The following is a 55,679-nucleotide window of genomic DNA, read 5'->3' on the forward strand; positions in this document are numbered from 1 at the left end:
CGGCGGCGCATGCCGCGGAGATGTTCTTCGGTGAGTTGGCGTTGGCCGGGCTCACGGCATTCACCTGGTACAGGCCGATGAAGGCCTGTGCTGGAGTCGCTATCTGCAACATCGCGGCAGTTGTCGCGATGGTGAGTAGCGCGGCGAGTTTAATTCTCATGTGGGCCAGGGTCGGCACGGAAGTCACGGTCGCGTCACGGTACGGTCAGGGTGACCGTCGTTGATCCGCCATGACGCCACCGCGACGGCGAAACTGACGATGGCCTGGGAGAGTTGTTCACCCGATGCAGGTCGATGGGTGCGCCCGGCTTTTACTGCAGGTGCACCTCTGTGAGCACCGCCGAGGTCATCCCGGTCCTCACATGCCTGGCACACCCGGCTGAGCCAGGATGAGTTGATCACACTCGCGACCGGGGGCCCGGAAGGTCACATCATGATCTGACATCTGCTGCCGCCGGGAGACGCCCAGCACGGAGAAGCGCAGCTCCAGCGCCCCGAGCGCACGCTTGCGGCAGGGCTCGTCGGCGGGCGTCCGGATCCGCAGCGTGAACACCACCACGAACTCGCCACGGGGGTCGACCGCAGCAGGGAAGGGGCGGAGCTCACCGCCGGCAGTCTCGATCCGCGGGTCCTCGATGGTGATGACATCCGAGACGTCGTCGATACCGACGACGGTGACCGGGAGCGAGCTTGAGTTGCGCATCGAGAACCGGACCGGGTATCGGATGTCAGGGCCAGAGGCGTAGCTCATGTCCAGTTCACTGCTTCCAGTCCGGTGTTCCGCCGACGGCGGGTCGCCGAGGACGAAGTCACCAGGAACCAGCCCGTACAGGCGAGCCACCATCTGCCACGTACCGACGGTTAGCAACACCAGTACGGCAGCCCCGATCCGCAGCACGGTCGCCAGCCGTGGGGCCCGCCTGGGCATGGGCATGACGTCCCGGCCAAGAGCGTCGCCCGGCTGTGGCCATGTCGAATCGAAGTCCGATTTCACCTGAAGGGCCGGGTTCGCGCGCGCCGTAGCGTTCCACGACGCCGGAGATTCGCCTGGAGCACCGGTCACCAGGGGAGCTTAAAGAGGACCAGTGGACTGCGCTGCCCCGCCGACTGCTGACGGCAGCACACCACTGACGACTCCGGAACCTGCTCTTGACGGCACGTTCAGATCATCTTTATATTGGCCGTCATGGCAACGACGATGCGTGAACCCACATTCTGGATCCTCACAGCGTTGGCCTCCCAACCCCGGTACGGATACAGCGTGATGCAGCAGGTCGCCCAGCTGTCCGGCGGCGCCGTGACCCTCCAAGCCGGCACCCTGTACGCCGCCCTCGACCGGCTCACGGCCGAAGGGCTGGTCGAACTCGACCGAGACGAGATCGTGGACGGGCGCACCCGGCGGTACTACCGGCTGACCAGCGACGGCGCCGAAGCACTGGGCGTCGAGACCGAACGGCTGCGCCGCAGCCTGGAAGCGGCAACCAGCCAGCTCGCGGCACGCCAGCGCTTCGGCCTCGGACCGGCCGCCGCGCTTCGGGCGGCGTGGTGAACAGCGACCTGGCCCGGCGGTACCGGCGTCTGCTGGCCGTCTACCCGCCCGGACCACGCCGCGATGAGCTGCTCAGCACGCTGCTGGAAGCCGCACCCGCCACTCGCCGGTGGCCGACTGTGCGGGAGTCGACGAGTCTGCTACTCCACGGCGCCCGCGCCCGGCTCGGCCGGCCGGGCAGCATCGGCGTGGTCGTGTTCGCCATCCTCATGACGCTAGCCGGCGGTGGGCTCGGCGGTGCCGCAGGGGCGCGGCTCGGCTGGGAGGCCGCCCCGCCGCTGCCATCCGGCGCCGAGGCGCAGCAACTGACGGCGACCGTGTTTCCCGCCATGACGGTATGGGGCGGCGGTGATGCCGCGTTGTTCGTCCGGACCAACGACGGGGACGGCATCCAGTACGGATACGCCGACTACTGGGTCAAGCACACGCCGGCCACCCGCGACGTGGACACCTTCACCCACGCCGTCCGCGATCGCCTGCAGGCGGCCGGCTGGCAGATCCGCAGCGACGTCGCACCGGACCTCAATCCCGGCGACGAAGGCGACGAGCAGAAGAAGCGGTTCACCCGGACATTCTGGGCCACGCGCGGCGACCTGGCCCTGCAATTCTCCAATTTCTACTGGCCCGACCGCGCGGTCACCGAGTCCGACGGCGCGGCCCTGTTCCACCTGTCGCGCACCGAGCCTGCCTGGGCCGCGCCAGCCGGCGTGCTCGGCGCGCTGCTCGGCGCACTGATCGGCTGGGTACTCACCGCCTGGGTCAGCCGTCGCACTGAATACAGCCGACCAGCCACCCTGTTCGCCGCCACCACGTCCGGGTTCGCCCTGCTCCTCCTGCTGCCCATACTGCTACTGACCTACCTGCACCTGATCCTGGGCGGGTCGAAAACCTCGCAAGGGCAACCCGAACAGCCCTGGTGGGTCATGCTGCTCACCCTCGGCCACGGCCTGACCAGGACCGCCGCGACCCTAGGCCTGGCGGTCCTGGTCATGGCCGCCTGGCCGCGACGACACCGGCAGCCGGCGAACCAGCCACAGCGCCAGCCAGCCCGGCTGGCGGCCGGGAGCATGCCGGTCATGCCCGTCGTCGTCCTCACCTGCGTCGTCGTGCTCTGGGCCGCCGTGTCGGCCTCGCCAGCACTCACCGCGATCCTGGTGGTGGCCGGCCTCGCTGCCATCGGCCTCGCGCTCTGGCAGCGACACCGCGCGCGGCCAGCCCGACCCCGGCGGGATCCAGCTCCAATGCCATCCCGGCGCGCGACAGCCACGCCGCTCCTCGCGCTCGTCGCGCTGCTCGCTGTGCTCTGGGCCGGCGGCTGGGGGTGGGCCGCTGCCGTGCTGCAGACAGTTGACACGACCTTGGCTGGGTTGTCGCGGTGCGTTCCGACAGGTCCACCGGATGAATCGGACACGCACGCCAGTCCGCTCAGCCGCACCGCCTGGGTGTTCGTCAGCCCGCAAGCCACGCCGGCTCAGGTCAACCTGGTGCAGGACGCCATCCACCGGGTCACCGCGACAACCAGCTCAGCCGTCAACCGCGACCCGCGCTCGCGAGAATTCCAGACGGCGTACTGCGGCGACGCCCAGCTGCCCGAAGCGGTCGGCCGGACCCTGCCGTGGTATTTCACGGTCAATCTGACCAGCCCGGGCGCGTTTGCGGCACTCGTGGCCGAGGTCGCGAACGTACCGGGCGTCGTGGCGGTGCGACACGCCCCGCGCGGCGACTGGTGACCTTCCTCCGGCTAGCCGTTGAGCAGCGCCGACATCTCCCGTTGGAGGTGTCGGCGCCGCGTTCGCCAGACGGCCCAGTCGCACCTGGGGTTCAGGCAACGTACAGGCGAAAGGGCCAAGCGCCCCGCACCACCTCGGTGGGTTAGACGGGGACCGTCGGCCGGCAACGGCCGACGGCAACACGAGTGCTCACTAGAGTCCACTCAATTGCAACGGGTGACGACAGGGACAGCGCGAATGACGGGTTCCCGGTTACGGTCAGCGCGCCATGGCCGGGCGCTGAGGCAACGCCGAGGTGCATTGCGGCGTCTGCTAGGTGGCCGGCTGGATGCGCGAGTGAGGGGACCCGGTGCGCAAGAGACTTTTGATCTGCTTGATGGCTGCCGTCGTGGCGGCGGGAACGGCTGCAGGCTGTTCCGGCAACCAGACGCCGGCGGAGACGCCGGGTCTGGCGGCTCGAGGCACGGTGATGACGACGGTGAAGCCGACGCGGCAGGAGCTCACCAACCGGGTGAGCTTGACTGGAAAGGTGACCATCAACCCGGTGTTCGGGCTGGTCGCGCCGGTGTCGGGCCAGATCCGCTATCTGAACGTGCAGCCGCCGACGTCGACGCCGAAGAAGGCGACCCGGGTCGCGTCGGTGTGGAAGGGCGGCAAGGCCTACCACGTGACCGTACCGGCGGGGGCGGCGTTCGCCGGGCGGCTGGTCGACGACCGGTCGACGGTGCAGGCGGGGATGCCGGTCGTGTCGGCCAAGCATGTGGGTTATGCGATCGTCGCCGAGATCGACGGTGCGCAGGCATACAAGCTGTCGGCGGCGTTGACGGCGGTGCGCGCGCAGATCACGAATGGCCCCGGGCCGTTCGCGTGCAAGGTGCTGGGCACGATCGCGGCGTTGCCGTCAGGGACGTTGCCGGAGCCGCCCGCTCCCCCGGCGCCGGATCCGAGCGCGTCGCCGGCGCCTCCGGTGCAGAAGGTGCCGCAGCAGAACGTGCAGCCGTCGGAGGCGACCGGCATGCGGTTGGTCTGCCTCGCGCCGGCCGGGGTCACGCTGATCAACGGCGCGTCGGCGACGCTGGAGGTCATCACCGCCAAGGCGGCCAACGCGCTGGTCCTTCCGGTGGAGGCCGTGGCGGGTGGTCAGGGCAAGGGCCTGGTTGACGTGGTACGCCCAGACGGCACCCGCGAGACGCGGGACGTGGTGCTGGGGCTGACGGACGGGAAGGTCATCGAGATCAAGTCGGGGCTCACCGGCGAGGAGAAGATCGCGGTGCCTGGACCGGATCTACCGCAAGCGCAGCCGGAGAACAAGGGTCCGGAGGGCGTGATCAGCAAGTGACGCCGCTGATCGAGCTCGACGGCGTGACGAAGACGCTGAAGGGTCAGCAGGAGCCGCGCACGATTCTGTCTGGTGTGGACCTGAAGGTGGATGCCGGGGAGAGCGTGGCGGTGCTCGGCCGGTCGGGGTCGGGCAAAAGCACGCTGCTCAGTATCGTGGGATTGTTCGACCGGCCTGACGGCGGCGCGTACCGGATCGACGGCAAGGACATCTCGCGGATCCCGGAGCGCAAGGCGGCCGCGCTGCGCAGCGCCGAGTTCGGCTTCGTCTTTCAGCGGTTCTTCCTCCTCAAGCATCTGAGCGCGGCGCAGAACGTGGCGATGGCGCTGGTCAACGGGCAGGGGTGGCTGCCGCGGCGGCAGCGGCGCGCCAAGGTGATGGCCGCGTTGGAGCAGGTCGGCATCGCGCATCTGGCCAAGCATCGGCCAGCGAAGCTGTCCGGCGGCGAGCAGCAGCGGGTCGCGGTCGCGCGGGCCCTGGTACGCCAGCCGCGCATCCTGCTCGCCGACGAGCCCACCGGAGCGCTGGACACCGAGACCGGCAACCTGGTCATCGATGTGCTGCATGAGGCGACTACGCAGGGCCGGGCGCTGATCCTGGTGACGCACGACTGGGACCACGCCCGCAAGATGGGCCGAGTCCTGCGACTGGAAGACGGCAAGTTGCACGACGTCGACGAATACGAACACGCGCCCGCGGAGGTGGCCGCATGATCCGCCTGTCCGGCCGACTGCGGTCGGCTCTGATCATCGGAGGCCAGGGCATCCGGGCACGCAAGACGCGTACCCTCCTGTCGATCGTGAGCTTGTTCCTCGGCGTGCTGGCGGTGGTGGTCGTGCAGGCAGGCGCGGAGGCCGCGAACCAGGCGGCGCTCGCGGACATCGAGCTGCAGGTCGGCAAGGACGGCACCCGGATGATGTATGTCTCGCCAGAGAAGGCCGGCGCGATGGCGGCGGCGCTGGAGACGCTGAAGGGCCGCAGCGACGCTGTCGGCGTCATCGGCACCAGCGTGACCATCGGCGAGCCGGGCGTGAACCCGGTCAACCCCGGCGGCGCTCCGTTCGATCAGCAGGCCGGCGGACCTGACTACTATTACGGCGGCGGGCCTGGCGCGGAGATGATCTGCGACGAACGGGGGTGCAGGCCGGTAGACAAGGCGCAGCAGGGTGAGCAGACGCCGAACGGCCAGGCGATCGAGCTGCGGCTCTCCGCGCTGACCGGAGACGTGCTGCCGTTCCGGCCCTACCGGATGAAGTCCGGGCAGTGGCTCGACTTCACGAAGGTGCCGTCACTGTCGCCGGGCATCGTGGTCAACCTGGAGGCCGCCAAGGGTTTCGCCCGCTATCAGGTGCCGGCCGAAATGCGCATCTACGGCGCGAGCACCAACGCGACGCCCCGGATCATCGGGGTCGTCGACGACGGCGTGCCGATGCCGACGGCGTACACCCGGGTCGATGAACTGCTGAACTGGGTGCCGGCCTCGTCGCTGAGCATGATGGGCGGGGTGGAGACACTGCTCGCGCCGGACGCGTACGCCGTCGAGCAGACGTTGCGCGCCCGCCTGGTCGGCCTGGGTGTGCCCGCCGAACAGTTACGCGTCGAGCCGGTCAACGCCCGCAAGGCGATCGAGGAGCAGTTGCGGCTGGTGCGGCTGGTGTTCCTCGGGATCGCCGGGCTGGTACTGCTCATCGGGGTCGCCGGCATCCTCAACGTCGGCCTCGCGACGGTCGGCGAGCGGGTCGAGGAGTTCGCATTGCGGCGCGCGGTGGGCACCCCGCGGACGTTGCTGGCCGGGATCGTCCTGGCGGAGACGCTGCTGACCGGTTTGTTCACGGCCGCCGCGGCGATCGGGGTCGCCTCTCTCGCCTTGAAGGTCGTCGGGTCGATCCTCAGCGGACGTACGCCGATCCCGCTGGACATGGAGTTTCCGTGGCAGGCCGGTGTTGCGGGGATCGTCGCCGGATTGGTGGCCGGGCTGCTCGGCGGGCTGATTCCGGCGATCCGGGCGGCGCGCATTCCCATTGCCACGGTGATGCGCGCCTAGTGACGCGCATGCTGCGCCGTGCCGGGGCGTTTGTCGGCCGGCGGAGAACTGCGTGCGTTCTCCGCCGGCCTCCTGGTCCTCATCCGCGACGCCCCGCGTTAGAGGGTTATTCGGGCTGACTCCCGCACCTGTGGTGGCAATGAATCGTCGGCCGCGATACGGAAGAGGGCCTCACTGCTGCGGGCAACGGTGTCGTGCCAGCGCAGCATCGCCACGGCCTGCCCGGCGGCCACGCCGTGGCGCACGTACCGCTCGGCCAGTTCCATCGCCCACGGGGTGATACGGACGTGGCAGTCGACGTACATGCCGAGCCACGTGAAGACCTCGCCCGCGATCCAGGCGCTGATCCACGTCACCCACCGCCGGACGAACCGCTGCGCCTGCTCACCCTCCGGGTCCTGCGGAGTGCCGGGTATGCCCAGCAGCGCGCACTCCCGCATCGCCTCGGTCATACGCTCGCGGGTCACCTGCCGCGCGTACGGCATCAGATCGGACATGACCGAACGGACTTCAAGCCACGTGGGCGGCTCCTCGTCCTCGTCTCCGTCCCATGAGGGGGCGGGGGCGGGTTCCGGGACCGGTCCGGCGGGCGCGCATGCTTCCAGCACCGCCCGTGCGCGAGCAATGTTCTCTTCGGTCTCCGGCAGGCCCGACGGCCACTGGAAGCCGGACCCCCACGCGTAGGGCAAATCCCGCACACCGGCAGGCAGCAGAGGTTCCTCGCCGTACGCCTGTTCCCGCCCGCGGCTGTCGTAGCCAGGCCGCCGTATGGCGATGAGCCATCCCCGTGCCGACGCGCGGTGGTGTTCGCTCACCCCGGGGTCCCGCACCACGCGCAGCAGAGCCTTCTCGCCATGGGGCGTGCCGAGGGCATGGAGCAGGTGCACCGCGTCCTGAGCCGACAGGTCGGCACGGATGCAGCGCTCGGCCATCGCCGCGATGCACCGCCCGTCCTGCGGCTCCTGCTTCAACCACCACAGCACGTCATGGGCCCAGACCGACAGGACGGAGCGGGCCCATGTCCCGGGGATCCTGTCCGTCTGCTCCTCGATCCACCAGTCCGGCACAGACCCGGCTGCGTTCTCCGCCCATTCGCGAAGTACGCCGATGACGCCCTCCCGGGTGAGCAGGTCGGCTGCCGGCATTGCCTGCGCGAGCCGGTGCCCGCATTCCGCGCGGAACCGGTAGTAGAGTTCCCAGGATTCGTCGCTCCAGCCGCCGGGCGACGCCGGCGGCATGTCTGACAGCGCAGTGGCCAGCGCGCCCAGGGCTGCCTGCTCGTTGGCTTCGGTGTGCGGGAGTTCTTCCAGTATCCGCTTCCGCTCCGGGGTCAGGTCGTTCCACGGCGAAGGCAGTTCACGCATGGCCCGCGGCAGGAGATGGTGTGCGGTCACTTTCCGGCCACCCCCGTTCCTTTGCGTCATCGGCCGTGAGTCCAGGAACACCCAGTCGCCCATGATGATCGTCGGATCCTTCGACACGCTCGGAGGGTACGCCCGGCGCGTCCGACCCCCCCCAGATCCTGCCCTACGAGTCCCCGGGCATCGCGGGGCGCACCTCCGCCCACGGCGGGCCGCTGCCGGTGACGGCCCGCTCCGCCTCGGCGTCGCGGTCGCCGTTGAACCGCGAGGGCTGGTGTCCGGGCTTGTCGTCCACATTGATCGCGGACATCACGACGACCTTGCCGGCACCCTTATCGGCGGCCACGCGCAGGAGTTGCCGAGGTCAGCTGGGCCCTGGTGTGGCGCGCGGCAGGCCAGACACCGGCCAACCAGACGCGCTCCGCTGTCGTTTCGGATCCGCTGCAAGACCTCCACGACCGGCCGGGCGAGTATCCGGGTCGGGGATCAAAGGCCGCGCACGGTGACCCTGCCGGTCATCGGCACGATCACGGTACGGCAGGACACGCGCCGTCTGCGGCGCATGCTCGCCAAAGGCCGGGCCAAGGTCTTTTCCGCGACCGTCACGCACCGGGCGGGCCGGTGGGCGATGTCGCTGACCTGCGAAGCCGCCGACCTGCACGACGCCGTCCGCCACCAACCCGACACCCGCCCTGCAGGCTGGGTGGGCGTCGACCGGGGCCTGACCGCGTTCGCCGTGGCCGCCCGCGCCGACGGCACCGAGGTCCTGCGAGTGGAGGATCCGCCGCGGCCGGCACGGGCCGGAATGGCGCGCCAGCGGCGTCTGGCCCGCGCCGTCACCCGCAAACAGCTCGGCTCCAACAACCGCGCCAAGGCCGCGGCCCGGTTGGGCCGCCACCACGCCCGCGTACGTGCGATCCGGCAGCGTTTCCTGCACCAGGTCTCCAACGAGCTCGTCAAGACCCACGACCGGCTCGCCATCGAGACTCTCAACATCACCGGCATGCTCGCCAACCGGCACCTGGCCGCAGCGATATCTGACGCGGCATGGGGCGAACTGGCCCGCCAACTGACCTATAAGCAGCAGTGGCGCGGCGGACACCTCACCCCGGTCGACCGCTGGTACCCGTCGACCAAGACCTGCGCCCCATGCCGGACCGTGGCCCCGGCCATGCCCCTGGACCAGCGCACCTTCACCTGCGCCGTGTGCGGGTACCAGGCCGATCGGGACCACAACGCCGCGGTCAACCTCGCCATCTGGGCCGAGCAGCACCACGCCCAGGTCCGGGACCTCCACGCAGGGGGCCCGGTCACCAACGCCCGCCGAGGGGAAGGCTCTGGCCCGCGCACACGCGCAGGCGAAACCAGCCCCGATGACGCAGGAACCGCACCCACCCCACCCCGGGCCAGGCGCGGACGCCCGAGAAGGGCGCTGTCTCACCACTCCAACGAGTTATGAAACAGGCCGTAGTCTCCACTGATGCCGATGGAACGACCACCCACCGCACCTGCCTATACCCGCCGGACCGGAGCGAGCTTAAGTGGACACTGACGGTTGTGACTAATGAGGTGGAACGTGCCACGGCGGCGTTGCGAAACACGGCGCTGGATGGTCTGCCCGTCGAGGAAGAGTCAGGCAACTGTCTGATCGTCAGCGGTGTCGAGCCGGCTGATGTGCTGTCGGCGTGGCGGGCGGCCCGCGCCGTGCTGCCGATGACGGGCCGATGGCCCGTTTTCCGTTCGAGCGACCATAACGGTCTCGACCACCAACGTGAACCCACCAGTGACGACTTGGCGGAACTGGATGCCGCCGCGCGGACCATCGATCCCTGGTCGGCAGGGTACGACCCGTGCGACGACGAGGACGAGCCCCTGACCGTGGACGAGCTTTCCCTATTCGTGCCCACCTTCGAAGGTGTGGACCTCCAATCCGAGGCCCGGCGGCGCTTCGATGCCCCCACGATGTCGAGCGTGGACCGCTGGATCTACGACCGGGTCCTCGCAGATCCCCCACTGCTGGCTCAGGCCCTTGCCTACGTTGGACAACGGGCGAACGTGCAGTGGCGCCAGCCTTCGACGGTTGAGCTATGGCTGCTGCCCACACCGCACGCTCACCTGGCGGCGGGATGGGTGAGCTACCACGGGACGCTGGGCAGGCCGGACGTGTTAGCGGCCGCCCTGTGGCAGTGGCACCAGGCGTGGGGAGCAGAGCTGGTGGCTTCCTGGGGCTTGACCATTGACCTCACCACTGGTCGCCGACCCGCTGTCGGAGAGCAGGCGTGGGAGCTTGCCGGGCAGCAAAAGAGTCTCGCGAATCACCTGGAAGACGAGCAATGGATGGTTGCCCTCGCGCTGACACAACGCAACGAGTGGAGCCTGTACGACCGGCCGTGAGGCAGTGCCGGTCAGCGGTCCGAGGCCACAGCGGCACGATCGGCGCGGCCGCCCGGGGAGCCATAGCCGCAGCTTGTTGTGGAACACCAGGAGCAGGGTGCCATACGTCGTGGAACACTGACCAGCACGGCCAGCTCCCAGTACCTTCGGTACGCGGTGACGTCGCCAGCCTGCTCCGCGGCGACCAGGTAGCCGGCCCACTTCGTCGGCACAAATCCGACCGGGGCACCAGCGCGAACCTTGCGGGCGCCGGTGGCATTCAGCCCGGCCAGCATGCTCACCGCCTGCAGCAGCTGCTCAGTACCCGGGCCGCCGGCGAACTGGACCGCGGCCAGTACGGCTGGGGCGAACTGGCGAAGGTACGACATCGACGCGTCCAGCATGCTGACCTGCGTGCCGTCGGCGCGCCACTATTGGATCCTGCTACCACCGGGCAGGGTGGTAGCAGCAACAAGCAGGTAGCGGCGCCTTTCCCGCTCGCTACGAAGTCGATAGCGCAGGCGCACCACCAGCCCGATGAGGGAGATTGTCGAACCCATCAGGCCGACCATGACGTACACAGCGTCCGAGGTGATCACGAGCTTCCTTCCCACTAGTTCCGTGTACTTGTTAGTGGGGTTGAGACCTGCCGCCGTGAAGGAGCTGTCGCGCAAACTTCGGACGGCGAAGATGATCCGTGTATGACCAGCGGGCCGAGAAATGACGTTCCAGCGCAGCACGTCATGTCGCTGAACGCCGAACTATCGGGCGTGGAAGAGTTGGCGGCACTGTGCCTGTACCTATCGGAGTAGGACGGGACACGGAGCAGCGGCGATGACGAGGCGGATCGACTTAAGGCCAAAAGAGGCAGTTGCTCGTCTAGCGGGCCCTCCAACTGGCGGTTCTTCCTCGAGGTTCATGCGCCGTCGGCGCTCGACCCGCGCCTGGCCGCCGACACGGCGTGCTTGCCATCGGCAGAAGTGGAGCGATTCCTGTGCGCGATCGGCCGGCTGCTCGTCGACGCGGCTCTGCGCGACGTACGGATTGCCGATTTCGCCGGGTCCGTCCGGTGACTGTCGCGTCGCGTCCTTCCGATCACGACATGCGCGATGTTACCGATACAAATAATCTGCCCCTGGCGGTGGCATTGCATTGATCGATATGATATTTACGATGTATGGCGCCGCCGTATCCGTTTAACAGTGACATCAAATTGCACGAACTGACGCCCGAACAAGCGCGCTTGGCGCAGCAGATCGAAATCGAATGGCCTGGTGAGCAACGAGCCACCGCGCCCGCTGAACGGGCCGCGGCGGAGGCCGCGATCGCTGGGCTCTACCAGATCGTGGGCGCGAAGGTGCCCCGGTTCGTCTGGGTCGACTCGCCGGGCGGCGCCCGCTATGTGTTCGGCGACTGGATCGGCTCAATGGGCTCAGCGATAGTCCCGCGGCTTGCCGATGATGATGCGTCGGCGCGCGGGCATTGGCTGCTGCGGCGGCTCGGCGGGCACTGCATGGTCGATCCGGGCGGGCTCGGAAATCGCTACCGCGACCCGCCGTCCTCTTCAAACCGTTTCCGGCGCAGGTGGGATGAGCGGTTAGGTCTTTGGGCAGAGCTGCTTCGCTCCTGCGGTGGTTGGTGGCCGTGGGAACGGGTGTGCGTCATTTCTGAGCGTCCCGTAGAGATCCATGCCGAACCGTGGCCACGTCGCGGTGACGGAGCCGTGCGATTGCACCGCGCGGACGGCGCCGCCATGACCTATCGCGACGGCTGGTCCCTCTATGCCTTGCACGGCAGGTGGGTACCAGAGGACATCGTCACCGGCGCACGCACCGGGACGCCGGAGGCGCTCACCTCGGCCACCGATGTCGCTGCGTTGATCGCGGACAGTGGCTCAGAGGCGATGGCTGATATCGTCGGCCGGCTCCGCGGCGCAGACCTTCGGGGTGTGGTCTTCCCGACGGGTACCGATCTCCAGGGTGCCGACCTTGCCGGAGCCGACCTGCGCTTTGCCGATCTCTCCGATGCCGGCGGGGTGGGGTGCGTCGGCGCCGAGCTTGCCGGTGCCAACCTCGCCGGAGCCGATCTGCGCCAAGCCGATCTCGGCCCGGTCGTGGATCTCCGCCGAGCAAACCTCAGCGGTGCCGACCTCTCCGGCCAATCTCTCACCGGCGCTCCCGAAGTTGGCATTTCGACGCTGGCCGGCGCGATGCTACACGGAGCCGACCTGAGCGGCGTGGCCCTCGTTGCCGATCTCGGTGGAGCAACCTGGAACACGGCCACCCGTTGGCCCGCCTACGCGGCGAGCCGGATCCGGGAGCTGTCAGACCAGATGGCCGACGGCACCTTCCGAGTGAGCGGTGAGAGACAGATTGTCAGCCAGCACACGATCCGACGTTAATATGCGGGTCGCATCGATTCATACGTATCCGGTGAAGGGGTGTCGCCGGATGGACCGCGACACGGCACGGGTCGAGCCGTGGGGCCTGGACGGCGACCGGCGCTGGCTGATCGTAGACGAGCACGGGCTCGGCCTGACCCAGCACCAGCACCGGGAACTGGTGACGATGCGGGCGGTGTCTCGGACCGGCGGGTTGACCCTGGACGCTCCTGGGCTTGCCCCGCTAGACCTGGCCGAACCGACCGAGGGTGAGGCGATCGAGGTCCGGGTGTACCGGGATCGGCCGCCCTCACCGGTACGCGCCGCCGGCCCCGAGGCGGACGACTGGCTTGCTCGGCTGTTGGGGCGGGCCGCTCGGCTGGTCTGGCTCGGTGACCCCGCGGGCAACGTCGTTCCCTGGCCGGTTGCGGCCGGGTCCGGTGCCGAGGTGAGCTTCGCCGACGGGACTCCGCTGCTGCTGACCAACACCGCGTCGCTAGACGCGTTCAACGGCTGGTTGCTGGAGTCGAGCAGCACCGAGGGGCCGCTGCCGATGAGCCGGTTCCGCGCCAATGTGGTGGTCAGTGGTGCTGCGCCGTGGGCCGAGGGCGAGTGGGTCGGTCGGCGGATCAGGATCGGTGGGGCCGTGTTCCACGGCAGCAACGAGTGTGTCCGCTGTGTGGTCGCGACGATCGATCAGGAGACCGGGGAGCGGGGGCGGGAGCCGCTACGGACGCTCGCCGCACGCCGGAACATCGACCAGAAGCTGCTCTTCGGTCTCCAGATGACGGTGCGGGCCGAACCGGGCGGGCCTTTCGGCGAGGGTCGGACAGTCAGCGTCGGTGACACCGTGGAAGTGCTGGACTGACTGGGTCGCTCATTGGCGCATCAACGACGAAGGCCGACCCCGGTGAGTTGGCGGACCTGGATCGTCGACCACGACACGGCCGGTTCCCACGAACCCGGGATGCGGCCACGCTCCAGGGCCGAAAAGGACCCTGAGGCTCCCGGCGAGGAACCGTCAAAGTTCGCCGGAACCCACGGGTGCCGACCGTGGCCGAACGGCGCTCAGTCCAGGTCGACCGGGATCGGGTCGAACGACGTCCCATCCGCCGGGCCTACCTCGTGCAACTGCCCGTCCTGCACCAGGTACACGAAATTCTCGCGGGTCCGCGCGGCGAAGTCGGCCCGCTGCTCCTCGGTCCAGTCGTCGCGGTGGGTGCGGGGGTACTCGGCGTAGTCCGGTTCCGTCAGCAGCCGGATCACGTAGACGGCGTTGGCGCGCACCTCGATGCGCCACCGATCGTCGGGCCACTCGCCCTCGGCCTCGATAACGCCGTCGACGAAGTGGTCGAAGGTGAACCTGTCCAGCGCGGGCGGATATACCCGGCCCGCCACCGGGTCGACCCGCTCCCGCGCCCCGGTGGCGTCGGGCTTCAGGAACGTACGCACCAGGTACTCCATCCAGAGATCGGCTTCGTAGAACTTCTCGTTCTGATTCCAGTTGATCGCGGTGCCGTCGGCGGTCGGCGCCCACTTGCACCAGTACCCGGGTTTGTCTGGGTCCGGGGCGCCGTCGATCTCGTCGCCGTAGCCGAGGGCGTAGGGGCCGGTGGACCGGGGCTCGTGCCTGGTCTCGGCGAACGCCAGCAGGTAGTCGATCTCGTGCTGGTTCAGCGCAGGAGTGATCGTCACCTGGCCAGTGAACGTGGTCTCGTAACCCACGGCGGTTCCCCTTCCAGCGGTCGGGTCCAGACAGAGCTGGAATGTGGTGAAACGGGCCACGGCAGCACACCATGCCACACACCACCGACAAGCAACCCGCCACCAGTACATACCCCCAACCGGCGGAGCGGCATCAGGCTCACAACGACCAGCACACACCGATCACTTTTGAAACACGCCGTAGCTTGTTTTTCACCTGTACGCCGAGGCCTTGGGGTGGTCGATTTCCTCCTCTTGGCCTCGGCGCTATTGATGTTCGTCCTGACGATGTGGACGTCGATCCAGTTGATCTAGCAGTTGATCTCGGCAGCGTTCCGGGTCTCGACATCTTCACGGTGGAGCAGCTCCTGGGGCGCCTCCCAGCGGGCGGCGGAGATCGATCGGCTGCGTGCCGGCGTTGACGCGGCACGCGAGGAGGAGGCTCGGACCCGCTCGGCGCCGGACGAGGCGGCCGAGGCCGAGCAGCGGGCCACCCGCGAGCTGGCCGAGCTGGAGAAGGAACTCACCGAACTGCGGTGGCGACGCGACGACGCCCGAGAGGAACTAACGGGCCTCCGCCTGACCCGAACCACCGCGCAACGGGCCCGTGACGCCGCCGAGCGCAAACTCGCGCAGGCCGAAGCCGCGCTGGAAGCGAGATTGTCTTCGGAGTCGTGACCGTCGGACGGCTCGATGATGAGTGGTCGTGCCCGGGTCACTAGGTCCTAAAGGGATTGAAAGGCCAGGACTCTGGCGGTGTCGGGCGTGTTATCGAAACGTTACGAAATTGACCGGCAACAATCTGACCACAACTTCGGTGGCGGCGCTAATTTGTTCAAGGCGTGAACTATTACCCCCCGACTGGTCTTCGGCGAGCCGCGGCGGGCTCTGCAGTCCTGTCCAGACATTGGAGTCCTCGTGTCCTTACAACGTCGTAGCCGCACCCATCCGAATATCAGAGCGCGATCTCTCCTCGGTTCGGTACTCGCGCTCACCATGACCGTGATCGCGCTTGCCGTCGGGCAGTCGCCCGCGCAGGCCGCGCCGGCAACCACCAATCAAGCCAACGCGGCGCTTGCTCCGTTCTCGGTGCTGGTCTTCTCGAAGACCGCCGGGTTCCGGCATGATTCCATTCCCGCTGGTATCGCAGCGATCCAGCAGCTCGGCGTCGACAACGGGTTCACGGTTGCCGCGACGGAGGACGCCGGCGCGTTCACCGACGCCAACCTCGCGCAGTACGCGGCGGTGATCTGGCTGTCGACCACCGGTGATGTGCTCGACGCCGCTCAGCAGGGGGCCTTCGAGCGCTACATCCGTGCTGGTGGCGGTTTTGCCGGCGTGCATTCCGCATCGGACACCGAGTATGGCTGGGCGTGGTACGGCAGTCTGGTCGGCGCGTATTTCTCGGCGCACCCGAACAACCAGCAGGCGACCATCAAGGTCGAGGACCCGTCGCACCCGTCCACGGCTTCTTTGCCGGCGCAGTGGTCGCGGCTCGACGAGTGGTACAACTACCAGGCAAACCCGCGCAGCAAGGTGCATGTGCTGGCCAGTCTGGACGAGCGGTCCTACTCGCCGGGCACCGGTGCGATGGGCGCCGACCACCCGATCGCGTGGTGCCAGGATTATGACGGCGGCCGGTCCTGGTACACCGGTATCGGTCACACCATCGCGTCGTACACCGAGCCTTCATTCCTGGCTCACCTGCTCGGCGGCATCCAGACGGCGGCCGGCGCGCTCGACTCCGACTGCAGCGCGTCGCTGACCAGCGGGTACGAGAAGGTGACGCTGGACAGCAACACGCAGAATCCGATGGAGCTCGACATCGCACCGGACGGCCGGGTCTTCTACATCGAGCGTGACGGCCGGGTACAGATCATCAAGCCCGCCACCGGCACCACGGTGACCGCGGTTGACCTGGATGTCTTCACCGGCAACGAGGACGGCCTGATCGGAATCCGGCTGGACCCGAACTTCGCCACCACCAACTGGGTCTACCTGTACTGGGCGCCCAACGATGGTGTGACGCGTAACCGGATCTCAAGGTTCACGGTCAGCGGCGACAGCATCGACCTGGCCAGCGAGAAGGTTGTGCTGGAAGTGACGACGCAGCGCACCACCTGCTGCCACGCCGGCGGTTCGATGGTATTCGACAGCGCCGGCAACCTGTACCTGGCCACCGGCGACAACACCAACCCGTTCGAGTCCGACTCGTTCACCCCGATCGACGAGCGTGCCGGGCGCCAGAACTATGACGCCCAGCGCACCTCCGGCAACACCAACGACCTGCGCGGCAAGGTGCTGCGCATCCACCCGGAGGCGGACGGCACGTACACCATCCCGAGTGGGAACCTCTTCCCGCAGGGTACGGCGTTGACCCGGCCGGAGATCTTCGCGATGGGCTTCCGCAATCCGTTCCGGATCGGCATCGACGCGAAGACAAACACGCTGTACGTGGCCGACTACGGCCCGGACGCGGGCGCGACGAACCCGAACCGTGGTCCGGAAGGGACAGTCGAATGGAACATCGTCCAGCCCGGCAACTACGGCTGGCCGTACTGCCACGGGGCTAATTATGCCTACAACGACTACACCTTCCCGAGCGGACCGGCCGGCGCGAAGTTCGACTGCGCGGCACCGGTCAACAACTCGCCCAACAACACGGGTCTGACCAACCTCCCGCCGGCGGTCAGCGCCACCGTCGACTACGACTACAGCGGCAACGCGCTGTTCCCGGAGCTCGGTGGCGGCGGCGCGCCGATGGGCGGGCCCGTCTACCGCTACGACCCCGACCTCGTCTCCGAGCGCAAGTGGCCGGCGTACTACGACGGCAAGGCGATGTTCGGCGAGTGGAACCAGAACAAGATGTACGCGTTCCAGGTCGCCGCCGACGGCAAGTCGCTGGTCGACATCAACAACATGCTCAGCGGCATGACCTTCCTGCGGCCGATGGACTTCGAGTTCGGTCCGGACGGCGCGCTCTATCTGATCGAGTGGGGTACCGGATTCGGCGGCAACAACGGCGACTCCGGGATCTACCGCATCGACTACATAGCGGGCGAGCGGGCCCCGATCGCGGTGGCGACCGGCACGCCGGACTCCGGACCGGCGCCGCTTTCGGTGCAGTTCTCCAGCGCCGGGTCGCGTGACCCGAACGGCGGGGCGCTGAGCTACGCGTGGACGTTCGGTGACGGTGGCACCTCCACCGTGGCCAACCCGTCGCACACCTACCCGGCTGCCGGTAACTACACGGCGCAGCTGACGGTCACCAACACCGCCGACCGTTCGGCTGTCGCGAACGTGACGATCACGGTCGGCAACACGGCGCCCACAGTCACCATCTCGTTCCCGCCGGACGGCGGCTTCTTCGAGTGGGGTGACCAGGTCAAGTACACCGTCGCGGTGACCGACCCGGAGGACGGGACGATCGACTGCTCGCGGGTGACCCTGCAGTACTACCTGGGTCACGAGCAGCACGCGCACCCCCTGCAGTCGTATACCGGGTGCACCGGCACCGTGCAGACGTCGCTGGCCTCCGGTCACGGCGCTGACGCCAACGTGTTCGCCGTGTTCGAGGCCAGCTACACCGATGCCGGTGGAGTCGGCGGCTCCAACGCGTTGACCGGCAGGGCGATCGAACAGCTGCAGCCCAAGCGCAAGCAGGCCGAGTACTTCACCGCCACCGGACGGGCTCCGGACGGCGTCGGCGGCGGCGACCCGGGCGTGCAACTGGAGACGACGACGGACACCGCCGGCGGCTTCCAGAACATCGGCTTCATCGAGGACGGCGACTTCTGGTCGTACGCCCCGGTGAACCTGACCGGTATCGACGCGCTGCGGTTCCGGGTGGCGTCGAACGCCGCTGGTGGACGCATCGAGGTACGGGTCGGCGCGGCGGACGGGCCGGTGCTCGCTACCGCGACAGTGCCGGGCACCGGCGGCTGGCAGACCTTCACCGATGTCACGGCGACGCTGAGCAGCCCGAGCACGGTGACCGGGCCGCTCTTCCTGGTAGCGAAGAACCCGGCAGGCGACACCGGTACGGGTTCGTTGTTCAACGTCAACTGGGTCGACTTCCTGGGACGCGGCGTGACCGACAACGCGCCGCCGGTGGTCACCGCGTCAGCGACGCCTACCACCGGCACCGCGCCGGTGCTGGTCACCTTCACCGGCTCGGCGACCGACGCCGAGGGCGACAACCCGCTGACCTACCTGTGGGAGTTCGGAGACGGCGCTACAGCCGGCACCGCCAACGCCACGCACACCTACGCCACCCCCGGCACGTTCACGGCGACGCTGACCGTGTCCGATGCGCGCGGCGCGAAGTCGTACGCCAATGTGGTCGTCAGGGTTGAAGCGCCGAACAACGCCTGCCTCGGCGCCCGGTCGGACAACTTCGACGGCACGGCACTGGACAAGGGCCGCTGGTCGACAGTGGTTCGGGAGAACCAGCTCTACTCGGTGGCCGGTGGCACGTTGCTGCTGCCCACCGCGGTCGGCGACCTCTACGGCACCCGCAACGACGCGACCAACCTGATCCTGCAGCCGGCGCCGGATGGTGCCTGGCAGGCGACCACCAAGGTGTCTGTCACCGTGGCGGCCGACTACCAGCAGGCCGGCTTGATCGTGTACGGCGACGACGAGAACTACGCCAAGCTGGACCTGCTGTACGGAGGTTCCAGGAAGTTCGAGTTCATCCGGGAGACCGCCGGGACGCCGCGCAACGGCGCCGCCGACGCGGTCAGCGCCCCGGCAGAGCTCGGCAGCACGGCCTACCTGCGGTTGATCAGTGACGGCGTGAACCTGACGGCGGCCTGGTCAGCTGACGGCGTGACGTTCGCGCCGGTCGGGCAGTCGGCCGCGCTGGCCGGCATCGTCAACCCGAAGGTGGGCATGTTCGCCCTGAACGGCGGCACCACCGCGCCGGTCGTCGACGCGGCGTTCGACTGGTTCCAGGTCACCCCGGACGCTCCGGCCGGGCCGATTGACCCGTCCGACGAGTTCGACGGGTCAGCCCTGGACCGGTGCAAGTGGAACGCGGTAGTCCGCGAGGACACCAGCAAGTACCGGGTCGCCGGCGGCAAGCTGGAGATCGATGTGCCCAACGGGGACATCTACACGGGTAACAACACCGGGCCTACCAACTTCATCCTGCAGAACGCGCCGTCCGGTGACTGGACGCTGGAGACGAAGGTGGACGGCAGCCAGCTCAACGAGCAGTACCAGCAGGCAGGCCTGATGGTCTACCTCGACGACGACAACTACCTGAAGTTGGACTACATCGTCGACAACACGGCCGGCTCGCCGGTCAGCCGGCGGATCGAGTTCCGCAGCGAGATCGCAAGTGTGGTGCAGAACCCGCAACCCGGAATCACCAGCCTCACCGGCGCGGTATGGCACCTGCGACTGGCTCGGGCGGGCAGCGTCTACACGGCTTCCTACTCGGCGGACGGCACCACCTGGACGGCGCTGGAGCCGTTGACCAACACGGTCGTAGGTGACACCCCCAAGGTCGGGCTGTTCACGCTCGGCGGCAACCAGACGGCGTCGAAGCCGGCAAGCTTCGACTACTTCCGGTTGACCACGCCGGGCACCGGTGACACCACAGCGCCGGTCACCACGGCAGCGGTAACCGGCGCGGCCACCGCCGGCTGGTACACCGAGTCGCCGACGGTCACCCTGACCGCCGCCGACGAGGCAGCCGGCAGCGGCGTCGCGAGCACCGAGTACCAGCTCGACAACGCCACGACGTGGACCGCCTACACCGAGCCGGTGCTGATCAGCGGGACAGGAGCGCACCAGCTGCGCTACCGCTCCACCGACACCGCAGGCAACGTCGAGCAGGCCAAGACCGTCGAGGTGAAGGTCGACGCCACGGCGCCGATCACCACAGCGACGTTCGCACCGGCCAACGACGACGGCTGGCACGCCGGGCAGGTGCCGGTGGTGCTCGCCGCCACCGACGCCGGTGCCGGCGTGGCCAAGCTGGAGTGGTCACTGGACGGCGGGTCGTGGACGCCCTACACCGAGCCTGTCAACATCGGCGGCGACGGGCAGCACGAGCTGCTCTACCGGGCCACCGACGGGGCCGGCAACGTGGAGACGATGAAGTCCGCCATCCTGAAGGTCGACGGCAACCAGCCGACCGTCATCGTGGCAGGGTTGGCCGACGGCCAGCTCTACGGCGACAGCCAGGACGTCCGGGTCACCTTCCAGGCCGTCGATCCGACCTCTGGCATCGCGTCAGTCGTCGGGACGCTCAACGGCGCGTCGTACGCGACCGGGACCCTGCAGGCCATGTACGAGCTGCGGCTCGGCCTGCACGAGTTGACGGTCACCGCCACCGACAAGGCCGGCAACAAGACGGTCTCGACAGTGCGGTTCTACGTGACAACCTCGCTCCGGGACATGCAGAACCTGCTGGACCGGTTCAAGGCGACCAGCCGGCTGTCGGCCAACGCGCACAAGAAGTTGACGACCAAGCTGACAGCGGCCCGCCAGTCCGAGGCGAACGGCAACGACGCCAAGGCCATCAACCAGCTCAAGGAGTTCCGCGCGCTCGCGTTGAACACCTCGCTGGTGCCCGAGGCCGAAGTCCGGGCGGTACTCGTCCGCGACACCGATGCCATGATCATCAGGCTGGGCGGCACACCGCCGACCAACGCCGGGGTCAAGGCCAACGGCGGCACGTCACTGGCCGGCGGCGGCCGGCTGGACGGCGACGTTGTCCGCATCGGCAAGAACGGCCGTCTGAGGTAGACAAGCACCATCTGGTACGAGGTCGCGCCGTCACGAACTCCGTGGCGGCGCGACCTCGTACACCATGGATTCCTGAGCGGCGAGGCATCCGATGGGTTGCCATCGAGCCCCGCCGCAACGGCCGGTACGCGGTCATCAGCGACATGATCTACTGGCCGGCCACCCGGACCTGGACGGCCGAGGAGATCACCGACCACGTCTGGTCTTGCACACCGATCTCCTTCAATTCTTCGACGTCGGCCACTCCCGGAAGGTCGCGTGGGCCGACCGGCCCGAGGCAGCCCGACTCCTGGCCGCGATCTGCGACCCGGACCGCGGATTCGACGCGATCGTGGTCGGCGAGTACGCGCGGGCGTTCTACGGCAGCCAGGCGATCCACCTCGCGCCACTGCTGCGCGAGCACGGGGTCCAGCTGTGGTTGCCGGAGGTCGCCGAACCGGTCGACCTGGCAATCCGACGCACCAGGCGCTGCTGATGCTGCTAGGAGCCCAGGCCAAGCAGGAGGTGCAGCAGGCCCGGTTCCGTACCACCGCCGCCATGCAGGCCCAGGCCCGCGAGCAGGGCCGCCACCTCGGTGATCGCCCGCCCTACGGGTACCGGATCGTCGACGCCGGACCGCACCCCAACACGGCGCACGCGGCATGGGGCCGACGGCTGCACCGCCTCGCCCCGGGCCCCGCCACCGCGCCTGGATGAAATGGATCTTCGCCCAGCGGTGGGAAGGACATGCCATCGCCAGCATCGCCCGGATGCTCAGCGAGACAGGAGTGCCGTGCCCGTCAGTGGTCGACCGCGAACGCAACCCGCACCGGCCAGGCCAGGCGTGGCACCTTCGCACGGTCGCCGTGATCCTCGCCAACCCGCGCTACACCGGACGACAGGCCTGGAACCGCCAGCAGACCAAGCGCCGGCCCACCGATGACGATGTCCCCGGTGTGGCGGGAGTGCGGAGGCTCGCGCCGCCGCAGACGTGGGCGATCTCCGATAGGCCAGCTCATGAAGCGCTGGTCAGCGAGCATGACTTCATCGCCGCCCAGCCGATCCGATCAAGTTCCTGCGCGGCTGCGGCATCACGGTCGGATGCCGCGCGACGAGCATCTCGGTCGAACCCGATCAAGATGAGCCGATCACCGTTACGGAAGTCGACGTCGCCTTCCGGCCGACGAGGCGTGCTCGGGCCGCCATCGGCCCCCGGAACGGGAGCGGACCCGGTAGTTCAGCGGTCATCGCTGGGCTGTCGACGAGGAGGCGACGCGGGAATGGCGTTGTCGATGAGGACGGCGGCGATGGCGGCGGCGGTGGGGAAGGATTCGCTGTTGAGGACTCGGGTTCGGGCCGAGGCACCGTCGATGAGCAGCGCCAGTTGTTCGCCGAGTTGTTCGGGGTTGGTGGCGCCGGCTTCGCGGGCGGTTTCGGTGAGCCGCGCGGCGATGGCGGTCTTGTAGTCGCGCGCGTACTGGGATGCGGGGTGTTGGGGGTCGTGGAGTTCGACAGCCGCCGCGATGTAGGGGCACAGAGGCGTGGCCGCGGGTATCTCAAAGGCGGCGAGGAGTCGTTCGCGGGGTGTGAGGTCGGTGCGGTCGAACACCCCGGCCATGACGTCGGGATCGAATCGGCGCAGGTATTCGGTGAGGAGTTCGTCCTTACTGGCGAAGTGCTGGTAGGCCGTGCGCTTGGACACCTGGGCCACGGCGCAGAGTTGGTCCATGCCGGTGCGGTTGATGCCCTGATCGCGGAACAGCTGCTGTGACGCGCTGAGGATGCGCTCGCGTGCGCCCCTGCCGCGGCGCCGGCCCAGGGGGCCCTTCTCCGACTCCGTCATGCCTCCAGCATAGATCGCTCGGTACCGACCGGTGTACTTAGCTTGCGCCCCGACCAGACATCGGATACGTTAAGTAAACAGCTCGGTGTATTTAAGAGCCCGAACTGCTTCGGATACCCGTCAATTCAACGGAGTGATCATGGGAAAGCTCGATGGCAAGGTAGCGGTGATCACCGGCGGATCCACCGGCATGGCATTGGCCGGCGCCAAACTGTTCGTCGAGGAAGGAGCGCACGTCTTCATCCAGGCCCGGCGGCAGGAAGTACTGGACGACGCCGTCAAGCTGATCGGCCGCAACGTCACCGCCGTCCAGGGTGACGCGGCCGAACTGGACGACCTGGACCGCTTGTACGACACCGTCAAGCGGGAAAAGGGCTCGATCGACGTGTTGTGGGCCAGTGCCGGGATGGGCGAACCCGCCGTCCTCGGCGAGATCACCGAGGAGCAGTTCCACCGCGCCTTCTGGCTCAACGCGCGCGGCACCCTGTTCACCGTGCAGAAGGCACTGCCGCTGATCAACGACAACGGCTCGATCTTCATGACCGGGTCCAACGCCTCCCTCGGCGCCTTCCCCGGCTGGAGCCTCTATGCGGGAAGCAAAGCCGTCCAGCAGGCCTGGGCCCGCGTCTGGCTCAACGAACTGCGCGACCGCAAGATCCGGGTCAACGTCCTGACCCCCGGCCAGGTCGCCACCACCAAACAGGAAGAACTGTTCGACGAGGCAACCAGGGCCGCATTCGAGTCCCTCATCCCCCGCCGAACGATGGGCCGCCCCGAAGAAATCGCCACCGTCGCCCTGTTCCTCGCCTCCGACGACTCCAGCTACGTCAACGGCCTGGAACTGGTCACCGACGGTGGCACCACCGCCATCTGAACCACACATCAGGATTTCCTGCAGGAAGAGAGCACCTCATGAGCAGCATCACCCTCATCGGTACGGGGAACATGGCCCGCACCATCGGCACGCTCGCGGTCGCGGGCGGCAACACCGTCGAGGTCACAGGACGCGATCAGTCCAAGGCCGATGACCTGGCAAAGGCCCTGGGCGGCGGCGGTGCGACGACGGGCGAGTGGGGCGCCGTCCCAGCTGGGGACATCGTCATCACGGCCCTGTTGTACAACGCTGTCGTTCCGGTCGTCGCCGAGTACGGAGACGCCCTCGCGGGCAAGGTCATCGTCGACATCAGCAACCCCTTCAACGCCACGTTCGACGGACTGGCCCACAGCGGGGAAACCTCGATCGCGCAGGAAGTCGCCAAGGTGGCCCCGGCCAGCGCGAGCGTGGTTAAGGCGTTCAACACCATCTTCCGCAATGTCCTGGAGAAGGGCCGGCCCAACGTCTTTCTCGCTGGCGACAGTGCGCAGGCCAAGGCTAACGTGGCGGCATTCATCGAAAGCCTCGGACTGCGCCCGCTGGACGTCGGCGGCCTGAGAATGGCGCACTGGCTGGAAGGGCTGGGCGTGGTCACGGTGGGCCTCGCAGGCAACGGGGTTGGCCACTGGGACTTCGCCCTCGGCGTCAACGAATTCACCGGCTGAGCCCCCGGGGCTGAGCTGTCTCGTCGCTGAGCCGGGCGACATCGCCGACCTTCATGAGCCACCTCGCCATGCTCGAAGCCAAGCCCGACTGCGGCGACGCCACCACCTGGCTCGAACCCGTCCCGGATCAGCGGTCCCAGGAGGCAAACCAGCATTGACGCAGGTTGGCTACGACCTACCGGTGGCGGAGTGTCGTGTTGGCGGATGGCGGCCCAGCCGGCTGAGTATCCGGCCGGATCGGCTTGAGTAGGAAAGCTCTGACGCCCACCGCGTCGGCCGAGCACGATACGGGCATGCCATTGGGTAAAGAAGAAGAAGCCGCACTGCAGCGGCTCGTCGCGGAGGGCAGGCTGACCGTGGATCAGGCCGGCGCCGTCCGGCACGCCTTCGCCGCCGCTCCAGTCAAGCAGTTCGGCTGGTTGGCCGAAGCAGGCGGCTATACCGGGGGCGCGCTGATGGCCGTCGGTGCGTTGCTGCTGCTGGGCACCGCCTGGAATGACCTGGGATACCTCGCCAAGGTCGCCATCCTGGTAGGAGTCGCCGCTGTCATGGTCGTCGCAGCCATCGCATTCGCCGGAGCAGCGGGTATGCGGGCGACGGCCGGGGCGCGGGGCCGAGCCGCAAGCGGGTTGCTGGCCCTGGCGTCCGTCCCGCTCGCCACGGCGGCGCTGGTCGCGGCGGATTCGCGGGTTGACGTGCATCAGCCCACCTATGCGATGCTGGCCGGGCTGGGCGCGTCGATCGTCGCCATGTTGGTGCGGTCCAGCACGTTCAGCGTCGTCTGCACCGGGCTGTGGAGCGCCGGTGCGGTCAGCGTCACGCTGGTCGACCTGGCCGATGCCGAAGCACTCGGCACTGGACTCGCGCTCGTCGCGGCCGGGGTGGTCTGGATCGTGCTCAGCTTCGCCTCGCTGATCGCACCGCGGGCACTGGGGCTGCTCATCGGCGGTGCGCTTGCCATCATCGGCGGGCAGGTGCCGCTGTTCGGTTCCGCTCCCAGCGTCTGGGGGTACGGGTTGACGGGTGCGACGGCGGCGGCCTGCTTCCTGTTCTACCGCAGCACTCGGGCCACGGTGATGCTGTTCGGTGCCGTCGTGGGGGTCACCATCGCCGTACCGGAGCTGGTCTACGACGTCACCGACGGTGGGTTGAGTCCGGCCGTCATCGTCCTGATCACTGGCGTGGTGCTGGTGCTGGCGAGCCTGCTGGCGCTGCGATTGCGGTCCACGGCGCCGGTGTCCGCGCAGGAGGAAGGCGTCGCCGCCTAAGCAGTGTCTATGCCCCGGGCCAGCGTCTAGTGGGGTCCACGGGAGTTCGGTCTGGAACCCACGCCAGAACGACCTGGCCTCGCACATCGGCGTCGGCGGGCATGCCCCAGACCACATCAAGGCTGAGCGTCTCCGCCACCTTTTGAGCCGAGCACGCAAACTCGAACTCGAAGATGTCGTCGTCGTCGGCGTGGTCTTCTGGCCGACCTGGGATGTTGAACTGATCAAGGTAGTGCTGCTCGATCGGGAGCGGGTCGCCCAACGATGTCCAGGGGGCAAGGCTGTTGTAGCGGCGCACAGTGTGGCCGTCACGAGCGATGAGCCAGGCGGATCCGTCGCCCTGGGAGCCCCAGTAGAAGGCGTGAGCTTCGCCGTAAGTCCCGCTCAGCGCCTCAACGAGTAGCCGCACTTCTTCCCGGCGGCTCGAATCGGCGGGGTTGCACCAGGGACCGACCACGGCAGTCCAGCCGTTGATCTCACCCGTCACGCACACCAATCCCGTGTCCCTGCCGTGACTGGCGTCGTCCACCACGTCCCTGGCAAGCGCGTAGGTCGTGGGTTGCGGGTCGGAAAACCCGAGCATCCCCATGATGCCTGCCTGGTCGCCACCCGCGATGCAGAGCCAGTAGTTCCAGCAGGAGTCCAGCGGCTGAGGACGATCGCCAACGATCACGCCAGCAAGATGGCCGCGCTCCGCCGATGCAGGAAGGCGTATGCCGAAGCCGATTCGTTAGTGCTGCTCACTGAGCTCTCCAGGATGAACGCCGGTTGGGCGGTTGCCGACAGCACTGTCGCCGCCCGACCAGCCCAGGCCGAAAAGGGCCCGCCCCGCCTGGCCTCGCGGTGATTTTGTTCCCCACTTGCGGCACCAAATGTCGCCGAGCTTGAGCGCCAGCTATATCTGACGGGTCTCGATGTTTGCTAGTTTCGGCACCGCCCCGGATGCCGGTTTCACCTTGTTGTCGCCTCAGCGATCCGCTCACGGACGGTGACGAGCTACGCGGCAGGGCCCGCGCGCATCGCGGCATGAGCGCGCACCTGGCCCTGTCGAGCCGCAGGCTGAGGCGACTCCGTGCGGAGGGCGACAAATGCCGTCACCAGGCGCTGCGCGCTAGCGAAGCAAGAACCGGATCAGCCGCGAGCTGGGGCCATGTGACTCAGTACTGCGTGAGTTCCCACGGTTGAACCAGGTCGGTGTCCGGCAGGGCCGTCTGGCCGAGCATGCTCCCGTACGACAGGCCGCGCCGTGGCGGGCGGAGCGCTGTGCTAGTTCGCGTGCCGAGCTGGCGGGCTGCCTCGGCGAGCACGATGCCGGTGAGGAGGCGGTAGCGGCCGGGTTCGCCCGGCACGGCGACTCGGGCGAACTCGGCGTCCGACGGAGGTTCCCACCCGTCGCCGTCTGGGATGACGAGCACAGTGCCGGTGCCGGTCAGCTCGGTGCGGTGCAGGGCAGGCCCGTCGACGTCTGGTGCGCAGACGACGACCCGGCTGCCGTGCGGCGGCGACCAAGCGTCGCCGGCCGGCACGACGCGCAGCGGGTTGCGGTGGCTGCGAGCGGCGGCACGGGCCTCGTTGCGGACCGGACGCGGCGTGCCGAACCACACCTTCTCGCGGTCGTCGACCGTGACGGTCTGCCAGCCGAACGCGGCCGCCGAACGCAGTGAGCTTCCGGCCTCGACGTGGTCGCGCGGCGCGGCGAGCAGTACGGCTGGGCGGTGCGACTCGGGGCGCGGGGCGCGTGCCTGGCGGCGGCCGTTCGCGTCGAGCAGGTAGTACAGGGCCACGGCCGCCGCGGTAGCCACGTTGAGGGTGTTCACGCTACGGCCCGGCATCGGGATCTGCACTGTCTTCGCTGCGCCGCGCAGGACGTCGGGCCGGATGCCGCGGCGCTCGTTGCCGACCACGATGGATGCTCCGACGTGCAACGGCCCGGCACGGTACACCGACTCGGCCCCTGGCGTGTTGTCCACGGCGACGAGCGGGCCTGGGCCGCCGAGCAGCGCAGCGGTATCCACCGTGGACAAACCCGGAAGCTGTTCGGCGAGACCACGGCTGTCGCGGAAGGTGCACGGTACTGCAAACATCCGCGCGGCTTCGGCAAGGGCCTGCGCGTTGGCGGGGTTCTCCACACCATCGCCGACCAGGCGAGCGCGCGGGCTCACCACTGTGCCGCCCAGGCGTGCCGTGCGCGCACGGCGTACGCGTCCGCACGGCGTTCATGGTCGGCGGTGCGCATCGCACGAGTGCGGTGCTTGCGGGCGGCCTGCTGGATCACGTGGTGGCCGATCTCGTGCATGAGGCCGTCGAAGAGCATGAAGTCGCGCAGGCTGTTACCGGGCCAGTCGACCCTGGTGCCGGCCTGGCCGGTCACGACCCGGGCGCCGGCGCGCCGCAGGCGTGCCGTAGCCACGTCGGTAAGCCGACCGAACAGATCCCACGGGGGCGCGGGCTGCTCGAACAGCAGCACGAGCCCTGGCACGCGCAGCGCCGCGACAGCCGGACCGGTGCCGGACGCCGGCTGCTGCCGCAGCTCGATACCACGCAGGCCGTACGCCGCAGTGGGCCCGAAGAAGGTCAGAACCTCAGCGATGTCGGCCGGGTCGGCTGGATGCACGAACCCGCGTCGCGGCGGGCAGACTCGTACGGGTACGGGTACGGGTGCCCCGGCCCGACGGCTGGCGCGCATCGGGTACGGGTCGGTGTGCAGGCTACGGCTCAACGGCGCTCACCAGAAGTATGTATCAGCGCAGCCGCACAGCACGCCACCGGGTTTCCGCCATCTCCACGCCAGCGGGCGCCCGCTCATCGGCCAGTTTCGTGTACACGCCAGGCGGAAGGCACGCTGATCAACCCTACGGAGAGTTCACTGCTACAGATTCCGCCTTCGCCTGGATCGCGGGCGGAATCGCGCTTGCGTCGCTGGCGCTGCTGGGCGCGTTGCTGTTCCTCCGCAGCGATGATCCGGCCCGCCGGCTAATCGAGTTGATTCGGGCTTGGCGGCGCCAGTGAGGACTGTTCTGCGCACAGGGCGCCCGACGCGCCTGGCACCCGAGTCCCCTTACCTAACCTTGAAGCGGCCCCACTTCCTGCGTCCCACCCACTGAGCGAGCCGCCCGAAACGCACCCCGAGACGCAGCCCACGATCATCGTTTGAACAGGCAAAACAGCTCCAGAGATGAAGTCTGGAGTCTCCGGGGTTACATGAACCCTAAGTACATGATCACGATCGCCGGTGACCTGCCGCTTTCATGATCGCCCCGCCGGGCGGCGATGATATTTACGGCCGCCACCCCAGTGGCCTGCCTGCTGACAGCAGTCGGGCTGCCTGGCGCGTCTACCCGTACGCCACACCCCTGGACGTGATCCGCGCGGGAAGAGCGCCGCTGATGATCCAGGTTCGCCCGTCGGGGCGTGGCAGCGCCGTCACCGACCACACAGAGCCCTTGTGGCCGGTGAGTTCGGTGTGTTGGTGTCCCGTGTCGGGGTTCCACACCCGCGCCGCTCCCCCGCGGTCGCCGCTGACGATCCGGGTTCGACGCGATCGTGGTCGGCGAGTATGCGCGGGCCTTCTACGCAACCCGGGCCATCCATCTCGCGCCGCTGCTCCAGCAGCACGGCATGCAGCTGTGGCTGCCGGAGGCTGACGGCCCGTCGACCTGGCCGGCCCGATGCATCAGGCGCTGCTCGTCATGCTGGGTGGCCAGTCCAGGCAACCGCCACCGTCGAGAAGTCGAGCTTGGCGCAGGAACCGGCGCAATGTCGCTGAAGTGGGAGGTTTGCCAGGTATTTCGATAGCCTGCACGCCATGACTGAGCAGCGCTTTGAAGAGATCGCGCAAGAGCTGAGAGAACTCCAGCCGCTGAACAACAACGACTGTGCCAGATTCGCTGCTCTCGTCGTGCCGCACGGGCTGGATCTCGAAGGGCGGCCGGGCGACGAGGCGGACGCCGCCGTGCGCGACCTGCTGAACCGGGCACGCTGGTGGTCGGACGAGGAATCCAGCTGGCAGTGGCCGGAGGACTGGTGGGTGAGCTTTCCCGGCGAGTCGCCGCCGGAGCTGCACCGCCTCGATCCGGGTGAGTTGCAGGTCCTGGCGGATGGGGTCGATTCGTGGATGAGCGAATCCTGGCTCCTGCTCAACCAGTACGAACCGGAGCCGGCGGCGGGCCTGCCACGGCTACAGGAGCTGCTGCGCGACCTGCTGCGCACCTACCGGGAGTGGGTGCTCGGCGGTCTGGATGCCGCACCGGCGCTTGCCTACCATCATCGGCTTCCGTTCGCCGCCGACGACGAGGAACTCTACGGCTACCTTGTTCTGGTGGGCGGGCAGCGGCTGGGCATCCTGCTCATCGACTACAGCGTTTGATTTTTCGGGCCTGTCATCCGGCCGCCTGGTCAGCATCGATGACTGCTTGATGACGAACAGCTTGTCGAACAGCCGCGCGAGGTACCGCTGACCTCCAGCCGTGATGCGATCGAGGCGTTGGCGCTCCGGCCTCCAGCAGGTGCAGAATCTGCGTTTCGCGAGATCGGGCGCGGACGGCCGGCAATTGGCCGGAACGCGCCGGATGCAGGGAAACCGCCGGATTTCAGACGCGCACATAGAGCGCGTTCAGGATCTTCCAGCCGGTCGCCGTCTTCACGAGGTGCAGGTATTCACGGTAGATCGCGCTCCGCACTGTGACGGTGGCGATCCGCTGGCAGACCTCGTGGACCGTGACGTCGTAGGCGAAGTCGGCGGGCTTTTCAGCTACACCTTCACCGTCGCGAGTCCAGCCGATCATGTCGGCTGCAGTCATCGCCGCGGAGATCTGGGCGCCATCAGCGCCGACCTTCGTCAGGGCCGGATGCAGAGCCCGCTCCATCCGCAGGGCGTCACCGGCGAACCAACCCTCCCAGTAGTCCTTGACGGTCGCGACGATCGCGTCCTCGTCGTCCATCTGCGCCTCCCGCGTCAATGGGTCTACGCGAATGTAGCCCGCGTCGCACGCCCATAGGCGGTCATGGCCGGTACCGCCGAGTTGCCACCAACTACTGCGGCTGCCAGCGGTGGTGCCGTGAGCGAACCCGCGCTACACCGGGGCGGCAGGTGTGGAACCGGCAGCACACCGAGCGGGAGATGACCGCAGACGGGCTGAAGTCCAAGCGCAACGGAAACCCTGTCGGCCAGTGGGCGGTCACGCAGCACCTTCGCACCCAGCCCAGGTCAGCGAACCGACTTCGCCGCCGCTCAGGTGATTAGCGCGATCCCGGTTCCGGAGCAGGGCGGCATCCGTGCGTACGCTTTCGTCGCTCTGCTGATATGCGACATCTGCGGGCGGTGGCTGGACTCGCGCTAGGTCAACAACCGGCCGGGGCACCGCTGCCGCCACGGCCACTTCAGCGCCAAGACCGCCACAGGGGGCCAGCCCGGCAACCTGTACCTGCGTCAAGACCACGCTGCGGATCAGATCCGGGCCGTACTGATCAACCTCGGCATCCTAGACGCCGCCGACGGCCGCGCCCAAGATCCAACGGCGGTCGCGACGGTCGCCCGTTCCCACGAGATGACCTTCGCCCGCGGACACGGAGCCGTCGAAGCAAACATCGATGCAAGATCATGCAAAAGCGGCTCTCACCAAGAGATGAGAACCGCTCATGGGGTTAACGTGTCCGAGGGGCTACATGAACCCCAAGTACATGATCACGATGGTAGCTGACCTGCAACTTCCCTACCGGTCCACCCGTGGTGAGGCCGGCCGGGTTCAGCTCGGCGGAGACCGCGAGGTCCTCGTCGACCTTCGCGATGAACGCGTCGACGCGATCGAACCATCCGTGTCGGCGGGCCCAGGCGCACAGCGCGTCGAGGAAGCCGATCAGATCCTGCAGAACCACCACTTCCGGGGTCCCACCAACTGAGTGAGCCGGTCGAAACGCAGCAGAAAAGCGGTTTGCGCCCGTGGCGGGCGTCCCCGAGCAGGGCGCTGGAGGCCGACGCCGGTGACTGTTCAGAGGGTTCGGGGACCTGCGGCGCGGCGCAGGCGATTGGCATTCGCGAGCCCAGTCCCTGCTCGGCGGGCAGGGAGCGACGATGAGGTCGCATCCTTGCCGGTCGAGTTCGCGTAGCAAGCCGTACAGTTCGCGCGTGTAGGCGTCCTGTGCCGGGGGCACCGCGACGACCGCGTGCACCTTGACCGCGTCGTCGGCGAGCGGGGCGAGAACGGGAACGCCTACGGCGTGTTCACGCGCTCAACGAACTGGCGGAGCCGAAATGGCGGGCATCGCGGCCGGATCGGCGAACAGGGCCGGCAGGTCCCTGACGGGGATGCGAAGATCGTGCAGCGGGAATCCCAGATGGGCGTACATGATGTAGGTCGACCAGTCCCGGTTCTGCAGCGCCAGCGCCTTTCGGGCTTCCACCAGGGCCGCCTCGGCGGGGTAGCCATCGGCGAATGCCCGGTAGAACTCCCCCGCGAAGCGCATGGCCGTGGTGTCGAGCACGGTCCGCGTCGTCGCGATCACGGCTGGAACGCCTTGTTGGACGAGCCGCTGAGCCATGCCTGCGGCGAGGTCCCGGACCTCGGCCGAGCCGGTCAGGCAGCCGTTGAGGACGGCCAGGGCGATGCCGTGGTCCTGCAGCATCAGGCCGAATTCGTCTGCCGCGACGGGGTCGGGGCCTCCGTCGGTGTTGAGCAGGACAAGGAATCCCTGGTCGTTCTGTATTACTCCGTGTCCGACGAAGTGGACGACGTGGGGCGCGAACTCTCGCAGTGCATGCTGAAGCTGTTGCTTGGTCGCTGCCTGAAGGACATGGAGCCGAGCAGCGCCGAGCCGGAGTGCCGATGCCATCGCTTGCTCGACGATGATCGGTTCCTGATCTGCGCCGGGTAGCGGCGCGTCGGAGGGACTCGCGGTGATCAACAGGATCCGGACGGCGCCGACGATGTGCGGCTCGACGAAGCGCGCGACCTCGGTAACCTCACGGATCACGGAGACCTTGAGTGTCTGTCCTGCCAGTACGCGGTGGCTTGGCAGGTACAGACATTCCCAGGGCAGGCCGATCAGAGCCTGGTCTTGCGTACGGACGGTCAAACGGACCCTGTCTGCGGCTGACAGTCTTTGTGCCATGGTCCTCGCGGAGTTCGTGTCTTTGCCGATCGTGGAGGTCCACAGCAGCTTGCCGATCTCGGTGATCGCCTCCTTGGCTGACAGCCCTGCGGGCCGTGGACGTCGGATCGCGTCGCGGGTGGCGGGTGCGCGGTCGGGGTCCTCGAGCCGACGGCTGCCGTCGGATGACCAGGGCAGTCGGTCAGTGAGTTCGCGTATGCGCGCCAGGGGGATCTCGACCAGGATCGGATCGTTCCCGCCCAGGGCGATCGATGCGGAGGCCACGCTGTCCTGTCCTGCGCCAGAGCCGGGTGACACCTCCAGTAGGAGTTGCTCATAGGCCACGGCGACGTTGAGCCTTTCCGCGGCCGCCGACGCGACTGGAGCCGAGGGTGTGGCTGAAACCTGGAGCGCCGTCGGTTCACCGCTGACTGCGGCCGTGCTGCTGGCCAGGGCTGGCGGCATGGCGAGGAACTCGCCCAGGCGGTCGTCGGTGGTGATGTGCTGCAGGCGGGCGGGCAGGGTCAGGTCTCGATCGCCGCCGACGACGATTGCCTCGAGGGCGTGGAGACGATGGAGGGCTTGCGGGCCGTAGGCCCAGTTGGCAATCTCCGGCCAACGTAGGCAGAGCAGTTCCGACTTCGCGAACCGTCTGCGGTCGATGATCTCTTGTGCCAGCCACAGACGCAGTTGCGTGTCAGGGAAAGTGGTGACACCCGCCGTCAGCACGATCCTCGCTGCGGCCCCTAGCAGGCCGGTAGCGGCGGTCAACATCGCCTTGAGCCGGGAATCGGCCACACCACGAACAGCGGGTTCGGCTTTCGGAAGGACCGTGCCGAAGTACTCGACCGGTATCGCGCTGATGCGTGGCCGGTCGTATAGCACGGCGCCGTTCATCGGGTCGCGGAGCAGTTCCCGGCAGAGCGCAGGCAGCGTGCCGGCCTCCAGGGCGGGCTTCTGGTCCGGCTGGTCGATGATGTCGTCGAGCCAGCGGTCGAGGGCGACCGTCGTGCGGGTGAAGGCGTCGCTGCCGGTCTTCAGTCGAAGGATCAACTCATCGAACACCTCGCGTGCGTCCTGGCGCAGGCGCAGCACCCGGTGCAGATACTTGGTGCTGAGACTGAGTACGCTCGTCGTCTCGAACTCAGCCAACGTTGTCTGGATGACATAGGCCAGACGTGGGTCGTTTCCCTGGGGCGTTCCATCAGCGTCGGGATGGGCGCCGGCCGTGGCCAGCATGACCCGTAGGGCTCTGTGGGCGATGCCGGACAGGACAGGTGGGCGTAGGAACGCGGCGCGGAGCTCAGGTTCGGTCCGTAGCGCGTGCGCGAGGTCGCCTGGGGGGAACTGCTCGGTGGTGCAGGCTTTTTCGTGATCGCTTAGCCATGCCTTCAGCGCCGCAGGATCGCCGGTAGCCGTTTCCCGGATCGTTTCGAAGGCCGCCGGAGCCAGTGCGTTCAATCGTGTGAGCTTGTGGAACGCGAGTATCAACATGCCGCGCGTACGGTTCTCGCCCTCGGTGGGGTGCTCAGTCCGCGTCGAGTAACGGTAGGACAGTAGCGCGGACTGTTGTTTGATGCGGCGGGGATTGCCGTCCAGCGCCTCCACCAGCAGGTCCGACCCGACTGCCCACTCCGGTGCGCACGCGGCGACCAGGCCGTGTGCCCGGGTCGGGATCGGCCGGGGTAGCGGGATGCCGAGCTGGATGATCTTCTCCAGGTAAGCGCGGGCTTCCGAGTCACCGACGACGTGATCGGTGTCCTTGAGCCGCACCTGTAGACCGCGAGCGACCACACGTTCGTCCGCAGCGATGAGGAAGAGGCATTGTGCGCGTACTTGGCTGCTCTCGAAGAAGAAGATCTTCATTGTCTCAAGGACGTCGAGGGCGACCTCAGGCAGACAGCGATCAAGATCGTCGATGATCACGACCAGCTTGCGGTCGGCGGCACGCTCGAAGAGCTCCTGCAGGTCGGCGCGAACCTCCTCGATTGACTGGACGAGCGAAGGCGAGGGCCGGCCGCTGCCTGCGTCGAACAGCTGCGTAAACGGGTTGGGCGAAGTGGTCACCGCCGTCAGGGCGTCGGCGGCCAGGCGCAGCAGTCGTCCGGCGTTCGGGCCGCCAGCGCGTTCGGATGCGGTGCGGCTGGCGATGCCGGCTGCGATCGCGAGCCTGCTTACCAGCCGTTCGTAGCGTTCCCGGGGGTCGTCGACCGCAGCGAGCCGCAGTGTGAACGCGGGCGCGTGCAGGATCCTGCGCAGGCGTGCCCGCCATGCCATGTCCTCGTCGGCTGGCGCCGGGGCGGGGCAGCCGCACAGGTTGTAGGCGACACGTTCGGTCAGGGCCTGCCAGATCAGGTCGGCCGAGACGTAGGGCCAGGCGCTGAATCGCACGACCTCGAGCTGTTCCCAGCCTTGCTGGGTGTTGAGCTCGTGCACCAACATGTTCGCGAAACTGGTCTTTCCCGCGCCCCACGGCCCGTAGACGCCGACGCTGAAGGGCAAAGTCACCCGCCGCAGGAACCCGGCCAGCTTGCGTGCTTGGTCGCTGAACCCGAGCAGGTCCTGGTCGGGTACCAGCAGGGCGCTCTCCGAGAGGGCCTCGCTCATGCGTGCCTACGTGCGGCGACGAGCAGGGCGATGCCGCCACCGGCCCCGGCAACCCACCAGGAGGTCGCGTCGGCCACGACCAGCAGCGCGAGCAGGGCTAGCGCGCCGAGCACGACGGGCCATGTCGTCAGCGGTCCGACCCAGCGGTTGAGCAGCATCATCGTCAGCAGAAGCGTGGCCAGGGCCACGGTCGAGGCGGCCGCCCGCAGTCCGCGAGCGTGCGAGGCGGCGTTTTTGACGGCCTCGCCATGTTTGCGTTCGGCCGCCGTGGTCGCCTTCGACAGTGCGAGTTGCTGGCGTATCTGTTCGGTCGCCAGTGTCTTGCGCAGGGCATCCAGGCGCATGACGGTGTTCAGGCGGTTGGTGGTGTGTGCTGCCGGCGAGAGGGCAGGCGAGGCGGTTGCCGTGACCTGCGGCGGCTCGTCGCTGACTATTCCCACCCGGTGTTCAGCCAGTGCCTCGTGCACCTTGGCAAGCTGTGCCTGTGTCAATGCGAGTTCTTCTTTTGCGGCGAGGACCCCATGCTCGGCGTCGAAGTCGACCCGCGCTGCCACCGGGTCGGCGGGTTGCCGGTCCAGCATCGTCTGCAGCACCGGCCCCAGTGCGAACGCCGCTGTCGACAGCGCGATCATGGCGATCAGATCCAGCCGTGTCAGGTGCAGTTCGGGGGCCGACCGGTCCAGGTCGGCCGCCGTAGTCTTCTCCGGGAATGGGTCGAGCTGCCGGGCCACGAGATCATGCTATCGACGATGATGCACGCGTCGGCATCGTCCTGCGGCGCTGGCCAGTGCGTCGTTCGATGGGCATGTCTGGCCGTTTCGATGCGTGGATCGGCCGGTCCGATCCGCTAGGGCCGGGCGCTCGGCCTGGCCGGTTGTCAACGGACACGTGTCGGTCACTGGCGGACATGAAGATCCTTATGTCGGCGGACGTGGGTTCTCCCCGCGGGGTGAACCGGATCCCGCGACCGCGTGCCATTTTGCGCCGCGCTGTCGCTGCGGGAGTTGCCGTAGCGGTCTGGCGCGGCCTGCCGGCCGGCGAGGTGACCGGCGGCGCGGTCATACCCGGTGTTGTTGTAGTAGTCCGGCGACGCGGTCGATCTCGGCCAGGAATTCGTTCTCGAGCCCAACGTCCGTCCACAGTTCGAGGACCTCGGAGTTCGCCCCGGTAACCCGGCGCAGTGCAGCCAGTGCGAGGTCGACGAGGTGGGCCGGCACCGCGGTGAGTGGTTCGCCATCGGCGTACTCCGCCAGGAGGTGATCGCCCAGCTCGTGCAGGCAGACGAGGACACCGTCCGTGACGTGATCCATCGGTTCAACGAGATCGGCCTGGCCTGCCTGGACCCCCAGTGGGCGGGAGGCCGTCCCCGCCCGCTCAGTCCTGACGACGAACAGTTCGTCGTCACGACGGCCACCACCCGCCCGGCCAAACTCGGCCAGCCCTTCACCCGCTGGTCGCTGCGCAAACTCGCCACCTACCTGCGCAGGGTCCACGGCAGGGTGATCCGCATCGGCCGCGAGGCCCTGCGCCGCCTCCCCGCTCGCCGCGGTGTCACGTTCCAGCGGACCAAGACGTGGAAGGAGTCCCGGACCCCGACCGCGACGCCAAGCTCGACCGGATCGAGGAGGTCCTGGACCGGTTCCCGCAGCGGGTCTTCGCGTTCGACGAGTTCGGGCCGCTCGGGATCCGCCCCACCGCCGGCGCGGGCTGGGTAGCGCAGAGCCGCCCGCAGCGGCTGCCGACGACCTACCGTCGAACTCACGTCGTCCGGTACTTCCACGGCTGCTACTCGGTCGGCGACGACAGGCTGTGGGGCGTCAACCGCCGCCGCAAGGGCACCGCCACCACCCTGGCCGCGCTGAAGTCGATCCGCGCCGCACGGCCCGACGGCGCCCCGATCTACGTGATCATGGACAACCTCCGCACAAGAGCGAGAGCATCCGCCACTGGGCCAGGAACCGCGTCGAGCTGTGCTTCACCCCGACCTACGCATCCTGGGCAAACCCGTTCGAGGCCCACTTCGGCCCGCTGCGGCAGTTCACCATCGCGAACTCTCACCATTGCAACCACACCGCCCAGACCCGGGCGCTGCACGCCTACCTGCGCTGGCGAAACAACAACGCCCGCCACCCCGACGTACTGGCAGCCCAACGCCGTGAACGAGCCCGCGTCCGCAGCGAGAAGGGCATCCGCTGGGGCGGACGACCGCTCACCGCAGCGGCCTGACCAACCCGGCGAACGTATGCGGCCAGAGCACTAGGAGGTCGCGAGTGGCGTAGCCTCATCGCCATGGCTCAGTTCGTTTCGCCACGTTGATGCCGCACCCAGGGAAGTGGTGCCGTTTGTAGATGCCGGGGTCGAAAACTGGGCGATCGCCCGCAGGCCACAAGGCTGTGTGCGCCTGCCACCGCCCAGCTCATTGAGCGATGTCTGGGTTGCATAGCATCTCTGGCATCCAGGCGGCCGATATGCCGATAACGCGAATCGACGCTAGTTCTAAGTTTTGGCAAGCTGATTTTCGTATTGATGCTGAACAACGAGCAGAGGAACGGCGAAGCTATCGGCAACCTGCTCCAAGGCGGTATCGAGCTCATCACTAATATCACCCAGAAGCACCCGCATCCCGGCCGCCGGCGCTAGCAACTCGGCAGCAAATGCACGGGCCACTTTTTCATTGTAACTATGCGCCGGAGACATCAAGAATGCCGCACGGTCCGGCTCGGCCACGATCCTTCCGATCGCCTGCGCCTGACGGAACTTTATCCGCTGCGCATTTGAATGAAAGCCGGGAAAGGCCAACCCGCATTTTGATGATTTGACAGTTACGATACCTTGAATCCCTCTTGATGGCGCGTTTACAGCACTAACACCCACCCAGGGGGATGGGTCAAATGGATCTGTCGCAGCAATTGCAAGGTCTTGCCGCACCTTACGCGCTATCGCGTACCCCAAGGCCCAGGGCGGACCCGAGGAGCCCGGCGCGGAATTCGCCGCATAGAATATAGACAAATCCTCAATCGGTTGGTTTGAAGCGTCTGTGGCTGCCGTCAATGCTTGCCGCGCCCACGCTGCCGCGTCGGTCAAGCTGCGAATGTCTGCAGTGTCGAGAAAGTCCCCCCTGAGCTCTTCCGGTAGGCTGGCTGCAGCCTCGATAACTTCTTCTGCAACCGAGTTGCTCACTGAAAATGGATCGAGGCCGAGCCTTGCCACAGCCGTACAGAAAGCACTCTCTTCATCATCAAGCGATGCTATAGAGGACCACTCCTCAGCCAACTGCGTCTTTTTTTGACCGCTTTCAGCAAGCCTCTCAAGAACGTGCTCGACGACTGCAGCAAGGCCGCTAAGGACATCGTCAGTCTTTAGCGTTGCGTTTCCATTGGCCGCGAATCGAATAGGCCCTAGCAACGGTCGAGAGTCTGATCGCCAAACCAGGCGAGAGACCGCCCCTTCCGGGACTACGGTTAGGTTAGGCCATGGCATACCGTCCCCGGCTGCTCGAAAATTATGTTGACGCAGCCATGAATATGAGGACACGTTTGCCCATGACCAGTATCTTGTATCTATCGCAGAAGGCCGGATATGGTTGTTCAGCACCCACCAATTGGTTGCAATCCATTCGGCGAGTGGATATAGGGAGCCGAAAACTGATCGACGATACGTGCCGTCGCCAGTTTCCACCTGAGTAATGCAGGTATCGCCAACCCAAATTTCATAGCGCGCCCACGTGGCCGCGAGCTCCGGTGTGACAACACTGGGCGCGTCAAGCCACTCGATGCGGACTTCTAACGTTTTCATTCCAACCAGTCCGGCGCTTCGTGCTTGAGGATGGGGTAGCCCTTATAGCTACCAAGGCCTGCGTTGCTCAATCGTGCTTCATAAACTTGATCACCGATCCGCGCCCATGCGTATCGTGGAAATTCCAAATCAAAGCTTGCGCTGACATTTCCCAATCGAAATGCTTCACGGAGCCAGCTCGCGACTACTTCAAAGTCAAGTCCTCGGGGGCAAGCAGAAGCATCGCTCCGGAGTTTGCCGGGGCCAGCGCTCGTTATATAGTCTTTATGTTCCGGGCTTATTATATATGTCACTTTTTCTGCCATCGCTTCCAAATCAACCGCTTCGCCCGATAGATCTACTGCCCCTTCCACAAGGCGAGTATCTTTTCGGGGACGCTGGCGACCAGGTGAACGCATCAGCAAACCCCGCGTACTGCACGAAATGGTAGCGGTGTCATACCGGGAGCTTAGACGATGGCAGTCCGGCCAAGCCACTCTTGGTTGGCCTGACCGTTGTGCAGCCAGTGGGTTCGCTTGCGGCTAAGGTAGGCACTGGTAGAGCAGCACCCGGCTCTGGTCCGGGTTGACCGTGTCGGCGAGTGAGAACTGACCCTTGGCGGCGGGCGGGTTCCAGTACTTGTTGCAACACCCTTGATCATGTGAGGCGTGTTGATGGGAAGACGTGAGCGGAAGCGGCGGCTCGAACTCGAGTCGGAGTACTGGCGGCTGGTGACCTCCGAGGTAGGTACGGCGAGGCCTGGAGACTGTTGAAGATCGAGCGCAAGACCGGCTGCACCGGCGGCGTGCGGAGAACGGCCGCCGGTGCGGACGTCCGAGGGTGTACGTTCGAGCAGGTATCTGTCGCTGCTGGCACGGCAGGGAATCGCGGCGGCGAATACAAGTTTCCTCCCCGAATCGCGCACCGTTTCACCAGGTCATTCACTGTGTCCGCGACGGAACGGACGTGGGACGCAGGTGCACCGTGACCAAGCGCGAACACCTTACGGCATCGTCGCGGCGCTGGCCGCCGCGGGCGCACTGTCACGCCTGACGGTCCGCCCGGTCCCTGACACGGCAACCTGGCGAACCGTGTGCTTCTGGGGCCTGGCCACCCGGCAACAGATCGGGCAGCCCCGCCCCACGCGAACATCAGCCAAGTCGGCTGGACCCGGCTGGCAGACCAACCGCACGCGGTGACCATCGATGAGCGCGGCCTGCTGCAACTATGGCTCCCCCACCAACCCGAGCCAGTGGCGTCCTACCCGGCCGGGGTCGGGTCCGTCGGTGGCCTGGCCTGCACTGTGGTTGAACAACGCCCCGTCGCCGTCCTCTCCAGCGGCGGACGAGTAGGTCTCGTCGACCTGCTCACCGGCCTGCCAGCCGACGACACGACGACCGACTTCACGCAGGACGCCTTACACGTCGCCGTGAGCCCACCGAACACCTCGACCAGGTCCATCATCGCCGTCCAAGATTTGAGCACCGAAGGCCGCGTCAACATCCTCGACCTCAACCCCGCGCCAACCGGCGACGGTCCCACCGCAGGCAGCGACGGACGCAGCGGCAGCAAGGCGCCCGTCTACCTCGACGCCGACATCGTGACCGTCGCCGGCCGGCAGGTCATCGCCGTGATCGGCGACGATGCCACACTGCGCCTTCACGACGTCAGCGACGGCCGACAGTCAGGCCCACCGCTGACCGCTCCGCCATGAGAACCCCCTACGGCGTCCGCCTACGATGCCTAACCCTCGGCAACCGGCCTGTCGGCATCTCCGCTACCCCAGGCCCCTTTGCCGCTCTCTATCTAGACGATGGAAGCCATCTGCCCCCGCCCGACCAGGGACCGCAACGCGCCGCCCTCGCCGGCCTTGCCTGTGACGCCTCAGGCCCCACCAAGATCGTCGTACTCAGCGACCAATGGGGCTCGATGATCGCCTGGGACCTGCAAACCATGCGCATGCTGGGCCACCGACCCAGCAAGAAGCCCGGCTCCAACGCCTGCCTGGCAGTGACCGCGCTCGAGGGCCGCACAACCATCCTGAGCGCAAGCAGAAAGGGCAAGCTGCGCCGATGGGAGACCAACCTGACAGCCCACGCCGCCCCGATCGCCGCCCACAATGGCCCCATCACCGCGATAAACACTCTCGACATCGACGGCCGCCCGACAGCCGTCACCGTCGGCGCCGACGGCCTGACAGGCTCCTGGACCTGCACACTGGCGTGCGCCGCGGACCAAAGTTGCGCCATCCTGCCCTGGTCAACGCGCTACTAGCCACCACGTTCGGCAACACCGCAGCCGCGATCACCGCCTGCGAAGACCGCACCCTGCGCATCTGGAACCTGCTCGACGGAAAGCTCCTCGACACCCTCCCAACACCCCGCCCAGTCAAGCGCATCTTCGCCACAGCCGACAACAACCTGGTCCTCCTCGATCCCGAAGGACTCACCTGTCTCGGCGGCAGCCAAAACGCCTAACGAACCAGCACCGTCGACAAGGTCGTCGCCGTCCTCACCCAGGCGGCGATCCTCGCCATATGCCTCGCGACATCACATGAGGTCGCAGGAGCGTCGCCTCTTCCCACCTATTGAGCGAGCCACCCGAAACGCACCCCGAGACGCGGCCCGCGAACGTCGTTTGAACAGGGAAAACAGCTCCAGAGATGAAGTCTGGAGTCTCCGGGGCTACATGACCCCTAAGTACATGATCACGATGGCCGGCGACCTGCTGCTTCCGTGATCGACATGCCGGGCGGCGACGAGATATCGCGCCGCCGCCCAGGCAAACCTCGCACAAGATCACGCATCACCTTGCCGCGATCTCCAGCCGAGATGGGGGCGGCCTGTGCGCCATCCCTTGAGCTCAAATCGCTTCGTTAGCATGTGAGCGTGAAGCAGTTTCGCAGCCTGCAGGCCGAGTGCAGGTGGCAAACTTTCTGCCAGTAGGCGTCATTCTTGGTCCCACGACACAGGCACGACGACTTCCTCGTTGCCGGGACCGTCGAGTGAGTGGCGGTAGCGTGCGCTCAGATTTACGTCTGCTACACGCGTCGGCGCACCGTCGACGTGCAGCGTAGCGGTCTCGATCGGCTGCGCCTCACCGGTGGCCGCGCCAACGGCACATAACCACGTCGTGGGAAACACACGAAGATCCGAGCTTCTCACGGCATAGCCCGCAGCGAGCGCGCGAGTGCCATTTACAACTACCCGCGGACACGAACCTCGACGGGCACCGCCTCAAGACCGGATCCCCGGTTCTTCCCCGACGGACACGTACCAAACCTGGCCGTTTCACTGCTCTTTGAGAGGCCGGCATTCGTTCCCGTTTTCGGGCTGACAACCTCCGGCAGCAGCCTGGCACCGGCGAGGTAGGAACGCTCACCGTCAGCGAAGTGGCGAGAGAGCACCACCTTGAGGGCACCTTGAAGCACTGCGCCGCGGGGCGACGGACTCAGCGGCTCCGCGATCTCCCACAGCGCGTCCGGCGCCACAATGGATCATCGCCTCGTCCGGGGAGAGCCGTCATGCCGCAGGCTAACGGCGCTCCAAACGAGACACGCCTTCAGGCCGAGAACGTCGTACGTCTCTGATAGTGCTCTGGGTATGGGTGCCCCGTTGGAACAGAATTATCCGGACGACCTTGGCAGCAAGATCTGTTGTTCATGCCGCGAAGATAAGGACTGGTCGAGATTTTCCAAAGATCGCAACCAGCCGGACAAGAGGAGTCGAAGATGCAAAGATTGCGACCGAAAGTACCGCAAACCGTACGATGCTTTTCGTGAAACTGCCAAAAAATATGGCATTTCGCTTGAGATTTACCACGAGCTCCTCGCATTGCAGCGCGGCCTGTGCGCAATCTGCGGAAATAGGTCTAGCGAAGCCCTCGTCGTTGATCATTGTCATGAATCAGGGTCAGTTAGGGGCCTTCTCTGCAGATCTTGCAACACTGGCATCGGTCTCCTGGGTGAATCAATCCGGAACCTCACGCGAGCACTATGCTACCTTCAAGGAAGCCATGAAGACACGAGAATGCGCTAGTTGCAGAGAAGAACGCGACGATTTCAGCCGGACGTCCTCCTACTGCCGACCGTGCGTGGTGCTGCGGAAGCGGGCTGAGACCCTGTCCCGCTATGGGCTTTCACTGGAAGATTTCAACCGCATCGTGGAGAAACTCGATAGGCGATGCCCGATCTGCCAAGAAGATCCGTCCCTCTTGAAGAAGGGTTGGGCTATTGATCACTGTCATGAAACGGGGGCATTCCGCGGAATCATATGCACGAGATGTAACGCTGGCATCGGCGGACTAGGCGACACCGCCCAGAGCGTCGAGAAGGCCATCGGCTATCTACTCAACTTTTATCGCCTCAACCCACGTGCCGCGGCGGCTCATATACAGCGCCATCCGCAAGATACGGAATTTATCGGTATGGTTGACACTAACCCGCCAGACCGAGTTAGCCGGAGTTGTCAACACTGCAGCAAACCTCTTGCACGCAAACATTCTCCCAGCCGCCAATACTGCGATCGCGCTTGCAGAACTGAAGCAATGCTCAGTCGAGAGTTCACTTGCCCGGTTTGCGGCACCGTCGGACGAACTGCCGAACGCAGGCGAATATACTGCAGTAACGCCTGCTATAACAGCGTTAAAAGCTCCAGGACTTACTCTCACCCGCCCTGCCCGATATGCACCAAGACTTTTGTATCTCATACGGGTCGTCAAATTTACTGCAGCCCGACTTGCTATGAAAAAAGTCGACCGAAAACGTTGTCGCCATCATGCCTCGAATGCAGACGAGTATTCTCCTCTCGCGACAAACGGAAGAAGTTCTGTTCACCGAAATGCGCGTACGATCACATGTACCCATCTCGCAAAACTACTCTCGGCTAAGAGATCAGTTGAGAATGTTAGACGCGTTGTGCCTGACCGTGAAGTGGATGCTGACTCCGACGTGCATGAGAGAGCAATCGGGCTTCGGAGCGGGTCTGGATCTTCCACGGAGACGGCGCGTCAATCGCCCTCGCGGGCGAACACCTGCACCGCCCACTGGAGCTGCGCGCCCCGCGTGGCCCGTCCCGGCGGGGTCGACGTGCTCGCCAGAGAGCTCGAAAGCACGGCCAGCGTTGACCCGGTCGTGTGGCGTCACCCTGGGCCGGCCAATGCACCTCACCTACTTCTATCGCCGTCTACCACGGTACGTCTTTGATCGCGCGGGTAAACAAGTCCGCCATCTGCCTGGAGTTCGCCGGATCCTCTGAGAGCTGGTGCTCGACTTCACTGAAGTCGTTGAGGCCAAGTGTGGATAACGCGAACGGGTCGATGAGTACACCCGGCTTCGGATCATAGGTGGCGTAGCGGGGCGAGTATTTGCCAATGGTGAGGGCGATGACCTGACGCGCGCCTGCCGATACGAGGAGGTTTCGAGCCCACTCAAGTGATGAACCCGTCGTCGTGAAGTCGTCAAAGACGATCACCGTCTTGTCTTTCACCTTCCGGCGATAGCCAGCACCAAGATGCACGGTCTGAACCTGGTTCGCGATCGAAACAGGCGACGGCCGGCCGGCCTTCCTCGCATTTACCCGTGCCAGGCTCGTATCCGGTGCCTCGACAGCTCGCACGAGTAAATCGTCTTTATAGTACCCATGTACCAAGGAGGCGGCGGGCTTGACGAACTGTTCGAGTTCTTTACTCAACTTGCCGACCTTGCTGCTCGGGTAGACGCAAAAGAAGGCACCCTTCGGTAGCATCCCTTCGACGTAAAGGCTAGAGATCGCGTGCAGGGTAAGCATGTCACTAGCGCGAGATTCGCCAATGTCGATGGGCCGATGATAGGTGAATACGTCTTGGAGAGTGAAGGATCCCTTGGGCGGGTTGGCTGGCAGTGTGGCACTTGCGGGCAGTACGCAGCGCAGTGCCAGTCTGCGTTTTGGGTCGTCGTAGCTGAACGAGAAGCGGGGTTCCTGCATCAGGAACTGTGATGCATGAGACGCAATATCTCTCGGCGACTCGATCACAAGGCACGTCTCGGGGTTTGATCCGAGCCACTTGGCGTGAAGGTAGAAGACGCCAGAATTGATGGCGGTTCGCCAGTCTAGCTTTGTGCTACCGACGTATAGCAGGTCGTGGTTGTCGACCCCGAGACCAGATGAGACGACGTCGATCCACAGGTGTGAGCCCCGGTTCTTCTGCTCCGGAACGTCGGCTCTCTTGATATGCAGGTCGGGCGCCGGGTAACCATGTTGTGCGCAGAGTTCCCTGACATTCATGGGGTCAGTGGTCAGGATGCAGATCCGCAGTCCGCAAGACTTGGCCCATGCTAGGACGGCCTGCATTTCGGTGGTCACTGCAGTCCCTCGGTGGAAGAGCGTCTTGTAGTCAAAGACGATCGCCTTGAGCGTCATGAGGCTTCCTCGATAAGTCGCGTCAGTCGGGTGGTCAACTGCTCAAGGTCTGCGCGGGGGATCTGGCGGAGTCGTAGTTCCCGGTCGAGAAGGTGCTCCACGAGCGTTAGGCCGTTCGTAGACTTTCCCAACTGAGTGCAGAGCGCACGGAACAGGTGGTCCAGGCGACGTCGTCCAGCGTCGTCGAAGATCTCCACTAGTTCACCTGTGGCCTGCTCGGCGACCAGTCTTGAAAGGTTGCCAGCACCTTCAAAGGTCAGGCCAATCGTCGGACGGGTGTACCTCGCCGCGAAGCGAACTGTGTGGGCGGTCCCCCCGCTGGCGCTGCCATCTGCCGCAACCACGACGTTAGCTAGGCCGGCCTGGAGCCTGTTACGCGCGACGAAGTAGTGTTTCTTGTAATGCTCGTCGGGAAGGTACTCGCTGACGACTGCCCCGCCCGACTCGATAATGCTCTGGCGAATATGGCTGGTCTCCGCGGGAAAGATCAGGTTGATGCCGTGGCCGAGGAAGGCCACGTTGCGGACGTTGTCTCGCAGAGCGAATCGGTGAGCCGCCGCATCGATGCCGTTGGCGAGTCCTGACACCAGGGTCATGGGGTATGCCGCCATCGTTCGCACTACTGCTTCCGTGGCTTTCACCCCCAGTGGCGACGGTTGCCGGGTTCCGACGACAGCGACGAAGGGACCTTCGTTGAGAGCAGCACGATGACCTTCGGCGAAGAGCCAACGCGGCCCGTCGGGCAGGTCACGAAGCCGTGGTGGAATCTCCCCCGGCCCTAGCAAGGTGATGGAGCGATCCGTCAGGCCGTCGAATTCTCTGTTCCCGAGTGAGATCAGGTCTTTGCGATCTTCTGCCAGATGCTGGCCAACGCGCTCCGCACTGGGAATCTTGGCGGCCTTCAACGCGGCGAGTATTGCTACGCGATCGCCCTCCAGCAGGATTCCGAGATCGCGGCCAAGGTGGCTCACCAGGTCAAATAGGCCTTTGCTGCCCAGCCCGTGGACCCGCCCCAGAGCCAGTAGCGAGGGGCCGAAGGGCAACTCGGTTACATGGTATTGCTCCGACCTGCGGACGATCTCCATTCCCGGCAGCGTGTGCTGGGGTGCCGTTTCCGCCTGGCGCCCGTCGGGCTGCGCTTTACCTGGCACCCTGCGTGATCCATCCTTGGTGGCCTCGTCAATGTCCGTGCGCAAGCCTACGCTGTATCGCGCGAGCCACAGCGTACGGTCGTGCCCATCGGGTCGACGATCAGTGACGGAGCTATCCGGGGTCAGGGCGACGGCAAGGTCAGATTCATCCGGCTGTCCATGGCGAGGTAGGTGTCCTCGGTCGCGGCTTCCAGAAAGCCCGCAGGTGCATCGACCTCGATCTCGGTCTCCTGGCCCAGCAACTCGGGCCACGGCGTGTGGGCACCGGCTTCGAACCCCTCGCGGGTGTCGCCGGACAGACGCGAGTCCTCGCGTTCATGCTGCCAGTACCGCCGCTGACGGTCTTCACGAAGCGCGTTGAGCATCTCTTCCGGTGCGTCAGGGCTGCGCGGGCGCTCGCGGTCGACGTCGTCGGCAATGCGGCGCTGGGCGTCGGCCAGCCTTTGGCAGGCAGCGAACAGGCGACGCGACATGCCTACGATCAAGTCTGTTCCAGGCACTGCGCCGGTCAGCATGTCGTGAGGCGAGGTGCGCCGATGTCGTCGGTCGTCAGGCTGTCGCCGCACCTCCTCGCGTTCCCGCGTGGTGGAGGCGTCGTTCTCCAGCAAGACGACAGTTGCGCCACTGCGCCGCCGATCGCGGTCGCTAACTTCCGGTCCGACTGGGCGAATGGACCGGCTAGAAGGCGGCAGCGCAGCCAAACATAGGTAGATGAGCATCCACGCGCGGGCAAGCGTCACCGCATCATCGCTGTCTGCCAGTGCAGGACTGACGCCCGCGGGCACTACGGTCGGGTTGACCGACTCGACGTCGATGGTCATCGACAGCCGATGGTCAAGACTCGTTCCGCACAGCACGCGCATGTGCGGTCCGTCCAGCAGACCCGGCGTACTCAACTGCTCGGCACCTTTCACCAAAGCACTGCGGGCGACCTTACGGGCACCCTTAGCCTCGACGAGCCAGGTCATACCGTCGTATCTATGTACGCCGACCAGATCCGGAAGACCGACCGATGCCGACCAGCCGGACCCTGCCGCAAGAGGCGTCGCCGCCTCCGCATGGGTGGTTGGCCCCAGGCCCATGAGCCCCCGGCAGGCCCATTCCGCCATGGTCATGCCGATGCGGTATCCGAACGCCGCCTGCGCCGTGCTCTCAGTCCCTTCCCGGTACACGACGTTCGGCTGGACCCGGTAGCCACCGAGCCCCCCGCTCCCACCGAGGTACGCGGCGAGCGGTGACCGGCGCGCGATCAGCTCCGACCACGCCAGCGCCGGGACAGCGGCGAGCCACGCAGTCGGGTCCCGACCGACAGAAATCGCAGCATGAGTCACCTCACGCCAGGTCGTCGGCACCCGATACATCCCGTCAGCCGGCACCACACCTGGCGTCGGCCACGCCACGACCGTGTCATCCCACCTATGAGGATGTGGCCGCGTGCCCGGCGTCAGAGGCGACGACCAGCGCACCAGGACCGGCACGTCGAACTCGTCCACCGCGCCAATAGGAACGCCACTTGCGTTGGGGGGTGGGTACATGCGGACAGCTTGACAGAGTCGGAAGCGTCACGCGGCATCGCACAGATGGAGCATGTGAAACGTCAAAGGCGCTCGAGGTTCGATCATGTACATCGAGTGCACACCGGGGCTACATGAACCCTACGTACATGATCACGATGGCAAGTGTGCTACGGCTGCCGTAAATCGTCATGGCCAGTGTGACGGACGTTATAGGTAGTCGCCCAAGATCGGTTTGGCCTTACCGCAACATCAAATCGGCAATCCGAAGCACCACCTGCGGTGCCACCCGGGCGACCGCAGACAACGGCGACCACCAGTGGCCCATCGCGAACGCCTCGCCCAACAACCGACACGCTGCCTGCGGACCGACGATCTCAGCCACTGCAGTCAGCGCCTGCCCCTGCAGGTTCGGGTTGGTGATGGTCCGGGCGGCGCGCTCGGCGTCGGCGGCCAGCCGCCGGGCCTGATCGGGGTCGCCGGAAGCGGCCGCAGCCTTGGTCGCCGCGGTCAGCGCCTGCGCCCGCACGTACGGGTCAGTGAAGGACCGGGCGGCCTGCTCGGCGTCAGCGGCCAGCCGCCGGGCCTGATCGGGGTCACCGGAAGCGGCCGCCGACTCGGTCGCCGCGGTCAGCGCCTGCGCCCGCATGCCCGGGTCGGTGACGGACCGGGCGATCTGCTCGGCCCGGTCGGGATCCCCGGACGCCGCCGCAGCCTTGGTCGCCGCAGTCAGCGCCTGCGCCCGCAGGTACGGGTTGGTGACGGACCGGGCGGTCTGCTCGGCGTCGGCGGCCAGCCGCCGGGCCTGATCGGGGTCACCGGAAGCGGCCGCAGCCACGGCCACCGCGGTCAGCGCCTGCGCCCGCATGCCCGGGTCGGTGACGGACCGGGCGATCTGCTCGGCCCGGTCGGGATCCCCGGACGCCGCCGCAGCCTTGGCCACCGCGGTCGGTGCGTATGCCTGCAGGTCCGGGTTGATGATGGACTTGGCGGCCTGCTCGGCGTCGGCGGCCAGCCGCCGGGCCTGGTCGAGGTCACCGGAAGCGGCCGCAGCCACGGCCACCGCGGTCAGCGCCTGCGCCCGCACGTACGGGTCGGTGATAGACCGGGCGGCCTGCTCCGCGTCGGCGGCCAGCCGCCGGGCCCGATCCGGGTCGCCAACAGCGGCCGCCGCCTCGGCCACCGCGGTCAGCGCCTGCGCCCGCACGTACGGGTCGGTGAAGGACCGGGCGGCCTGCTCCGCGTCGGCGGCCAGCCGCCGGGCCCGATCCGGGTCGCCAACAGCGGCCGCCGCCTCGGCCGCCGCGGTCAGCGCATGTGCCTGCGCGTACGGGTTGGTGACGGACCGGGCGGTCTGCTCGGCGTCGGCGGCCAGCCGCCGTGCTCGGTCCAGGTCGCCGGAAGCCGCCGCCGCCTCGGCCACCGCGGTCAGCGCCTGCACCTTCACATGCTGGTCAAAGGAGGATCGGGCGGCGTGCTCGGCGTCGGCGGCCAGCCGCCGGGCCCGGTCCAGGTCGCCAACAGCGGCCGCCGCCTCGGCCGCCGCAGTCAGCGCCTGCGCCCGCATGCCCAGGTCGGTGAAGGACCGGGCGGCCTGCTCGGCGTCGGCGGCCAGCCGCCAGGCCTGGTCGCGGTCGCCGGAAGCGGCCGCGGCCTTGGTCGCCGCGGTCAGCGCCTGCGCCCGCAGATTCGGGTTGGTGACGGACCAGGCGGCCTGCTCGGCGTCGGCGGCCAGCCGCCGGGCCTGATCGGGGTCACCGGAAGCGGCCGCCGACTCGGTCGCCGCGGTCAGCGCCTGCGCCCGCATGCCCGGGTCGGTGACGGACCGGGCGATCTGCTCGGCCCGGTCGGGATCCCCGGACGCGGCCGCGGCCCTGGTCGCCGCAGTCAGCGCCTGCGCCCGCAGGTACGGGTTGGTGACGGACCAGGCGGCCTGCTCGGCGTCGGCGGCCAGCCGCCGGGCCTGATCGGGGTCACCCGAAGCGGCCGCCGACTCGGTCGCCGCGGTCAGCGCCTGCGCCCGCAGGTACGGGTCGGTGACGGACCGAGCGATCTGCTCGGCCCGGTCGGGATCCCCGGACGCGGCCGCGGCCCTGGTCGCCGCGGTCAGCGCCTGCGCCCGCTGGCGCGGGTCGCTAATCGACCGGGCTAGGGCTTCGGCGCGGGCGGGTTGCCCGAGGTGCGCCCAGACGGCGGGTAGGCCAGCGGGGATGTTGGTGTTGCGGTCGGTCAGGTTTTTACGGCGTATCGAGAGCAACGCCATAACTTCCAGATCAGGCTCGGGCTGGGCAAGCAGCAGTGTCTGGATGGTGGTGATCTCGGTGAGGGCAGCGGTGTCGCCACCGGACAGGTCGAGCATCCGGTCGTGGCGAGCGGTGTCGGTGGACAGGGCGACTAGGCGAGTTAGGTCGCCGATGCTGGCAAGGAGGCGGTAGTAGCCGCGGAGCAGGTACTCGGGTGTGGTGGGCGGCCAGTTTCGTGTCTGGTAGGTATCGGCCCAGGCGTGTAGCCGTTGTCGGTTGTCGTTCAGGCGGAGGGGGCCGATCCGGCCGGTGGCTGTTTTCTGGAGTTCCTCATGGCCGAGAACGTACACGTCGGGTTCCTGGCCGGGCCGCCATTGACTGCCGCGAGTGTTAAACGAACGTCCGGCAACGGTGGCGAGGTGCTCTTCGACTTGCCAAGGGAGTTGACCCGTGAGTTCGGCCAGGTCCCGGGCGCTAAGGCCACCAACGGCGGCGGTGAGCAGACCCAGCAGATCCTGTTCAGCAGGGCTGCCGTTCAGCAGGTGGGACAGCTCGCGCTGCATGTCTTTCTGTACAACTCGGGCCTGCGCGGAAGGGGTGAGCGGGAAAATGACGGCCTTGTCGTACAGCGGGTGGCCGGGTGGCACGTCATCGGGCACGGGCGGGTTCGGCCGACCAGCGACGATAATCCGTACCCCATGCGAGGGCCTCTCCGGCAGCAGCGCCGCGATGCTATGGGCATCAGGCCCGGTGGTGACCCCGCGGTCCTCGTCGAGACCGTCGACGAGCAGCACCAGCCGCTCACCCCTTGCCTCGCACCGCTTCCCCGCCTGGGCCAGCAGATACAAGAAGGTGAACTCACGGGTGGCGTCGGTCAGCACCGGCATCGGCTCATCGAGTAGTTCGGCGAGTTGTCCGACGACTACCTCGGTGAATGCGACCCGGTCGCTCTGCCCGGCGTAGCGGGCAGTGATGAAGAACGACACTATGTTCACCCCGGCTGGGGGATGCAGCGCGAACCAGGACATCAGCGCCGACTTGCCCGCCCACGGTCCGGCCCGCCAGTACCGGTACGAGTCGGCGTCAGGCATGGTGCAGAACGCGGCCATATCGGCCGTCTCCTGATCACGGTCGTACAAGTGCTCCGGTGCGATCTGGGCGACCTGCAGCCGGTACGCCGAGCGGGCCGGCACCACATACCCGGCCGGTACAGCCGGCTCGGAACGACGGCTGTAGTGACCGGCGTTGTGCGCCCACCACAGGCCTTCGTCATCGGGGTTGGCCCAGCCACCACCATCATGGGTGATCCGCTGCGGGCGCTGCCCCACCACCTCGTCGCGCAGGAAAGAATGCAGGTGGCGGGAGCCGATCGTGGTGCCTGCGGTCGTGATCCCTGCCCGCAGCACCTCGATCATGGTCCGGGTGACAACCCCACCGTAAGCAGGCTGATCGGCGCTGGAGGTCAGCAGCTCGTACCGGTGCGTTCGCCGGCCCAACCCGACCTGCTGCCATGCCGCGGCCTGCGCCGCACCGACTCCCGCGTGGCAGGTGTCCAGCAGCACCAGCAGCCCGTCCAAGTTCGGGTTGTCGCGCAAACCCTCCTTCAACAGCTGCGACACATGCACATCCGCGTCGAAGTGACCCCGGCCGCTGCCGTCAGCGGGCAAGAAGTAGAAGTCCTCGTCGACTGCGATACCGTGCCCGATGAACGCCAGCACCAGCACCGACCCGTCACCGTCGTTAGCCCGGGTGAACGCGGCCCGCACCGCCTGCATCAGGCCGGTCCGTGACGGGTCGATCAGCACCGGCCCCACGTCCAACGCGGGCTCGCAGCCGCCCAGCCCGGGATCTACCAGGACCCGTGCGAGGTCCTGGGCCAGCTCCGGTAGGAAACTCAATGGCTGTTGCTGTGCGGCCGCGCACTGCGACCCGATCACCAAAACCAGACGGCGGGCGCGGAGGGTACTCACCCAGTCACACTGTCAGACGAAACCCACCCCAGCATCCGCCCTATGTCCAGGAAGGAATCCGCGCATGGCCCGCATAGTGCTCGTCCACGGCATCGCCCAGCAGCAACGCTCCGCCGACGACCTCGAACACGAGTGGCTGCCCGCCCTCGCCGGTGGGATCCGCATCGCCGGACACCGCGACCTCGCCGACCAACTCTGGCCGATCCGGCCCGCCGACCGGTGGGCCAGGATGGCGTTCTACGGCAACCTGTTCCTCACCCCCGACCAGCAGGGCCACACCAGCGACCTCACCGACGCGCAACTCGACCTCGCTGACGACATCGCCACCGAATGGCTCACCAACGCCCTGGACTCCACCAGGGCCCGCGACGCCGGCACCGCCCGCCGAGAACTGGATGCCCTGCAGCACGATCCCACCGACGCCCAAGGACTGCGGGCCGTGACCGCCCGCGCGCTGGCGTCCCTCGACCGTATCCCCTGGTTCGGCAACGCCGGATTCCACCTCGCCGGCCGCAACGCCATCGTCGGCCAGGCGGTGCGCTACCTCACCGAACCCGCAATCCGGCAAGCCGCCATCGCCGCCGTCCACGAACACGTCGGCCCCGATACCCGCGTCGTGGTTGCTCACAGCCTGGGCTCGATCGTCGCCTACGAAGCCCTGCACGCCAGACCACAACCCCTGCCCCTGTTCGTCACTCTCGGCAGCCCGCTCGGCCTGGCCTCAGTGATCCGCTGCCTGCAGCAACCTCCTACTTATCCGGCTGGCGTGCACCGTTGGATCAACCTTGCCGACCGCGACGACATCATCGCCGCCCGCCCGAAACTCACCAAGATCTTCGACAACGCACGCCCACCAGCCGCCGTCTTCGAGAGCACCTACACCGTCGACAACGGTGCCGAACCCCACCGCGCCACCTTCTACCTCACCAAACCCACCATCGGCAACGCCATCGCCGACGCGCTCGGCGCCAAAGTGAGCAACTGTTGACGTCCTTCGCCAAGGCCTCCGTCCCCGGCCCACGACGGAACGACGGCTAGGGCGGCGGACCGGTGAACGGGGTAGAGACAAGCCGGGTTGTCGCGGGAAATAGGCCACTTCCTGCGACAGCCACACTGACTGCTTCACGTTTGAGGCGCTGACGAGACCTGCACCCATCGATAAGGCCGCGTCAGCACCGGAGCGGCGATCCTCGCCGTACATCTCGTACATCGACCCGTTGGGTCGAAGTACGCCTCGCTTACACCTCGCACCGCCGACCACCACCAGGTCGAAGCAGCATCGCTTCTTCCCACCCATTGAGCGAGCCGCCCGAAACGCACCCCGAGACGCGGCCCGTGAACCGCCGTTGAGCAGTAAAAATAGCTCCGAGGAGGAAGTCTGGAGTCTCCGGGGCTACATGAACCCTAAGTACATGATCACGATGGCCGGTGAGCTGCCGCTCACATGATCACGATGGCCGGGTGGTGATGGCCACGGTGAAGTCGCCGCCCGGCCGTACGTCGGCGTGAGGCCGCCAGGTCATCATGTTCGGAGGACGATGCCAGCACGTGTAGTCGCCATGGACGTCGGCTCAGTCGCTCGCCCGAGCACCTCGTGCTTCGCGGGGCCCCCTGGCACCGCTCACCGACAACCAGCAGCAGATCGACCGCGCCGAAACCGAGTCGAGCTCGGCCGGCTCTTGCCGGTGATTGCTGGCGGTATACAGCCCTGGCCTAATCCCTTGCCGGGGCGGTGGGCCAACCTGACGGCACAGGAGTCGCTGACCTACCCTGGGCTCCTACAACGTGATGTAGGGCCTTGACGGCGTACGACAATGTGAGGCGATGCGAAGTTGCTGATGTGATTGGACTGATCATGGCATCGTGGACCAGGCGCGACGGCGGGCTTTGGGTACCGTCAGATGTGTTGCCGGTGCAAGCTCAAATACTGCGACCGCGTGATGGCTTTGCTGTCTGGGTTCAAGCAGTCGCCACTGTGACTGCCCTGGCCATCGCAGCGTGGAGTGCGTGGATGACCTTTCGGCTAACCGAGAGCCAGGTTCAAGCCAATCAGAGCCAAGTGACCGCAAATCAGATAACGCAAGATCGACTGATGGCGAGGTTTGCATCCAAGGTGTCCTACTGGATCAAGGAAAGGACATGCGATGACCATGACACGTGCACTCTAGTCATTCAAATCGATAATCGCTCGTCAGCACGACTGTTAGGTGCAGCGTTCACCCAGGCAGACAGGCCCACCCCGTCGAGCCGACTTCGAATGTTTGGCATCAACTGGAGATTCCCGGACGTGCCAGCGTGCCAACGGGTTGTAGTAACCGTGTATACCCGTCCTGATGAACAGCCAGGTGCGATGTACTTTGTTGATCCAGCAGGATTTTGGGCGATTGATTTCGTTGGCACGGTATGGAATGTCGGAAACGCCAGAGTCGGTACTGTTTGGTCTCTGAACCAAAAGGAACCGACTCTTGAAACCATCCAGCAGTTCCAGGATTGCGCCGAGAATTAGTACTCCAGTTGCAGTTTGCCTTTCAAGTATCTGTGCTGGTAGTGGCATAGTTTTGCCCTATGTTGATGGGCTTGCCGCCACCATGACCATCGATTGACTGGGTCTGCTGCACCGATAGATGACAGGTGTAGTCACGCGGCCTGACTGGCCGGTGAGGTCATGATTGTCTCGAACTCGATGGGGGTCAACTTGCCGAGCGGGCGCTGTCGTCGGCGCCGGTGGTAGGTGCGTTCAATCCAGGTCACGATCGCGGTGCGCAACTGGTCGCGGGTGGCCCAGGACCGGCGGTCGAGGACGTTGTTCTGCAACAGGCCGAAGAACGACTCCATAGCGGCGTTGTCGCCGGCGGCGCCGACCCGGCCCATCGAGCCGAGCATGCGGTGCTGGTGCAGCGCGGCGACGAACTTCCTCGATCGAAACTGGACGGATTCAACCGGTCGTCGCAACACCTTGATTCTGGAGGTGTTGATGGGTCGCCCGGCGGGGTGGATGAAGGCGTTGACGGGCAGGGCCGCGATGAAGTCGCCCGGGGCGCCGTCGCATCGGCGGGACGTGGAGCGGG

46 protein-coding genes and 3 pseudogenes (1 of these 49 running past the window's edge) are annotated in these 55,679 nt (G+C 66.7%); 27 read left to right on the forward strand and 22 right to left on the reverse strand.

The window, feature by feature from the left end:
- A protein-coding gene (locus FLL47_RS13595) for a hypothetical protein (RefSeq protein WP_144120878.1) crosses the window boundary here: on the reverse strand, positions 1 to 160 show its 5' portion. The gene continues 668 nt to the left of window position 1, outside the view; 160 of the gene's 828 nt are visible here — the first part of the coding sequence; its start codon is at positions 158 to 160; its stop codon lies beyond the left edge, outside the window.
- A 198-nt stretch (positions 161 to 358) separates the two neighbouring features.
- Entirely contained in the window at positions 359 to 1,063 is a 705-nt protein-coding gene (locus tag FLL47_RS13600) for a hypothetical protein (RefSeq protein WP_144120879.1), read from the reverse strand.
- Positions 1,064 to 1,186: 123 nt separating this feature from the next.
- Here FLL47_RS13600 and FLL47_RS13605 point away from each other — a divergent pair, with 123 nt between their 5' ends.
- The 5 genes from FLL47_RS13605 (at position 1,187) to FLL47_RS13625 (ending at position 6,662) form a co-directional block, all read left to right on the forward strand.
- Positions 1,187 to 1,549, forward strand: coding sequence for a PadR family transcriptional regulator (locus tag FLL47_RS13605; RefSeq protein WP_186315715.1), 363 nt, complete (start codon positions 1,187 to 1,189; stop codon positions 1,547 to 1,549).
- A gap of 188 nt (positions 1,550 to 1,737) precedes the next feature.
- Complete coding sequence (locus FLL47_RS13610) at positions 1,738 to 3,279, forward strand: hypothetical protein (protein WP_144120880.1); 1,542 nt, start codon at positions 1,738 to 1,740, stop codon at positions 3,277 to 3,279.
- 469 nt (positions 3,280 to 3,748) lie between these two features.
- Positions 3,749 to 4,618, forward strand: coding sequence for an efflux RND transporter periplasmic adaptor subunit (locus FLL47_RS13615; RefSeq protein WP_246157883.1), 870 nt, complete (start codon positions 3,749 to 3,751; stop codon positions 4,616 to 4,618).
- A complete protein-coding gene (locus FLL47_RS13620) occupies positions 4,615 to 5,331 on the forward strand; it encodes an ABC transporter ATP-binding protein (RefSeq protein WP_144120882.1) in 717 nt (238 codons plus the stop codon). The genes FLL47_RS13615 and FLL47_RS13620 overlap by 4 nt, the downstream gene beginning before the upstream one ends.
- Positions 5,328 to 6,662 carry an ABC transporter permease gene (locus tag FLL47_RS13625; protein WP_144120883.1) on the forward strand — a complete coding sequence of 445 codons (1,335 nt, stop codon included), beginning with the start codon at positions 5,328 to 5,330 and terminating at the stop codon, positions 6,660 to 6,662. The genes FLL47_RS13620 and FLL47_RS13625 overlap by 4 nt, the downstream gene beginning before the upstream one ends.
- Positions 6,663 to 6,760: 98 nt before the next feature.
- Here the strand turns inward: FLL47_RS13625 and FLL47_RS13630 are convergent, their stop codons facing one another.
- Positions 6,761 to 8,143, reverse strand: coding sequence for a hypothetical protein (locus FLL47_RS13630; RefSeq protein WP_144120884.1), 1,383 nt, complete (start codon positions 8,141 to 8,143; stop codon positions 6,761 to 6,763).
- A gap of 46 nt (positions 8,144 to 8,189) precedes the next feature.
- Entirely contained in the window at positions 8,190 to 8,333 is a 144-nt protein-coding gene (locus tag FLL47_RS42900; RefSeq protein WP_186315716.1) for a hypothetical protein, read from the reverse strand.
- Positions 8,334 to 8,525: 192 nt separating this feature from the next.
- On the opposite strand from FLL47_RS42900, the gene FLL47_RS13635 reads away from it, so the two are divergent.
- Both FLL47_RS13635 and FLL47_RS13640 read left to right on the forward strand, forming a co-directional pair.
- Entirely contained in the window at positions 8,526 to 9,482 is a 957-nt protein-coding gene (locus tag FLL47_RS13635) for an RNA-guided endonuclease InsQ/TnpB family protein (protein ID WP_144120885.1), read from the forward strand.
- Positions 9,483 to 9,580: 98 nt separating this feature from the next.
- Positions 9,581 to 10,417, forward strand: a complete 837-nt coding sequence (locus FLL47_RS13640) for a hypothetical protein (protein WP_144120886.1) — start codon at positions 9,581 to 9,583, stop codon at positions 10,415 to 10,417.
- Between the two features lie 113 nt (positions 10,418 to 10,530).
- Here FLL47_RS13640 and FLL47_RS13645 read toward each other — a convergent pair.
- Together FLL47_RS13645 and FLL47_RS13650 are read right to left on the reverse strand one after the other, a co-directional pair.
- Positions 10,531 to 10,818 (reverse strand): annotated as a pseudogene (locus tag FLL47_RS13645) (hypothetical protein); the annotation flags it as partial.
- 9 nt (positions 10,819 to 10,827) lie between these two features.
- Positions 10,828 to 11,136 (reverse strand): hypothetical protein, encoded by a 309-nt coding sequence (locus FLL47_RS13650; RefSeq protein WP_144120887.1) that lies wholly within the window; start codon positions 11,134 to 11,136, stop codon positions 10,828 to 10,830.
- A gap of 437 nt (positions 11,137 to 11,573) precedes the next feature.
- Here FLL47_RS13650 and FLL47_RS43615 point away from each other — a divergent pair, with 437 nt between their 5' ends.
- Entirely contained in the window at positions 11,574 to 12,797 is a 1,224-nt protein-coding gene (locus FLL47_RS43615; protein WP_222106066.1) for a pentapeptide repeat-containing protein, read from the forward strand.
- 1 nt (position 12,798) lies between these two features.
- On the forward strand, positions 12,799 to 13,644 hold the full coding sequence (locus FLL47_RS13660; protein ID WP_144120924.1) for an MOSC domain-containing protein: 846 nt from the start codon (positions 12,799 to 12,801) through the stop codon (positions 13,642 to 13,644).
- Between the two features lie 200 nt (positions 13,645 to 13,844).
- On the opposite strand, the gene FLL47_RS13665 is transcribed toward FLL47_RS13660, so the two are convergent.
- Positions 13,845 to 14,471, reverse strand: coding sequence for a hypothetical protein (locus FLL47_RS13665; protein ID WP_186315717.1), 627 nt, complete (start codon positions 14,469 to 14,471; stop codon positions 13,845 to 13,847).
- 327 nt (positions 14,472 to 14,798) lie between these two features.
- Between FLL47_RS13665 and FLL47_RS13670 the strand changes: the two genes are divergently transcribed.
- The 5 genes and pseudogenes from FLL47_RS13670 to FLL47_RS44020 all read left to right on the forward strand — a co-directional run.
- On the forward strand, positions 14,799 to 15,158 hold the full coding sequence (locus tag FLL47_RS13670) for a hypothetical protein (protein WP_144120888.1): 360 nt from the start codon (positions 14,799 to 14,801) through the stop codon (positions 15,156 to 15,158).
- 318 nt (positions 15,159 to 15,476) lie between these two features.
- Entirely contained in the window at positions 15,477 to 21,239 is a 5,763-nt protein-coding gene (locus FLL47_RS13675) for a ThuA domain-containing protein (RefSeq protein ID WP_144120889.1), read from the forward strand.
- Positions 21,240 to 21,444: 205 nt separating this feature from the next.
- Complete coding sequence (locus FLL47_RS44010; protein WP_246157887.1) at positions 21,445 to 21,714, forward strand: recombinase family protein; 270 nt, start codon at positions 21,445 to 21,447, stop codon at positions 21,712 to 21,714.
- Positions 21,714 to 21,935, forward strand: a complete 222-nt coding sequence (locus FLL47_RS44015; RefSeq protein ID WP_246157888.1) for a hypothetical protein — start codon at positions 21,714 to 21,716, stop codon at positions 21,933 to 21,935. The genes FLL47_RS44010 and FLL47_RS44015 overlap by 1 nt, the downstream gene beginning before the upstream one ends.
- Positions 21,932 to 22,228: pseudogene (locus FLL47_RS44020) on the forward strand (recombinase family protein); the annotation flags it as partial. The gene FLL47_RS44015 and the pseudogene FLL47_RS44020, both read left to right, overlap by 4 nt.
- A gap of 227 nt (positions 22,229 to 22,455) precedes the next feature.
- On the opposite strand, the gene FLL47_RS13685 reads toward FLL47_RS44020, so the two are convergent.
- Positions 22,456 to 23,061, reverse strand: a complete 606-nt coding sequence (locus FLL47_RS13685) for a TetR/AcrR family transcriptional regulator (protein WP_144120890.1) — start codon at positions 23,059 to 23,061, stop codon at positions 22,456 to 22,458.
- Between the two features lie 139 nt (positions 23,062 to 23,200).
- Here FLL47_RS13685 and FLL47_RS13690 point away from each other — a divergent pair, with 139 nt between their 5' ends.
- From FLL47_RS13690 to FLL47_RS13705, 3 genes are all read left to right on the forward strand, one after another.
- Positions 23,201 to 23,935 carry an SDR family NAD(P)-dependent oxidoreductase gene (locus FLL47_RS13690; protein WP_144120891.1) on the forward strand — a complete coding sequence of 245 codons (735 nt, stop codon included), beginning with the start codon at positions 23,201 to 23,203 and terminating at the stop codon, positions 23,933 to 23,935.
- Positions 23,936 to 23,973: 38 nt separating this feature from the next.
- On the forward strand, positions 23,974 to 24,600 hold the full coding sequence (locus FLL47_RS13695; RefSeq protein WP_144120892.1) for an NADPH-dependent F420 reductase: 627 nt from the start codon (positions 23,974 to 23,976) through the stop codon (positions 24,598 to 24,600).
- A gap of 293 nt (positions 24,601 to 24,893) precedes the next feature.
- Positions 24,894 to 25,868 (forward strand): hypothetical protein, encoded by a 975-nt coding sequence (locus FLL47_RS13705; RefSeq protein WP_144120893.1) that lies wholly within the window; start codon positions 24,894 to 24,896, stop codon positions 25,866 to 25,868.
- 7 nt (positions 25,869 to 25,875) lie between these two features.
- On the opposite strand, the gene FLL47_RS13710 is transcribed toward FLL47_RS13705, so the two are convergent.
- From FLL47_RS13710 to FLL47_RS13720, 3 genes are all read right to left on the reverse strand, one after another.
- Positions 25,876 to 26,541 carry a hypothetical protein gene (locus tag FLL47_RS13710; RefSeq protein WP_144120894.1) on the reverse strand — a complete coding sequence of 222 codons (666 nt, stop codon included), beginning with the start codon at positions 26,539 to 26,541 and terminating at the stop codon, positions 25,876 to 25,878.
- A gap of 484 nt (positions 26,542 to 27,025) precedes the next feature.
- Positions 27,026 to 27,883 (reverse strand): TrmH family RNA methyltransferase, encoded by an 858-nt coding sequence (locus FLL47_RS13715; RefSeq protein WP_246157895.1) that lies wholly within the window; start codon positions 27,881 to 27,883, stop codon positions 27,026 to 27,028.
- Between the two features lie 143 nt (positions 27,884 to 28,026).
- On the reverse strand, positions 28,027 to 28,587 hold the full coding sequence (locus tag FLL47_RS13720) for a hypothetical protein (RefSeq protein WP_144120896.1): 561 nt from the start codon (positions 28,585 to 28,587) through the stop codon (positions 28,027 to 28,029).
- A 1,086-nt stretch (positions 28,588 to 29,673) separates the two neighbouring features.
- Here FLL47_RS13720 and FLL47_RS13725 point away from each other — a divergent pair.
- Positions 29,674 to 30,234, forward strand: a complete 561-nt coding sequence (locus FLL47_RS13725) for a hypothetical protein (protein WP_144120897.1) — start codon at positions 29,674 to 29,676, stop codon at positions 30,232 to 30,234.
- Between the two features lie 223 nt (positions 30,235 to 30,457).
- Here FLL47_RS13725 and FLL47_RS13730 read toward each other — a convergent pair whose 3' ends face one another.
- A complete protein-coding gene (locus FLL47_RS13730) occupies positions 30,458 to 30,808 on the reverse strand; it encodes a nuclear transport factor 2 family protein (RefSeq protein WP_144120898.1) in 351 nt (116 codons plus the stop codon).
- A gap of 724 nt (positions 30,809 to 31,532) precedes the next feature.
- Between FLL47_RS13730 and FLL47_RS13735 the strand changes: the two genes are divergently transcribed.
- Positions 31,533 to 31,766: a hypothetical protein gene (locus FLL47_RS13735; protein WP_144120899.1), complete on the forward strand. Its 234-nt coding sequence runs from the start codon at positions 31,533 to 31,535 to the stop codon at positions 31,764 to 31,766.
- Positions 31,767 to 32,096: 330 nt separating this feature from the next.
- On the opposite strand, the gene FLL47_RS13745 is transcribed toward FLL47_RS13735, so the two are convergent.
- The 3 genes from FLL47_RS13745 to FLL47_RS42905 form a co-directional block, all read right to left on the reverse strand.
- Complete coding sequence (locus tag FLL47_RS13745) at positions 32,097 to 35,561, reverse strand: P-loop NTPase fold protein (protein WP_144120900.1); 3,465 nt, start codon at positions 35,559 to 35,561, stop codon at positions 32,097 to 32,099.
- A complete protein-coding gene (locus FLL47_RS13750) occupies positions 35,558 to 36,292 on the reverse strand; it encodes a hypothetical protein (protein ID WP_144120901.1) in 735 nt (244 codons plus the stop codon). The genes FLL47_RS13745 and FLL47_RS13750 overlap by 4 nt, the downstream gene beginning before the upstream one ends.
- 327 nt (positions 36,293 to 36,619) lie before the next feature.
- A complete protein-coding gene (locus FLL47_RS42905) occupies positions 36,620 to 36,871 on the reverse strand; it encodes a hypothetical protein (protein ID WP_186315722.1) in 252 nt (83 codons plus the stop codon).
- On the opposite strand from FLL47_RS42905, the pseudogene FLL47_RS13755 reads away from it, so the two are divergent.
- A pseudogene (locus tag FLL47_RS13755) lies at positions 36,821 to 37,787 on the forward strand (IS630 family transposase); the annotation flags it as partial. The gene FLL47_RS42905 and the pseudogene FLL47_RS13755 sit on opposite strands and share 51 nt — an antisense overlap.
- Positions 37,788 to 38,057: 270 nt before the next feature.
- Here FLL47_RS13755 and FLL47_RS13760 read toward each other — a convergent pair.
- Both FLL47_RS13760 and FLL47_RS13765 read right to left on the reverse strand, forming a co-directional pair.
- Positions 38,058 to 39,356 carry an ImmA/IrrE family metallo-endopeptidase gene (locus tag FLL47_RS13760; RefSeq protein ID WP_144120902.1) on the reverse strand — a complete coding sequence of 433 codons (1,299 nt, stop codon included), beginning with the start codon at positions 39,354 to 39,356 and terminating at the stop codon, positions 38,058 to 38,060.
- Complete coding sequence (locus tag FLL47_RS13765) at positions 39,353 to 39,709, reverse strand: hypothetical protein (protein WP_144120903.1); 357 nt, start codon at positions 39,707 to 39,709, stop codon at positions 39,353 to 39,355. The genes FLL47_RS13760 and FLL47_RS13765 overlap by 4 nt, the downstream gene beginning before the upstream one ends.
- Positions 39,710 to 40,530: 821 nt before the next feature.
- On the opposite strand from FLL47_RS13765, the gene FLL47_RS13770 reads away from it, so the two are divergent.
- The 5 genes from FLL47_RS13770 to FLL47_RS45160 all read left to right on the forward strand — a co-directional run bounded on the left by FLL47_RS13770 (position 40,531) and on the right by FLL47_RS45160 (position 44,222).
- Positions 40,531 to 41,049: a hypothetical protein gene (locus FLL47_RS13770; protein ID WP_144120904.1), complete on the forward strand. Its 519-nt coding sequence runs from the start codon at positions 40,531 to 40,533 to the stop codon at positions 41,047 to 41,049.
- Between the two features lie 215 nt (positions 41,050 to 41,264).
- Complete coding sequence (locus tag FLL47_RS13775) at positions 41,265 to 41,609, forward strand: hypothetical protein (RefSeq protein ID WP_144120905.1); 345 nt, start codon at positions 41,265 to 41,267, stop codon at positions 41,607 to 41,609.
- Positions 41,576 to 41,812, forward strand: coding sequence for a hypothetical protein (locus FLL47_RS13780; RefSeq protein ID WP_144120906.1), 237 nt, complete (start codon positions 41,576 to 41,578; stop codon positions 41,810 to 41,812). The genes FLL47_RS13775 and FLL47_RS13780 overlap by 34 nt, the downstream gene beginning before the upstream one ends.
- A 1,125-nt stretch (positions 41,813 to 42,937) precedes the next feature.
- The gene (locus tag FLL47_RS45155) at positions 42,938 to 43,372 is read left to right on the forward strand and encodes an endonuclease VII domain-containing protein (protein ID WP_425457693.1); all 435 of its coding nucleotides are present in this window, start codon (positions 42,938 to 42,940) and stop codon (positions 43,370 to 43,372) included.
- Entirely contained in the window at positions 43,350 to 44,222 is an 873-nt protein-coding gene (locus FLL47_RS45160; protein ID WP_425457694.1) for an endonuclease VII domain-containing protein, read from the forward strand. Before FLL47_RS45155 ends, FLL47_RS45160 begins: the two co-directional genes overlap by 23 nt.
- Before the next feature lie 296 nt (positions 44,223 to 44,518).
- On the opposite strand, the gene FLL47_RS13795 is transcribed toward FLL47_RS45160, so the two are convergent.
- The 4 genes from FLL47_RS13795 to FLL47_RS13810 form a co-directional block, all read right to left on the reverse strand.
- The gene (locus FLL47_RS13795; RefSeq protein ID WP_144120909.1) at positions 44,519 to 45,733 is read right to left on the reverse strand and encodes a hypothetical protein; all 1,215 of its coding nucleotides are present in this window, start codon (positions 45,731 to 45,733) and stop codon (positions 44,519 to 44,521) included.
- A complete protein-coding gene (locus FLL47_RS13800) occupies positions 45,730 to 46,818 on the reverse strand; it encodes a DNA-processing protein DprA (protein WP_144120910.1) in 1,089 nt (362 codons plus the stop codon). Before FLL47_RS13800 ends, FLL47_RS13795 begins: the two co-directional genes overlap by 4 nt.
- Before the next feature lie 188 nt (positions 46,819 to 47,006).
- A complete protein-coding gene (locus FLL47_RS13805) occupies positions 47,007 to 48,377 on the reverse strand; it encodes a hypothetical protein (RefSeq protein WP_144120911.1) in 1,371 nt (456 codons plus the stop codon).
- Between the two features lie 262 nt (positions 48,378 to 48,639).
- Positions 48,640 to 52,539, reverse strand: coding sequence for a caspase family protein (locus FLL47_RS13810; RefSeq protein WP_144120912.1), 3,900 nt, complete (start codon positions 52,537 to 52,539; stop codon positions 48,640 to 48,642).
- A 136-nt stretch (positions 52,540 to 52,675) separates the two neighbouring features.
- On the opposite strand from FLL47_RS13810, the gene FLL47_RS13815 reads away from it, so the two are divergent.
- Together FLL47_RS13815 and FLL47_RS13820 are read left to right on the forward strand one after the other, a co-directional pair.
- A complete protein-coding gene (locus FLL47_RS13815) occupies positions 52,676 to 53,599 on the forward strand; it encodes an alpha/beta fold hydrolase (protein ID WP_144120913.1) in 924 nt (307 codons plus the stop codon).
- Between the two features lie 852 nt (positions 53,600 to 54,451).
- Entirely contained in the window at positions 54,452 to 55,117 is a 666-nt protein-coding gene (locus tag FLL47_RS13820) for a hypothetical protein (RefSeq protein ID WP_144120914.1), read from the forward strand.
- 131 nt (positions 55,118 to 55,248) lie between these two features.
- Here FLL47_RS13820 and FLL47_RS13825 read toward each other — a convergent pair.
- On the reverse strand, positions 55,249 to 55,679 hold a 431-nt coding region (locus FLL47_RS13825), incomplete at its 5' end, for an integrase core domain-containing protein (protein WP_246157890.1).

The organism is Catellatospora sichuanensis (genome assembly GCF_007483665.1).
GTDB classification, from domain to species: domain Bacteria; phylum Actinomycetota; class Actinomycetes; order Mycobacteriales; family Micromonosporaceae; genus Catellatospora; species Catellatospora sichuanensis.

What these genes read in the sequence shown, in the direction of transcription:
- FLL47_RS13605 (WP_186315715.1), top strand. Translation starts at nt 1,187, where the DNA reads ATGGCAACGACGATGCGTGAACCCACATTCTGGATCCTCACAGCGTTG.
- FLL47_RS13615 (WP_246157883.1), top strand. Translation starts at nt 3,749, where the DNA reads ATGACGACGGTGAAGCCGACGCGGCAGGAGCTCACCAACCGGGTGAGC.
- FLL47_RS13625 (WP_144120883.1), top strand. Translation starts at nt 5,328, where the DNA reads ATGATCCGCCTGTCCGGCCGACTGCGGTCGGCTCTGATCATCGGAGGC.
- FLL47_RS42900 (WP_186315716.1), bottom strand. Translation starts at nt 8,333, where the DNA reads ATGTCCGCGATCAATGTGGACGACAAGCCCGGACACCAGCCCTCGCGG.
- FLL47_RS43615 (WP_222106066.1), top strand. Translation starts at nt 11,574, where the DNA reads ATGGCGCCGCCGTATCCGTTTAACAGTGACATCAAATTGCACGAACTG.
- FLL47_RS13660 (WP_144120924.1), top strand. Translation starts at nt 12,799, where the DNA reads ATGCGGGTCGCATCGATTCATACGTATCCGGTGAAGGGGTGTCGCCGG.
- FLL47_RS13675 (WP_144120889.1), top strand. Translation starts at nt 15,477, where the DNA reads ATGACCGTGATCGCGCTTGCCGTCGGGCAGTCGCCCGCGCAGGCCGCG.
- FLL47_RS44015 (WP_246157888.1), top strand. Translation starts at nt 21,714, where the DNA reads ATGCTGCTAGGAGCCCAGGCCAAGCAGGAGGTGCAGCAGGCCCGGTTC.
- FLL47_RS13685 (WP_144120890.1), bottom strand. Translation starts at nt 23,061, where the DNA reads ATGACGGAGTCGGAGAAGGGCCCCCTGGGCCGGCGCCGCGGCAGGGGC.
- FLL47_RS13690 (WP_144120891.1), top strand. Translation starts at nt 23,201, where the DNA reads ATGGGAAAGCTCGATGGCAAGGTAGCGGTGATCACCGGCGGATCCACC.
- FLL47_RS13695 (WP_144120892.1), top strand. Translation starts at nt 23,974, where the DNA reads ATGAGCAGCATCACCCTCATCGGTACGGGGAACATGGCCCGCACCATC.
- FLL47_RS13705 (WP_144120893.1), top strand. Translation starts at nt 24,894, where the DNA reads ATGCCATTGGGTAAAGAAGAAGAAGCCGCACTGCAGCGGCTCGTCGCG.
- FLL47_RS13725 (WP_144120897.1), top strand. Translation starts at nt 29,674, where the DNA reads ATGACTGAGCAGCGCTTTGAAGAGATCGCGCAAGAGCTGAGAGAACTC.
- FLL47_RS13730 (WP_144120898.1), bottom strand. Translation starts at nt 30,808, where the DNA reads ATGGACGACGAGGACGCGATCGTCGCGACCGTCAAGGACTACTGGGAG.
- FLL47_RS13735 (WP_144120899.1), top strand. Translation starts at nt 31,533, where the DNA reads ATGAACCCCAAGTACATGATCACGATGGTAGCTGACCTGCAACTTCCC.
- FLL47_RS13745 (WP_144120900.1), bottom strand. Translation starts at nt 35,561, where the DNA reads ATGAGCGAGGCCCTCTCGGAGAGCGCCCTGCTGGTACCCGACCAGGAC.
- FLL47_RS42905 (WP_186315722.1), bottom strand. Translation starts at nt 36,871, where the DNA reads ATGGATCACGTCACGGACGGTGTCCTCGTCTGCCTGCACGAGCTGGGC.
- FLL47_RS13760 (WP_144120902.1), bottom strand. Translation starts at nt 39,356, where the DNA reads ATGAAAACGTTAGAAGTCCGCATCGAGTGGCTTGACGCGCCCAGTGTT.
- FLL47_RS13775 (WP_144120905.1), top strand. Translation starts at nt 41,265, where the DNA reads ATGATCGCCTGGGACCTGCAAACCATGCGCATGCTGGGCCACCGACCC.
- FLL47_RS45155 (WP_425457693.1), top strand. Translation starts at nt 42,938, where the DNA reads ATGGGTGCCCCGTTGGAACAGAATTATCCGGACGACCTTGGCAGCAAG.
- FLL47_RS45160 (WP_425457694.1), top strand. Translation starts at nt 43,350, where the DNA reads ATGAAGACACGAGAATGCGCTAGTTGCAGAGAAGAACGCGACGATTTC.
- FLL47_RS13795 (WP_144120909.1), bottom strand. Translation starts at nt 45,733, where the DNA reads ATGACGCTCAAGGCGATCGTCTTTGACTACAAGACGCTCTTCCACCGA.
- FLL47_RS13800 (WP_144120910.1), bottom strand. Translation starts at nt 46,818, where the DNA reads ATGGAGATCGTCCGCAGGTCGGAGCAATACCATGTAACCGAGTTGCCC.
- FLL47_RS13815 (WP_144120913.1), top strand. Translation starts at nt 52,676, where the DNA reads ATGGCCCGCATAGTGCTCGTCCACGGCATCGCCCAGCAGCAACGCTCC.